At 67.9% G+C, this 52,308-nt stretch carries 61 protein-coding genes (2 of these 61 running past the window's edge); 31 read left to right on the top strand and 30 right to left on the bottom strand.

Annotation, left to right across the window (positions count from 1 at the left end; genetic code table 11):
• From AVMA1855_RS02215 to AVMA1855_RS02210, 3 genes are all read left to right on the top strand, one after another.
• A protein-coding gene (locus AVMA1855_RS02215) for a hypothetical protein (RefSeq protein WP_284424421.1) crosses the window boundary here: on the top strand, positions 1 to 167 show its 3' portion. 337 nt of this gene lie to the left of the window's left edge; 167 of the gene's 504 nt are visible here — the last part of the coding sequence; its start codon lies beyond the left edge, outside the window; its stop codon occupies positions 165 to 167.
• A 280-nt stretch (positions 168 to 447) separates the two neighbouring features.
• Complete coding sequence (locus AVMA1855_RS26585; protein WP_349817083.1) at positions 448 to 1,044, top strand: peptidoglycan recognition protein family protein; 597 nt, start codon at positions 448 to 450, stop codon at positions 1,042 to 1,044.
• Positions 1,034 to 1,414 carry a hypothetical protein gene (locus tag AVMA1855_RS02210; protein WP_284424420.1) on the top strand — a complete coding sequence of 127 codons (381 nt, stop codon included), beginning with the start codon at positions 1,034 to 1,036 and terminating at the stop codon, positions 1,412 to 1,414. Before AVMA1855_RS26585 ends, AVMA1855_RS02210 begins: the two co-directional genes overlap by 11 nt.
• 115 nt (positions 1,415 to 1,529) lie before the next feature.
• On the opposite strand, the gene AVMA1855_RS02205 is transcribed toward AVMA1855_RS02210, so the two are convergent.
• Positions 1,530 to 2,663, bottom strand: coding sequence for a Fic family protein (locus tag AVMA1855_RS02205; RefSeq protein WP_284424419.1), 1,134 nt, complete (start codon positions 2,661 to 2,663; stop codon positions 1,530 to 1,532).
• Positions 2,664 to 2,948: 285 nt separating this feature from the next.
• Entirely contained in the window at positions 2,949 to 3,524 is a 576-nt protein-coding gene (locus AVMA1855_RS02200) for a flavin reductase family protein (RefSeq protein ID WP_284424418.1), read from the bottom strand.
• A 336-nt stretch (positions 3,525 to 3,860) separates the two neighbouring features.
• Between AVMA1855_RS02200 and AVMA1855_RS02195 the strand changes: the two genes are divergently transcribed.
• Positions 3,861 to 4,244 carry a VOC family protein gene (locus AVMA1855_RS02195; RefSeq protein WP_284424417.1) on the top strand — a complete coding sequence of 128 codons (384 nt, stop codon included), beginning with the start codon at positions 3,861 to 3,863 and terminating at the stop codon, positions 4,242 to 4,244.
• Between the two features lie 41 nt (positions 4,245 to 4,285).
• On the opposite strand, the gene AVMA1855_RS02190 is transcribed toward AVMA1855_RS02195, so the two are convergent.
• A complete protein-coding gene (locus tag AVMA1855_RS02190; RefSeq protein ID WP_502870252.1) occupies positions 4,286 to 5,134 on the bottom strand; it encodes an alpha/beta fold hydrolase in 849 nt (282 codons plus the stop codon).
• Between the two features lie 313 nt (positions 5,135 to 5,447).
• On the opposite strand from AVMA1855_RS02190, the gene AVMA1855_RS02185 reads away from it, so the two are divergent.
• The 4 genes from AVMA1855_RS02185 to AVMA1855_RS02170 all read left to right on the top strand — a co-directional run bounded on the left by AVMA1855_RS02185 (position 5,448) and on the right by AVMA1855_RS02170 (position 7,609).
• Complete coding sequence (locus AVMA1855_RS02185) at positions 5,448 to 6,053, top strand: class I SAM-dependent methyltransferase (protein ID WP_284424416.1); 606 nt, start codon at positions 5,448 to 5,450, stop codon at positions 6,051 to 6,053.
• Between the two features lie 83 nt (positions 6,054 to 6,136).
• On the top strand, positions 6,137 to 6,448 hold the full coding sequence (locus AVMA1855_RS02180) for a nucleotidyltransferase family protein (protein ID WP_284424415.1): 312 nt from the start codon (positions 6,137 to 6,139) through the stop codon (positions 6,446 to 6,448).
• A complete protein-coding gene (locus AVMA1855_RS02175) occupies positions 6,435 to 6,782 on the top strand; it encodes a HepT-like ribonuclease domain-containing protein (RefSeq protein ID WP_272566656.1) in 348 nt (115 codons plus the stop codon). The genes AVMA1855_RS02180 and AVMA1855_RS02175 overlap by 14 nt, the downstream gene beginning before the upstream one ends.
• The gene (locus AVMA1855_RS02170; RefSeq protein WP_284424414.1) at positions 6,779 to 7,609 is read left to right on the top strand and encodes a tRNA-uridine aminocarboxypropyltransferase; all 831 of its coding nucleotides are present in this window, start codon (positions 6,779 to 6,781) and stop codon (positions 7,607 to 7,609) included. Before AVMA1855_RS02175 ends, AVMA1855_RS02170 begins: the two co-directional genes overlap by 4 nt.
• A 71-nt stretch (positions 7,610 to 7,680) precedes the next feature.
• On the opposite strand, the gene AVMA1855_RS02165 is transcribed toward AVMA1855_RS02170, so the two are convergent.
• Positions 7,681 to 8,190 carry a hypothetical protein gene (locus tag AVMA1855_RS02165; RefSeq protein ID WP_284424413.1) on the bottom strand — a complete coding sequence of 170 codons (510 nt, stop codon included), beginning with the start codon at positions 8,188 to 8,190 and terminating at the stop codon, positions 7,681 to 7,683.
• Positions 8,191 to 8,254: 64 nt separating this feature from the next.
• Positions 8,255 to 8,869 carry a DNA-3-methyladenine glycosylase gene (locus AVMA1855_RS02160; protein WP_284406436.1) on the bottom strand — a complete coding sequence of 205 codons (615 nt, stop codon included), beginning with the start codon at positions 8,867 to 8,869 and terminating at the stop codon, positions 8,255 to 8,257.
• A 172-nt stretch (positions 8,870 to 9,041) separates the two neighbouring features.
• Here AVMA1855_RS02160 and AVMA1855_RS02155 point away from each other — a divergent pair, with 172 nt between their 5' ends.
• Entirely contained in the window at positions 9,042 to 9,614 is a 573-nt protein-coding gene (locus tag AVMA1855_RS02155; protein WP_284424412.1) for a hypothetical protein, read from the top strand.
• 48 nt (positions 9,615 to 9,662) lie between these two features.
• Here the strand turns inward: AVMA1855_RS02155 and AVMA1855_RS02150 are convergent, their stop codons facing one another.
• A complete protein-coding gene (locus AVMA1855_RS02150) occupies positions 9,663 to 10,103 on the bottom strand; it encodes a hypothetical protein (RefSeq protein ID WP_284424411.1) in 441 nt (146 codons plus the stop codon).
• Positions 10,100 to 10,750, bottom strand: a complete 651-nt coding sequence (locus tag AVMA1855_RS02145; protein WP_284424410.1) for a peptidoglycan recognition protein family protein — start codon at positions 10,748 to 10,750, stop codon at positions 10,100 to 10,102. Before AVMA1855_RS02145 ends, AVMA1855_RS02150 begins: the two co-directional genes overlap by 4 nt.
• Before the next feature lie 183 nt (positions 10,751 to 10,933).
• On the opposite strand from AVMA1855_RS02145, the gene AVMA1855_RS02140 reads away from it, so the two are divergent.
• The 11 genes from AVMA1855_RS02140 to AVMA1855_RS02090 all read left to right on the top strand — a co-directional run bounded on the left by AVMA1855_RS02140 (position 10,934) and on the right by AVMA1855_RS02090 (position 19,794).
• Complete coding sequence (locus tag AVMA1855_RS02140) at positions 10,934 to 11,809, top strand: PA4780 family RIO1-like protein kinase (protein WP_284424409.1); 876 nt, start codon at positions 10,934 to 10,936, stop codon at positions 11,807 to 11,809.
• A gap of 192 nt (positions 11,810 to 12,001) precedes the next feature.
• Entirely contained in the window at positions 12,002 to 12,340 is a 339-nt protein-coding gene (locus tag AVMA1855_RS02135; protein ID WP_284424408.1) for a hypothetical protein, read from the top strand.
• A gap of 130 nt (positions 12,341 to 12,470) precedes the next feature.
• Entirely contained in the window at positions 12,471 to 13,082 is a 612-nt protein-coding gene (locus tag AVMA1855_RS02130; protein ID WP_284424407.1) for a DUF1439 domain-containing protein, read from the top strand.
• A gap of 369 nt (positions 13,083 to 13,451) precedes the next feature.
• Positions 13,452 to 14,594, top strand: coding sequence for a mechanosensitive ion channel family protein (locus AVMA1855_RS02125; RefSeq protein ID WP_284424406.1), 1,143 nt, complete (start codon positions 13,452 to 13,454; stop codon positions 14,592 to 14,594).
• Positions 14,595 to 14,716: 122 nt separating this feature from the next.
• Positions 14,717 to 14,968, top strand: a complete 252-nt coding sequence (locus tag AVMA1855_RS02120) for a hypothetical protein (protein WP_272566672.1) — start codon at positions 14,717 to 14,719, stop codon at positions 14,966 to 14,968.
• Between the two features lie 267 nt (positions 14,969 to 15,235).
• Positions 15,236 to 16,285, top strand: coding sequence for an SDR family oxidoreductase (locus AVMA1855_RS02115; protein WP_284424405.1), 1,050 nt, complete (start codon positions 15,236 to 15,238; stop codon positions 16,283 to 16,285).
• Positions 16,286 to 16,365: 80 nt separating this feature from the next.
• Positions 16,366 to 16,737, top strand: coding sequence for a hypothetical protein (locus AVMA1855_RS02110; RefSeq protein WP_284401702.1), 372 nt, complete (start codon positions 16,366 to 16,368; stop codon positions 16,735 to 16,737).
• A 135-nt stretch (positions 16,738 to 16,872) separates the two neighbouring features.
• The gene (locus tag AVMA1855_RS02105) at positions 16,873 to 17,301 is read left to right on the top strand and encodes a VOC family protein (protein WP_284424404.1); all 429 of its coding nucleotides are present in this window, start codon (positions 16,873 to 16,875) and stop codon (positions 17,299 to 17,301) included.
• A gap of 24 nt (positions 17,302 to 17,325) precedes the next feature.
• Positions 17,326 to 17,841 carry a GyrI-like domain-containing protein gene (locus AVMA1855_RS02100; RefSeq protein ID WP_284424403.1) on the top strand — a complete coding sequence of 172 codons (516 nt, stop codon included), beginning with the start codon at positions 17,326 to 17,328 and terminating at the stop codon, positions 17,839 to 17,841.
• Between the two features lie 330 nt (positions 17,842 to 18,171).
• On the top strand, positions 18,172 to 19,236 hold the full coding sequence (locus AVMA1855_RS02095) for a pirin family protein (RefSeq protein WP_284424402.1): 1,065 nt from the start codon (positions 18,172 to 18,174) through the stop codon (positions 19,234 to 19,236).
• Between the two features lie 93 nt (positions 19,237 to 19,329).
• Positions 19,330 to 19,794 carry a hypothetical protein gene (locus AVMA1855_RS02090; RefSeq protein WP_272566678.1) on the top strand — a complete coding sequence of 155 codons (465 nt, stop codon included), beginning with the start codon at positions 19,330 to 19,332 and terminating at the stop codon, positions 19,792 to 19,794.
• Here the strand turns inward: AVMA1855_RS02090 and AVMA1855_RS02085 are convergent.
• Positions 19,781 to 20,020 carry a hypothetical protein gene (locus AVMA1855_RS02085; protein WP_284424401.1) on the bottom strand — a complete coding sequence of 80 codons (240 nt, stop codon included), beginning with the start codon at positions 20,018 to 20,020 and terminating at the stop codon, positions 19,781 to 19,783. The two genes, AVMA1855_RS02090 and AVMA1855_RS02085, sit on opposite strands and share 14 nt — an antisense overlap.
• Before the next feature lie 92 nt (positions 20,021 to 20,112).
• Between AVMA1855_RS02085 and AVMA1855_RS02080 the strand changes: the two genes are divergently transcribed.
• The gene (locus AVMA1855_RS02080) at positions 20,113 to 20,583 is read left to right on the top strand and encodes an FKBP-type peptidyl-prolyl cis-trans isomerase (protein WP_284424400.1); all 471 of its coding nucleotides are present in this window, start codon (positions 20,113 to 20,115) and stop codon (positions 20,581 to 20,583) included.
• 117 nt (positions 20,584 to 20,700) lie between these two features.
• Here AVMA1855_RS02080 and AVMA1855_RS02075 read toward each other — a convergent pair whose 3' ends face one another.
• From AVMA1855_RS02075 to AVMA1855_RS02050, 6 genes are all read right to left on the bottom strand, one after another.
• Positions 20,701 to 21,654: a Csu type fimbrial protein gene (locus AVMA1855_RS02075; RefSeq protein WP_284424399.1), complete on the bottom strand. Its 954-nt coding sequence runs from the start codon at positions 21,652 to 21,654 to the stop codon at positions 20,701 to 20,703.
• A 47-nt stretch (positions 21,655 to 21,701) separates the two neighbouring features.
• Entirely contained in the window at positions 21,702 to 24,074 is a 2,373-nt protein-coding gene (locus AVMA1855_RS02070) for a fimbria/pilus outer membrane usher protein (protein WP_284424398.1), read from the bottom strand.
• Positions 24,061 to 24,906, bottom strand: a complete 846-nt coding sequence (locus tag AVMA1855_RS02065) for a fimbrial biogenesis chaperone (protein ID WP_284424397.1) — start codon at positions 24,904 to 24,906, stop codon at positions 24,061 to 24,063. The genes AVMA1855_RS02070 and AVMA1855_RS02065 overlap by 14 nt, the downstream gene beginning before the upstream one ends.
• Complete coding sequence (locus AVMA1855_RS02060) at positions 24,906 to 25,529, bottom strand: Csu type fimbrial protein (protein ID WP_284424396.1); 624 nt, start codon at positions 25,527 to 25,529, stop codon at positions 24,906 to 24,908. The genes AVMA1855_RS02065 and AVMA1855_RS02060 overlap by 1 nt, the downstream gene beginning before the upstream one ends.
• Before the next feature lie 45 nt (positions 25,530 to 25,574).
• Complete coding sequence (locus AVMA1855_RS02055) at positions 25,575 to 26,135, bottom strand: Csu type fimbrial protein (protein ID WP_284424395.1); 561 nt, start codon at positions 26,133 to 26,135, stop codon at positions 25,575 to 25,577.
• Positions 26,136 to 26,476: 341 nt separating this feature from the next.
• On the bottom strand, positions 26,477 to 27,349 hold the full coding sequence (locus AVMA1855_RS02050) for a gamma-glutamyl-gamma-aminobutyrate hydrolase family protein (protein ID WP_272566685.1): 873 nt from the start codon (positions 27,347 to 27,349) through the stop codon (positions 26,477 to 26,479).
• 290 nt (positions 27,350 to 27,639) lie between these two features.
• On the opposite strand from AVMA1855_RS02050, the gene AVMA1855_RS02045 reads away from it, so the two are divergent.
• Positions 27,640 to 27,987: an HPF/RaiA family ribosome-associated protein gene (locus AVMA1855_RS02045; protein WP_272566686.1), complete on the top strand. Its 348-nt coding sequence runs from the start codon at positions 27,640 to 27,642 to the stop codon at positions 27,985 to 27,987.
• 89 nt (positions 27,988 to 28,076) lie between these two features.
• Here the strand turns inward: AVMA1855_RS02045 and AVMA1855_RS02040 are convergent, their stop codons facing one another.
• The 3 genes from AVMA1855_RS02040 to AVMA1855_RS02030 all read right to left on the bottom strand — a co-directional run bounded on the left by AVMA1855_RS02040 (position 28,077) and on the right by AVMA1855_RS02030 (position 31,144).
• Positions 28,077 to 29,012, bottom strand: coding sequence for a TIGR03915 family putative DNA repair protein (locus AVMA1855_RS02040; protein ID WP_284424394.1), 936 nt, complete (start codon positions 29,010 to 29,012; stop codon positions 28,077 to 28,079).
• Positions 29,012 to 30,328: a putative DNA modification/repair radical SAM protein gene (locus AVMA1855_RS02035; protein ID WP_502870251.1), complete on the bottom strand. Its 1,317-nt coding sequence runs from the start codon at positions 30,326 to 30,328 to the stop codon at positions 29,012 to 29,014. The genes AVMA1855_RS02040 and AVMA1855_RS02035 overlap by 1 nt, the downstream gene beginning before the upstream one ends.
• A gap of 141 nt (positions 30,329 to 30,469) precedes the next feature.
• Positions 30,470 to 31,144, bottom strand: coding sequence for a TetR/AcrR family transcriptional regulator (locus AVMA1855_RS02030; protein ID WP_284424393.1), 675 nt, complete (start codon positions 31,142 to 31,144; stop codon positions 30,470 to 30,472).
• An 89-nt stretch (positions 31,145 to 31,233) separates the two neighbouring features.
• On the opposite strand from AVMA1855_RS02030, the gene AVMA1855_RS02025 reads away from it, so the two are divergent.
• Positions 31,234 to 31,647: a VOC family protein gene (locus tag AVMA1855_RS02025; RefSeq protein WP_284424392.1), complete on the top strand. Its 414-nt coding sequence runs from the start codon at positions 31,234 to 31,236 to the stop codon at positions 31,645 to 31,647.
• A gap of 22 nt (positions 31,648 to 31,669) precedes the next feature.
• Positions 31,670 to 32,077 carry a YciI family protein gene (locus tag AVMA1855_RS02020; protein ID WP_284424391.1) on the top strand — a complete coding sequence of 136 codons (408 nt, stop codon included), beginning with the start codon at positions 31,670 to 31,672 and terminating at the stop codon, positions 32,075 to 32,077.
• A 21-nt stretch (positions 32,078 to 32,098) separates the two neighbouring features.
• Here the strand turns inward: AVMA1855_RS02020 and AVMA1855_RS02015 are convergent, their stop codons facing one another.
• The 7 genes from AVMA1855_RS02015 to tkt all read right to left on the bottom strand — a co-directional run bounded on the left by AVMA1855_RS02015 (position 32,099) and on the right by tkt (position 39,013).
• Complete coding sequence (locus AVMA1855_RS02015; RefSeq protein WP_284424390.1) at positions 32,099 to 32,656, bottom strand: DUF924 family protein; 558 nt, start codon at positions 32,654 to 32,656, stop codon at positions 32,099 to 32,101.
• Positions 32,657 to 32,769: 113 nt separating this feature from the next.
• Entirely contained in the window at positions 32,770 to 33,672 is a 903-nt protein-coding gene (locus AVMA1855_RS02010; RefSeq protein ID WP_284401668.1) for an OmpA family protein, read from the bottom strand.
• A 96-nt stretch (positions 33,673 to 33,768) separates the two neighbouring features.
• On the bottom strand, positions 33,769 to 34,236 hold the full coding sequence (locus AVMA1855_RS02005) for a DUF4398 domain-containing protein (protein ID WP_284409590.1): 468 nt from the start codon (positions 34,234 to 34,236) through the stop codon (positions 33,769 to 33,771).
• 318 nt (positions 34,237 to 34,554) lie between these two features.
• A complete protein-coding gene (gap, locus tag AVMA1855_RS02000) occupies positions 34,555 to 35,556 on the bottom strand; it encodes a type I glyceraldehyde-3-phosphate dehydrogenase (protein ID WP_284424389.1) in 1,002 nt (333 codons plus the stop codon).
• A 347-nt stretch (positions 35,557 to 35,903) separates the two neighbouring features.
• Entirely contained in the window at positions 35,904 to 36,410 is a 507-nt protein-coding gene (locus AVMA1855_RS01995) for a type VI secretion system amidase effector protein Tae4 (protein ID WP_284424388.1), read from the bottom strand.
• A gap of 13 nt (positions 36,411 to 36,423) precedes the next feature.
• A complete protein-coding gene (locus AVMA1855_RS01990) occupies positions 36,424 to 36,885 on the bottom strand; it encodes a hypothetical protein (RefSeq protein ID WP_284424387.1) in 462 nt (153 codons plus the stop codon).
• 76 nt (positions 36,886 to 36,961) lie between these two features.
• Positions 36,962 to 39,013 carry a transketolase gene (gene tkt / locus AVMA1855_RS01985; protein WP_284424386.1) on the bottom strand — a complete coding sequence of 684 codons (2,052 nt, stop codon included), beginning with the start codon at positions 39,011 to 39,013 and terminating at the stop codon, positions 36,962 to 36,964.
• A 104-nt stretch (positions 39,014 to 39,117) separates the two neighbouring features.
• Here tkt and speD point away from each other — a divergent pair, with 104 nt between their 5' ends.
• Entirely contained in the window at positions 39,118 to 39,510 is a 393-nt protein-coding gene (gene speD / locus AVMA1855_RS01980; protein WP_284424385.1) for an adenosylmethionine decarboxylase, read from the top strand.
• Positions 39,507 to 40,292, top strand: coding sequence for a nucleotidyltransferase family protein (locus AVMA1855_RS01975; RefSeq protein WP_284424384.1), 786 nt, complete (start codon positions 39,507 to 39,509; stop codon positions 40,290 to 40,292). Before speD ends, AVMA1855_RS01975 begins: the two co-directional genes overlap by 4 nt.
• Positions 40,293 to 40,325: 33 nt before the next feature.
• Here the strand turns inward: AVMA1855_RS01975 and AVMA1855_RS01970 are convergent, their stop codons facing one another.
• The gene (locus AVMA1855_RS01970) at positions 40,326 to 40,964 is read right to left on the bottom strand and encodes a hypothetical protein (protein ID WP_284424383.1); all 639 of its coding nucleotides are present in this window, start codon (positions 40,962 to 40,964) and stop codon (positions 40,326 to 40,328) included.
• A gap of 255 nt (positions 40,965 to 41,219) precedes the next feature.
• Between AVMA1855_RS01970 and AVMA1855_RS01965 the strand changes: the two genes are divergently transcribed.
• The gene (locus tag AVMA1855_RS01965; protein ID WP_284424382.1) at positions 41,220 to 42,611 is read left to right on the top strand and encodes an aminopeptidase P N-terminal domain-containing protein; all 1,392 of its coding nucleotides are present in this window, start codon (positions 41,220 to 41,222) and stop codon (positions 42,609 to 42,611) included.
• A gap of 16 nt (positions 42,612 to 42,627) precedes the next feature.
• Here AVMA1855_RS01965 and AVMA1855_RS01960 read toward each other — a convergent pair whose 3' ends face one another.
• From AVMA1855_RS01960 to AVMA1855_RS01950, 3 genes are read right to left on the bottom strand one after another with little or no spacing between them, the layout of a single operon-like run.
• Entirely contained in the window at positions 42,628 to 43,443 is an 816-nt protein-coding gene (locus AVMA1855_RS01960; RefSeq protein WP_284424381.1) for a DUF4198 domain-containing protein, read from the bottom strand.
• A 20-nt stretch (positions 43,444 to 43,463) separates the two neighbouring features.
• Positions 43,464 to 43,988, bottom strand: a complete 525-nt coding sequence (locus AVMA1855_RS01955; protein ID WP_284424380.1) for an EF-hand domain-containing protein — start codon at positions 43,986 to 43,988, stop codon at positions 43,464 to 43,466.
• Positions 43,989 to 44,045: 57 nt separating this feature from the next.
• Positions 44,046 to 46,256, bottom strand: coding sequence for a TonB-dependent hemoglobin/transferrin/lactoferrin family receptor (locus AVMA1855_RS01950; protein ID WP_284424379.1), 2,211 nt, complete (start codon positions 46,254 to 46,256; stop codon positions 44,046 to 44,048).
• A gap of 610 nt (positions 46,257 to 46,866) precedes the next feature.
• Here AVMA1855_RS01950 and AVMA1855_RS01945 point away from each other — a divergent pair.
• The 4 genes from AVMA1855_RS01945 to pyk all read left to right on the top strand — a co-directional run bounded on the left by AVMA1855_RS01945 (position 46,867) and on the right by pyk (position 51,229).
• A complete protein-coding gene (locus AVMA1855_RS01945) occupies positions 46,867 to 47,343 on the top strand; it encodes a hypothetical protein (RefSeq protein ID WP_284424378.1) in 477 nt (158 codons plus the stop codon).
• Positions 47,340 to 47,831: a hypothetical protein gene (locus AVMA1855_RS01940; RefSeq protein WP_284424377.1), complete on the top strand. Its 492-nt coding sequence runs from the start codon at positions 47,340 to 47,342 to the stop codon at positions 47,829 to 47,831. Before AVMA1855_RS01945 ends, AVMA1855_RS01940 begins: the two co-directional genes overlap by 4 nt.
• A complete protein-coding gene (locus tag AVMA1855_RS01935) occupies positions 47,821 to 49,587 on the top strand; it encodes a hypothetical protein (protein WP_284424376.1) in 1,767 nt (588 codons plus the stop codon). The genes AVMA1855_RS01940 and AVMA1855_RS01935 overlap by 11 nt, the downstream gene beginning before the upstream one ends.
• A 205-nt stretch (positions 49,588 to 49,792) precedes the next feature.
• The gene (gene pyk, locus AVMA1855_RS01930; RefSeq protein WP_284401746.1) at positions 49,793 to 51,229 is read left to right on the top strand and encodes a pyruvate kinase; all 1,437 of its coding nucleotides are present in this window, start codon (positions 49,793 to 49,795) and stop codon (positions 51,227 to 51,229) included.
• Here pyk and AVMA1855_RS01925 read toward each other — a convergent pair.
• Complete coding sequence (locus AVMA1855_RS01925) at positions 51,162 to 51,749, bottom strand: phosphatase PAP2 family protein (RefSeq protein WP_284424375.1); 588 nt, start codon at positions 51,747 to 51,749, stop codon at positions 51,162 to 51,164. The genes pyk and AVMA1855_RS01925 overlap by 68 nt on opposite strands.
• Positions 51,736 to 52,308, bottom strand: partial view of a phosphatase PAP2 family protein gene (locus AVMA1855_RS01920; protein ID WP_502870247.1) — the 3' portion only. Its footprint extends 189 nt past the window's final position; 573 of the gene's 762 nt are visible here — the last part of the coding sequence; its start codon lies beyond the right edge, outside the window — the gene reads right to left on this strand; the stop codon is at positions 51,736 to 51,738. The genes AVMA1855_RS01925 and AVMA1855_RS01920 overlap by 14 nt, the downstream gene beginning before the upstream one ends.

The following is a 52,308-nucleotide window of genomic DNA, read 5'->3' as shown; positions in this document are numbered from 1 at the left end:
AAGGCACTGCGGAGTTGGTAAAGGGCCTAATTTCTAGAGATTTTTGGATATGGGCAAAATTTTTTGTATTTTTTGCATACCTGCTGTTTATATTTCAGTTAGTGTTTATAACCCTATGGGGAGTCGCATATCTTGGAGAAAGAATGCATATTTCAGATATGGAATAATCGAGGCAGAAAAATCTGCTTTAATATCCATTGATTGCCATATGTTTGAATATCGTCTGAAATTTAAAGTTGGTCGGGAAATTGCAGTCGAAATTGGGGGGCAAATGAGGTATTTGAGGTCGCCTTAAGATTCAATTGACTGAATTGACTTTAAGCTTGCTTATCTTAAAGGTCCAGATTTTCGATGTTGTTGGGTCTGCGAATGCTAAGATCCCTTGTGTTGTGTGGGGGGTAAATAATTTTGACGAAAAATCGGAATTTTTCTAAGAGGTAGTAAATAATGAAAATTGTGGAGGGTATGGTATATGGCTCTCGGATATTAAATTATCGCTATCCAAACTTGGAGCAGGGTGAGATGTTGCAAGTGAATGGAATTATTCTGCATCAGACCAATAGTAGAAGTGCATTCCCTACTTTACTTGCTTATTATTGGAGAGATGTAGGTGCGCATTTCTTGATTGCCCCCGGTGGCATGATCTATCAAACGGCAAGGATAGACCGCATATGTCATCATGTGGGAATGATTAGGTCAATGTGTTCTACGACCCATAGTTGCTCTCCGGACTACGATAAGGCTGTGAAAAGTATTATGGCTGGGTCTGGAAATCGAGACGAAAAGAGGATGGCTATCCACAAATTGGAGATGCAAAAGCCACCGCAACTCCGGTATCCAATTAATATGGATTCAATCGGGATAGAGGTATGTGGAGCCTCAGAAAATGGAGTGTACGAGGCGCCAACTGCTGCGCAAAACAATGCGACCACGTGGCTCGTGGATATGTTATTGACTCATTTGAGTTTAAAAAGAGTGCAGGTTTATAAGCATCCTAATGTGTCTTATAAGGAACCTACGGAGGCATCTCTAATTGAATTTTAATAAGAAAATGTTTAGGGTTGCGTTGGCTATCGGGACCGTGCTCGTGGTTTTTGCGGCGGTTTACGCAACTGTTTTCGAAGGATCATTCGACGCCGCAAGCATTGAAAAGGTGGTGGAAAACCAGAAGCAGGATGAAATTTCCTCGCAGTTTTGCAGTGAGTTCCAGATGTCAGTGGCTGAATTCAATAGCAAGTTAAATGATGCCAAGGGACTCTGGAGCTTCGAGGTTCATGATTACGACTGGTTCCCCTGCTATTACAAAGCCACAATCTCAGGTAAGGAATATCGCCTAAGATTGGGCGGCCTTGTCGAGATATGGTCGCCCAATGGTGAGTTGGAAAAATATCTTCATTGGAATGAGGGAAAATAACGCTGTGCGTAAGCTCGATGCGCAAGAACATACCGACTGTCCAGCGTTACCTGAGTCTTCTATACGGAGCCTAATCTTTAATCAATTACTTGATAGTTATTGCTCTCGAACCCGATTAATTGCTTGAAACCAGCACATAGGCCGTATTCCTACCGCCACCCTCTACCCGTGCCAGAACCCCTCTGGCCACCAGATCATTGATATCCCGCAACGCCGTATCCGACGAGCACTTGGCCATGGCAGCCCATTTGGCGTTCGTCAGCTTCCCCTCCATCCCATCCAGCACCCGGTTCAGCACCAGCGTCTGCCGCGCATTCATCGGCGTGCCCGCCCAGCGCTGCCAGAACTGGGCTTTGCCCAGCACGCCCGCCAGCAACGCATCGGCCCCTTGCACCGAGCGCAGAAGGCACCCCAGAAACCATTCCAGCCAGGGCGTGACGTCGAGCGGCCCGCGCTGGGTGGTTTCCAGTTGGTCGTAATACGCCTTGCGCTCCCGCTGGATCTGGGCGCTCAGGCTGTAAAAGCGCTGCGCGCTCCCCTCGGCCCGCGCCAAGGCCATGTCGCCCACGGCGCGGCTGATGCGGCCGTTGCCGTCGTCGAAGGGGTGCAGCGTCACCAGCCACAGATGCGCCAGCCCGGCGTGGATCAGGGCATCGCCCGTCGGGGTGGTGTTGAACCATTGCAGGAAGGTGGCCATTTCCACGGGCAACGTGGACGCGGGCGGTGCCTCGTAGTGCACCTTCTCTCGGCCCACGGGGCCGGAAACGACCTGCATGGGGCCAGCGCTGTCGTTTCGCCACGCGCCCACCTGAATGCGCACCCGGCCGCTGTAGCCGGTAGGAAACAGCGCGGCATGCCAGCCGAACAGGCGGTCGGGCGTCAACGGTTGGTCGAAGTGCTGGGTGGCGTCCAGCACCATGTCCACCACGCCATCCACATGGCGGTCCGATGGGGCCAAGGCGCCGATGTCCACGCCCAGCCGCCGGGCGATGGACGACCGCACGGCGTCCTGGTCGAGTGCTTCGCCTTCTATGGCGCTGGTGGTGATGACCTCTTGCGTCAGTGCCTGCAGGGTGGCTTGGTCCCGCTGGGCCAGGCCCACGGCGGCCATGCGGCCGGCCAGATGGCCTTGGGCGCGGTGCACTTCCGCCAAGGGTGCGGCCAAGCCGGCTGCGTCAAATCGCCACTGGGGCCATTCAGGGCGTTGCCAGAGATAGGTGCGGCGGCGGGGGGCTTTGTCTGACCACATGCGGTGATTATTGCCCTTATTCGCCGCAAAATGTGCGGCGAATAAGGGCTGCATTCACCGCAGTCTCCAGCCATGCATCGGCGCGAGGGTCCTGGGCCTGAGGGGCATGGCGGGAGGGCCCAGTTCCGGCATGTCGGCATCTTTCAGTGTTAGCTTTTTTAACCGAAGACTGAATGATGGCAATGGCTTATGAATGAAGTTGGAAGCTAATTCCCACCGTATTCACCTTGATCTGCGCAGGAATCCGCTCCTTCCGTGCCCCATGTGCGCCTTCCCACACCACGCTCACACCCGCACCGACGCCCCCGTCGCATAAAACTGCCCACCCGCCACGTAATGCAGCGTGCGCAGTCCTTCCTGCGCTTCGTCGAAGTGCCAGTGCCCTTCCCGGAACACCCGATCGTCCGCCCAGGCAGCGACCACCTCGGCGATGAACAGGTCGTACGCCTGCTGGTTGTGCGGCTCGGGCACCACGCGGCACACCAGCCAGGCGGCGCAGCCCTGCACCAGGGGCGTGGCGTCGTGGCCGGGCGCGTGGAACAACTCCACGCCGTAGTGCTGCAGCTTGTCGGCCCGCGCCTTGGCGCTGTCGGTGCCCACGCCCACGGTGAGGGCGGCCATGGCCTGGGTGGGCAGTTGCAGCGCGAACTGGCCGCTGGCTTCCACCAACTCGCGCGTGCGCGTGGCCTTGTCGATCACCACGGTGACCTTGGGCGGGCTGAAGTCCAGCGCGCAGGCCCAGGCGGCGGCCATCACGTTGTCGGTGCCGGCGTGGTGTGCGGAGACGAGCACGGTCGGGCCGTGGTTGAGCAGGCGGTAGGCCTTGTCGAGCGGGACGGGGGTGAAGTGGGTGGGCGGCATGGCGGGAGGAGCGGCAGGGTGGATGGGGATGGGGATGGGGATGGGGATGAGGTGAGGTGAGATGGGACTGGGTTGCTGGCAGCGGCTGGCGTCGGGTCAAAATGTGATGATCTGTTTTTGATAGCAATATGCCCTAGTGTTAATTGCGCTGGTGGCCATTTTGATGCTTGGTTTATCAGGGCGGACCCGGAGGGTTTCCCCCACCGGCCCGAACCCCTCCGGGATGTCGCCAAGGCGGCGCGCAGCGCCCGCAGGCGACCCGCGCGCGGGCAGGCGGCCGCTACCATCGTCCGATCCCTTTTTTGCCCGGCGACGGGCGCCACGGAGACAAAAGCCATGTTCAGTCATGTGATGTTGGGTGTGAGCGATCTGGAAGTGTCCAAGCGGTTCTACGACGCGGTGCTCGGCACGTTGGGCATCGCCCACGGGTCCGCCCACAAGAACCGCTATTTCTACCGCAGCCCCACGGGCACGTTCGCGATCTCCACGCCCATCAATGGCGAGCCGGCCTGCCACGGCAACGGCAGCACCGTCGGGTTCACCGTGCAGTCGCCGGAACAGGCTCAGGCATTTCACGACGCGGGCGTCGCCTACGGTGGCACGACCTGCGAAGACCCGCCGGGCTTTCGCGAGGGCCCGAGCGGCGCGCTGTACCTGGCGTATCTGCGCGATCCGGACGGCAACAAGCTCTGCGCACTGCATCGGCCGCCCAAGGCGTGAGGCGCTCGCTGTGGTCGGGACGGCTTTCGGCGCGGCAGGCGTCAGCCCGGCGTTGAGGGCAGTTGCTGCGGTGGATGGCCGGTGCCGTCCGCCGGGCCCGCGGGCAGGCCGGCCAGGAACCCCGCGATCCGCTGGGCCACCGCGTCGGGCTGTTCGCGGTGGGGCACGTGCGCCACGCCGGGCAGGATGTCCACACGCGCCGGCCCGGCGGCCCAGCGGGCGATGCACTCGGGCTGTTCCGTGGAGCCGTATTCGTCGCGGTCCCCATGCAGGGCCAGCACGGGGCAGGTGACGCGCGCCATGGCCTCGGCGAGCGACCAGTCGGCAAAACCCGGGTGCAGCCAGGTGTCCACCCACGCGTTCAACACCCAGCGCGCTTGGTCGGCGCCGTGGTAGCGGGCCAGGCGCTCCAGGGCGCCGGGTTGGTTGAACTGGTCCCGCGCGTCGCGGATGCCCTGCAGCGTGCGCTCTTCCACGCAGGCCTGCGCGGCGATGGTGATGAGCGCGTCGCAGTCGCTGCCCGCCGCGCCGCCGGGGCCGTCAGCCGGCGTGCCCCGCGTTGCCGCGCAATGGGCCGCCATGCCGCCGCCCACGCTGTGCCCCAGCGCCACGAAGCGTTGCATGCCGAAGTGCGCGCGCAGGGCCGGCAGGCTGGTGCGCGCCTCGTCTTCCACGAAGTCCCGCGGCAGCAGGCCCGTGCGCGCGTCGGAGCGGCCGAAGCCCAGGCGGTCGTACGTGATCACCCCGCGGCCCGTCGCGCGGCACAGCACGGCAGGAAACTCGCGCCACAGGTCCACGCAGCCCAGCGAGTCGTGGAAGAGGACGATGGGCGGCGGCGCGGATGCGTCGGGGCAGGGCGCGGGCCCGGCGGCCCAGCGCCGCGCGAACAGGCGGCCGTGCGCGGTGGCGATCCAGTGGTCGGACGGGGCGGGACCAAGTGGTGCGGATAGGGGCGTGGAGGAGGGGGGCTGCGCTCATGCCGGACCATTGTGTCGCGTCCATTCGAATCGGGTGGTGCAGTGCCGTGCCATGCCGTATCGCCGACGCTGGAAGGTGCCGGCCTTTCATGCGGTGCGCACGGCGGTAGGCGTGCCCGGGGCAGGCGCGCGTGCCATGGCGATACGGGATACTCGCTGCCACCGTTTTGGCTTCGCCCCCCCCAGCCCCTCCCTTCTTTTCCACTTCCCTGCAAGGACCGCCTCTTTGAAATCAGCCAGCGCAAGCACCTTCGACGAGGCGTACTACCAGCGCTTCTACTACGACAAGAAGACCAGCGTGGTGGACCCGCAGCACATGGAGCGCCTGGGCACTTTCGTGTGCAGCTACCTCAAGTACCTGCGGGTGCCGGTGCTGCGCGTGCTGGACGTGGGCTGCGGCATCGGGCTGTGGAAGGGCATCGTGGCGCAGCACTTTCCCGCGGCCAGCTACCAGGGCGTGGAGTTCAGCCCCTACCTGTGCGAGCGCTACGGGTGGCAGCAGGGCTCGGTGGTGGACTACCAGGCCAGCGAGCCGTTCGACCTGGTCATCTGCCAGGGCGTGCTGCCCTACCTGAGCCCGCCCGATCTGAAGGCCGCCCTGCGCAACCTGGGCCAGTTGAGCCGTGGCGCGCTGTATGTCGAGGCCGTGTCCCGCGAGGACTACGAGCGCGACATCATCGACGAAGACCTGACCGATGCGCGCATCTTCCGGCACTCCGCCACGCTGTACCGGCGCGGGCTGCGGGAGAGCGCGCTGGAGCTGGGCGGCGGCCTGTGGCTGAGCCGCCAGGCCGAGGTGCCGCTGTTCGAGCTGGAGCATGTGGGCGGTTGAGTGGGGCCCTCGTCATGGGCAGGGCCATGCGCGCCGTGCAGTGTCGGCCGATGGGCAGCAGGTGCGCCCCTAGAATCTCCCGCATGCATTCCGCCATCGCCCAACACCTGCCGCGCATCGCGGCCATCTGCCAACGCTTCGGCGTGCGCCGGCTGGAGGTATTCGGCTCCGCAGCCCGTGCGCACGATTTCGATCCGGGCACCAGCGATGTGGATTTTCTGGTGGAGTTCGCCGACAACGCTCCGGTCGGGCTGCACTCGTTTTTCGGCACCAAAGCCGCGCTGGAGCAATTGCTCGGCCGTCCGGTGGACTTGATCGAGCCGGGCGCGGTGCTCAATCCCTACGTGCTGGCCAGCATCAACCGCCATCGGGAGCCTGTGTATGTTGCCGCGTGATCCGCGCGCTTTTTTGTGGGATGTGCAGGCGGCGGCCAAGGCGATTCAGAATTTTCTTCAGGGCATGGACGCCGAGGCTTACGCCGCCAATGAAATGGCGCAGGCTGCCGTGGAGCGCAAGTTCGAGATCATCGGCGAGGCGCTCGGCCAATTGGCCAGGGCCGACGCCGCACTGGCTGCGCGCATACCGGATCTGGCGCAGATCGTGGCGTTTCGCAACCAACTGATCCATGGCTACGCCACCATCCGGGTGCACACGGTCTGGACCGTGGCCCAGGACTCGTTGCCAGCCCTCATCGCCACGGTTGCCACCTTGCTGGAAGAGCTGGCTTGACCGATCCTGTGGACCGCCTGGCCGGCCACTCCCTTGCTCCCCACGCCGTCTCCCGCTTGCGCACCGAGCGCCTGGCGCGCAGTTCCAAGCCGTTCCTCGCCCGGGGCGGCCCGCGCGGCGAGCGCTGCCCCGGCTGCCGGCTGGTGCCCAGCCACTGCCTGTGCGCCGTGCGGCCGCAGGTCGCCACCCAGGCCGGCATGTGCCTGCTCATGGCCGACATCGAGCCGCTCAAGCCCAGCAACACGGGCTGGCTGATCGCCGATGTCGTGCCGGACACCTTCGCCTTCGGCTGGGCGCGCACGGTGGTGGACCCGGCCCTGCTGGCACTGCTGCGCGACCCGCAGTGGCAGCCGTACGTGGTGTTTCCTGGCGAGTTTGCGGAGCCTTCGCGGGTGGTGACCCGGGTGGAGCCAACCGAGATTCCAGCGCAGGGCGTAACGCCGCCGCAGCCCAGGCGCCCGCTGTTCGTGCTGCTGGACGCCACCTGGACCGAGGCACGCAAGATGTTCAGGAAGAGCCCCTACCTGAACCACCTGCCGGTGCTCAGCCTGCAGCCCGAGCAGCTGTCGCGCTACCGGCTGCGCCGTTCCCAGCGCGACGACCATTTCTGCACCTCCGAGGTGGCGGCGATCTGCCTTGAACTGGCGGGCGAGTCGCACGCAGCGCAGACACTGGAGGCCTATCTCGACGTGTTCACCCACCACTACCTGCAGGCCAAGCACCAATTGCCGGTGGAGATGGACGGCGAGGCGCACCGCCGGTTGCAGGCCCTTCGGACGCCGGCGCCGGGCGCTGAGGCACCAGGAGCTGCACAGCTGGGTAGATAGGACGCGGCGGGCTGGGCCGCGCGCTCTGGCACTCTGACAGCCAGACGGCCCTCTGCTTCATCTCCTTCACTTCACCGCTTGCAAACCTCGCAGTAGTAGAAGTAAACGTCTTCCTCCCGGCCCTTGACCACCGGCGACAGATAGCCCACGCCGCTGTCGGCCGTGAACGAAAGGCGCACCTGCCGGCCGTCCTTGAATTGCACGTCCACGGGATCGCTGGTGCATTCCCCGAAGGATCCGTAATCGTTCATCACCGCCACCTGCGAGATGGGGATGGCCTGCCGCAGGAAGTTGCGCACATACCGCTCAGTGACGCGGGCCGGCGGCGGCTCGGCCGTGCATGGCTTGCCTTCCGCATCGAAGAATCGCGCACTGGACAACGTGATGCGGCGCACCGGGCCGATGGCGTAGGCGCGGGCTTCCATTCGGCGGCTGTCTTCATCCCGTTCGGTTGCTGCCGCGGCCTTCGATGCGGATGCCGAGCCCTGTGGCGGCGATGGGCCCATTGGCTCCGAATGGGCCAGGGCAGCCCACGCCAGCCATGGCAGGGTGATGGTTCGCAGGGCGCTTTTCACGGTCATCGGTCGTTCCTGTTGCGAATCGGGTTTTTGCCCTGGCGATGGCCTGTTGGGGCCATCCGGCGGATCAGCCCTGGTTTCTCACCCCCGCCGTGAACGGCCGGCTCAAGAACCGTGAACCCTTCTCCCCGAACCGCCAGGGCACGTCCACCGCCTTGGAGATACCGATGCGCGGCCCGGCGATCACGTCGGGCGCCGGGTGGCCCGGCGAAGGCTGCAGCAGCGCGAACGGCGGCAGGTGCAGGGACTCGCCGTCCAGGCGTGCGTCGATGCCCAGCGCCTGCGCCAGTCGCCCAGGGCCGGCGCACAGCAGCCGGGCGTCCTGCAGGCCGCGCCGTTCGCGCAGGGTGTCCAGTCCGTGGGTGGGCTCGATGGCCCGCAGCAGCACGCCGGCGCCATGGCCCGCTTCGCGGCACACGGTGTTGACGCACCAGTGCAGGCCGTAGGAGCGGTACACGTAGGCGCAGCCCGGCGGGCCGAACATGGCCGCGTTGCGGGCCGTGGGACCACCGAAGGTGTGCGAGGCCGGGTCGGTCTGGTCGTAGGCCTCGGTTTCCACGATGCGGCCGCCCACGCCGTCGACCAGCAGCGTCACGCCGATGAGCCGGCGTGCCACCTCGTGCGCTGGGGCGGTGAAGTCGATGTCGGCAAGGGTCAGGGCCGGGGGCAGGTCGTGGGGCATGGGCGTGATGCTAAGACCCGCAGCGGCCGGCGACGGCCGGGCCCTGTGGCATGGGGGCGGCACGCCACGGCGATACTGGCGGGCCGACCGCACCCGCCCGGCCGGCGTTCTGCCGGGTCCAGTGTCTCCCCTTGTTTCTTCAACCAACGAACCCGACCACGAAGGCATGCCCATGAATTTTCCGTCCCACCGATGGCTCCGCGCCGGCTTCGCGCTGGTCCTCGCCTGCCTGCTGGCCAGCTCACCCTGGGCGGCCGAGCTGAGCGCCAAGCGGCAGGCGCTGCTGATGTCCATGTTCAAGGAAGACGCGGTGCTCACCGAGCAGGTGCACCGCGACTTCTGGGCGGGCGTGGACGTCTCCGACGCCGCCGCCACCGAGGCCGCGCAGGACCGTCTGGCCGCGGCCATGCGCAATTCGATCGAGTACGAGCGCGCGACGGCACTGAGCTACCAAGCCAGCATGAAGCAGCGCAAGCCCGTGGTGAATCCGCGCTACGAGGCGGCCCTGAAGGACCGGCTGGCCATGCTGAAGGCGCGCAACCTGGCGCCCGACGACGTGCTGGCCAAGGACAAGGCGTTTCGCGCCTCGCTGGTGCCGATCTCGCGCGGCAAGCCGTTCGAGGCCGATGGCAAGCGCATCGTGATGACGCCTGCTCTTGTCGATGCGGCATTGCAGCGCGTGGAGGCTTCGCACCAGCGGCTGGAGCGTTTTCTCAATCCGGTGTGGGCCGGCGCCGGGGGCTGACACGGCCCGCCTCGCGGTGCAGCAGATGCACAGAGGCTGGAGGCCTGTTCACTTGACGGACGGAAAGGTGAAGTCTGCGCCCATGAGCCCTTCGCAAGCCTCGCAGTAGAGGTAGTACGTGGTCTGGTGGATCTGCAGCACACCCCAGCCCGTCGCGTTGTCCAGCGACAGCCGGCCTTTTTTCCGGTTCGGCAGTTGCAGTTGCGCTTCGGCCTGGCAGTCGCCCTGGTCCAGGCTCTGGAGGTAGTTGTACCGGGCGCTTAGGACGGCATGCTGCCAAAAATAGGCCACCCGGCGGGTGTCGATGGAAAGGTTTTCGCAGTTCGCATCTCCGCCTTGCACGCTTTTGGCCGAGCCGTTGGTGATTTGAATGTTGGCAATGCGGCCAATGGCTTGGGGCGCATAGGCAGAGGCGGGGACAGGCATGGTGGCCCACGACACAGTTGCTCCGCTCAAACCCAGTAACAGCGTCAAGGTGATTTTGGTCATCGCCATACCGCTGTCGAAGCTTCGGTGGTGTTTTTGTAGCTCACATCCGGATGTCGATGAATTTCTGTTTTAGGGATCGCGAGCGTCTGGGTCAATTCATCGACGAGGTATTGCAGTGCGATCTGCTGTGCACCGGTCAGCGTTTCGTAGATGGAGTGATCGTTAATGAACCGCTCTCTCTTTTCCTGCGGCAACCCGAGAGGAAGCGGTTTGTTTGCAGGCAGCACAGCGCGGCCCACAATTTCGATTCCAATGCTGTCTGTATTCGAAGGGAATCGTGCAGGTACTGCCTTTGATTTCTCTGTCTTGTGGATACCCTCGTAGTCCTGACTGCTGAGTAGCTTTACTTCAGAGGGTGCGCAATTTTTTTCCACGATGCACCGTGCTTTCAAACGACCGACGTGGTTGGTGGCAAACAGCAGCGAGGCAGTCTGGTAGATCACACCTGTTTTAGCGATCAGAAAGTGGGCTCCATTTGCTTTGGGTTGCCGATAACTATTGAACACAGCGCGTTCGTTATCGGTGTTGGTCTGATGAACAATGATGCCGTTCACCTTGTCCATTCGGCCACGCTCGATGCCGATGGCCCTGTGGGCAATGATCTTTGCATCGCCAATGACAATTCCCTCGTTATTCACATTCAGCATTTATCCTCCCGTATCGGGGAGGGAATGTACTGCGCAAGTGAAATGGTTTTCGTGAAAAATCGTTAACGCGGCTGTATTGCGCTAGATGTGGAGGTATGTGGTGCTGATGCCATCACTGCACGCATGCTGTGAGCTGCTCAGGCTTGCTCGCAGCTATTCATCCCATGCGCGCAAAATGCCCCGATGAAAGCTCCCCCCAGACTCCAGTCCCTCATCGAGGAAGGCCTCATCGACACCGTGGTGCGCCAGCTCATGAGCGGCAAGGAAGCCATGGTGTACGTGGTGCGCTGCGGCGACGAAACGCGCTGCGCCAAGATCTACAAGGAGGCCACGCACCGCAGCTTCCGGCAGGCGGTGGACTACACCGAGAACCGCCGGGTCAAGAACTCCCGCTCGGCCCGTGCGATGGCCAAGGGCAGCAAGTTCGGCCGGCAAGCGCAGGAGGCCGCGTGGCAGAGCGCCGAGGTCGATGCGCTCTACCGCCTGGCGGCAGCCGGCGTGCGGGTGCCGCAGCCGTTCAACTTCCACGAGGGCGTGCTGCTCATGGAGCTGGTGACCGACGAGCACGGCGATGCGGCGCCGCGACTGAACGACGTGGCGTTCACGCCCGAGCAGGCCCGGGCGCACCATGCCACGCTGATCGCCGAGGTGGTGCGCATGCTGTGCGCGGGCGTGGTGCACGGGGACTTGTCCGAGTTCAACATCCTGCTCGCCCACCTGCCTGGCGCCGGTGCGGACGAAGGTGCCGAGGGCCCGGTCATCATCGACCTGCCCCAGGCCGTGGATGCGGCGGGCAACAACCATGCGCCGCGCATGCTGTTGCGCGACGTGGCCAACCTGCGCGATTTCTTCGGCCAGTTCGCGCCCGAGTTGCGGGCCACCGAATACGGCCCCGAGATCTGGACCCTGTACCAGAGCGGCCAGCTCACGAACGAGACCCCGCTCACCGGCCGCTACGAGCGCCGCCATGCGGATGTGGACCTGCAGGCGGTGATGCGCGAGATCGACGATGCGCGGGCCGAGGATGCGGCGCGCCGGCTTCGCATGGCGGGCGGGTAGCGGCAAGGGCGCGCGCGGGGCGGGGCTCACAAACCTTCACAAAACAGGCGCACGCGCACGGGGGTTGCCCTGCAAAATCGTCGACCGGGCGAAATGGCCGGACTTCCCAGGCGTGCGCCGCCGTGGGGGCCGCCGCCGAGCCCGCGCACGGCCCTGCCGTGCCTTGGCGATGACACCACCGGAGCCGCACCCATGAACCCAGCCACCTGCGCGATCTGCGGCCAGCCCCTGGACGATGCGGCCGAGGGCGCCTACGGCGACTGGGTCGCCTTTGCCGACCACGACAACCACACGCTGCCCGAGCCTGGAAGCCGGGCGCCCGGTCTGGCCTATTTTTGTGCGGAGCACCTGGCCCTGGCCCGCGAGCGCGCCGCATGGCGTTGCCACGATGCGGTGCAGGCCCTTCGCCTGCATGCCGGCGCGCAGGCTGCAAGCGCGGCGCAGGTCCATTCCGCCCCGGCGCCGCTGGCCGGGGCTGCGGAGGCCGCCACCGCCCCGCAGTCGCCCTGGTGGCAACGCTGGTGGGGCTGACGTGCGGGCCGGGGCCATGGGGCCGGCCGGCGCCCGCTTGCGCCGCCGCCCGGGAACTGATCGGCCCGCCCGGGGTCAGTCACTGCCGTTGCCGGTCTTTTCTTTTCCGCACATGAGGGTGTCCGCCACGATGGTTGCTTTCCGTTCGATTCCGCACCCCGCGCACTCCAAGCACTCCGCAGCACCCCGTGGCGTTTTCCGGGCCGTCTGCGCCGCGATCGCCCTGGCGGCCTGCGCCGTGGCGCACCAGGCCCGGGCGCAGAGCTACACGATCTCCGCCGAGCAGATGCAGGGCGCCGTGGCCGAGAAGTTTCCGCGCCGCTATGCGCTGGGCGGCCTGATGAACCTGGATGTGCAGGCGCCCCGGCTGCGGCTGCTGCCGCAGCAGAACCGGCTGAACGCCGACATGGACGTGACCGCCTCGGGCCCGTTGCTGCAGCGCCGCTACGCCGGCGCGTTCGATGTGGACTTCGCGCTGCGCTACGAGCCGTCGGACCGCACGATCCGCGCGCACCAGTTGCATGTGAACGCGCTGCGCCTGGAGGGGCTACAGCCCCAGGCCGCGGAAATGCTCGACATCTATGGCCCGCAGCTGGCCCAGCAGACGCTGAGCGAGGTGGTGCTGCACCAGTTGCGGCCGCAGGACCTGGCCGTGCCGGATGGCCTGGGCATGCAGCCGAGCAGCATCACGGTGACGGACAAGGGGCTGGTCGTGCGCTTCGAGCCCAAGGCCGCACCTTAGAAAGGAACGTGTTCACCGATTTTTCGGGGATGGCTCTTCTATCCGCGAGGCCAGTGCCTTTCCGGGCGGTTTGCCGCGTTACCGTGTTTGCACGCAAGCCCCTGCCATTGGCGGCGCACCGCGCCTTGCATCCCATGTTGGAGATGTTCTGAGCGTCGGGCCCGGCGCGCCGCAGGGCAGGTGCGGCATGGTCCTACCCCGGTCTGGCCCGGCGTTTTTTACGATGGGCTTTTTCCGGCGCGGCCACGCAGCGCCGTTGCGCACGGCACCGCCGCGCTCGCCAGGGGGCACCGGCCCCTTCCGCCCCATTCCTTTCATGCCACCGGCGGCGCCTCGCGCGCAGCCCGGTCCTTCTTTTCAAGGAGCTCCATGAACACGCCATCCTTCACCTCGTGGTTCCAGACCGAAACGCTCTGGGGCCTGTCCCTGGTCAGCCTGGCGCTGGCGCTGGCCGCCGCGCTGGGCGCGTACCTGGCCATGTCGCTGCTGCTGGGCGTGGCCGTGCGGCGTGCGCGGCGCCTGGCCGAAGCGCAGGGCGGCAGCCACCGCACGGCAGGCGTGGTGTACGAGCTGCTGGCCGGCACCAGCCGGCTGCTGGTGTTCGTGGCGGCCGTGCTGGTGGGCGTGGGCATGCTCGATCTGCCGGGCCGCTGGGCCACGCGCGTGGGGCAGCTGTGGTTCCTGGCGCTGGCGCTGCAGGTGGGGCTGTGGGGCACGCGCGCGGTGGCCCTGGGGATTGCGCGCTACCGCATGCACCACGGCCTGGCCGCCGCGGGCGATGCGGCGCCGTTCAGCGCGTCGGCCACGCTGCTGTCCTGGGGGCTGCGCACGCTGCTGTGGGCCACGGTGCTGCTGGCCATGCTGTCCAACCTGGGGGTGAACATCACGGCGTTCGTGGCCAGCCTGGGGGTGGGCGGCATCGCGTTGGCGCTGGCGGTGCAGAGCATCCTGGGCGATCTGTTCGCCTCGCTGGCGATCGCGGTGGACAAGCCGTTCGATGCGGGCGATTTCATCGTGGTGGGCGGCGTCGCGGGCACGGTGCAGCGCATCGGCCTCAAGACCACGCGCATCCGCAGCCTGGGCGGCGAGCAGGTGGTGATGAGCAACACCGACCTGCTCAAGCAAACCATCAACAACTACCGCTACCTGCAGGAGCGGCGCATCGTGTTCCAGTTCCGCGTGCCCTACGGCACCACGGCCGAGCAGGCCGAGGCGGTGCCGCAGGCCGTGCGCCGCATCATCGACACCGAAGGCCAGGCGCGCTTCGACCGCGCGCACCTGCAGGGTTTCGTCGAGAACGGGCTGCAGTACGAGGTGGTCTACATCGTGCTGGACCCGGCCTACAACGTGTACATGGACCTGCAGCAGCGCATCAACCTGTCGCTGATGCGCGAACTCGCCACGCTGGGCGTGGATTTCGCCGTGCCGGCGCGCACGGTGCAACTGGCCGCGCCGGCGGGCGGGCCGCCGCCCGGGGGCTTTCTGCGCGTGCAGCAGCCGGCGACGGCCTGAGCCCGGCGCGGTTGGTGCGAGCCGGCGCGGCAGGGCGCCGTGGCCCTCGCGCGCCCCGTTGGTTAAAGTAGCGGCCCTCGCCCCCACAGGCGCCCTCGATCCCCAACGCGGCAGAAAACCCCATGACCCAGGACCCGGCTCGACAGAGCGAATTGAAGAAGATGGAGCTGTGCGATGGCTGCGCCGGCATCCAGCGCAACTGGCGCCGCGCCCCCGGCCATGCCGAGCTGGTGCAGCGCGGCAACCGCAAGGAAGAGCGCGATCACGGCCTCGTCACCATCACCCGCTACCAGTGCGACCGCTGCGGCACGGCGTGGGAGTACGAGAACGACAAGACCGACCAGCGCGCCGGCTGGTCCGTGGTGGGGCGCTGAAAGCCGGCCAAGGCGTGGCCGCCGGTTGCTATTAAATAAATAGCATGATGCCCTAGTGCATATTGCGCTGGCGGCCTACCGGAGTTTCCATGCCTTGCCCCGTGGGGTGGCCCGTGCGGCCGCCTTTCCGGCACCGTCCTACGCCCGGGCCCGCGTTCGGGGGATACAACGGCCATTGGAAGGCGGCGCCTTCGCGTCTGGGTGGGTCACTGCATTCAGGCGCCCGCGCCGTTCGCAGCAACGACGACCCCAAGGAATCCCGGCCCCATGCTCTTTGCCCGCTCCCCGACCCCCGATCCCGAAACGTCTGCCGACCAGGCCCCGGCCGCGCCCCTGCCCGAGCGCACGGTCGTCGTCATCACGGGCGCGTCCAGCGGCATCGGGCACGCCACGGCGCTGGCCTTCGCCCGGCGCGGCGCGTGCATCGTGCTGGCCTCGCGCGATGCGGGCACCCTGTCGGCGGTGGCGCTGGCCTGCCGGGCCGAGGGCGGCACCGCCATTGGCGTGCCCACCGACGTGACCGATCCCCAGGCCGTACAGGCCCTGCGGGCCAAGGCGCTGCGCCATTTCGGCCACATCGACGTGTGGGTGAACAGCGTGGGCGTGGGCGCCGTGGGGCGTTTCGAAGACGTGCCCGTGGCCGCGCACCGCCGCGTGCTGGAGTCCAACCTGCTGGGCCACCTGCACGGCGCGCACGTCGTGCTGCCGCACTTTCGCGAACGCGGCCGCGGCACGCTGGTCAACCTCATCTCGATGGGCGGCTGGGTGCCCGCGCCCTATGCGGCGGCCTACACCGCAAGCAAGTTCGGCCTGCGCGGGCTGTCGGAAAGCCTGCGCGCCGAGGTGTCCGACCTGCCCCACGTGCACGTGTGCGACGTGGCCCCCACCTTCGTCGATTCGCCGGGCCTCTCGCACGGCGCCAACTACACGGGCCGCAGCATCCGGCCGCCGCTGCCCATGGTAGACCCGCGCCGCGTGGCCGATGCCATCGTGGGCCTGTCCACCCGCCCGCGCGACGTGACCTGGCTCGGCGCGCCCGCGCTGCCCGGCCGCCTGGCCCACGCGCTGGCGCCGGCCAGCGTGGGCCGCGCGATGCGCTGGCTCGCCGATGCGGCGCTGCGGCGGGCGCGCGAAGTGCCCGCGTCCGAAGGCAACCTGTTCAAGCCGTCGCGCGGCACCGCCATCGACGGCGGCCACCGCGATCACCGCGACAGCCGGCTGGCCGCCGTGGCCGCGCTCGGCGTGGCGGGCCTGGTCTGCGGCTGGTGGCTTGCCACGCGCGAGACCGGCAGCGACGGCACCGGCCGGCAGCCTTGACTTGACGCGCCACGCACCGCAGGGGCCTGTGCGCAAGTCCCGGGTGGCCCCCGTTTCGTTGGAACTGAAAGGATGAGTCCATGACCGCTTCCTCGCTCTCCCAGGCCGCGCGCGCCGCGCAGACCTTCACGCTCTATGCGGCCGGCGGCCGCGTGTACGCCAGCAACGTGCGCGACAAGCTCATCGACCTGGGCGGGCTGACCGAGGCCCAGGGCCGCTACGGCTATGCGCTGGACGGCGGCGACCAGGTGGCGCGCGACGGGTTTCCCAGCCCCGAGGACGCGCTGGCGGACATCGCCAGCACCGTCACCTTCCTGTACCTGGACGGGCAGTTCACCGCGCTCGAAGACCTGTCCGATGGCCGCAGCCCGGACCTGAGCGACGTGCCTCAGATCCAGATCAGCCTGGATGCGCTCGGCCATGGCGAGCCGGCCATCGCCGCCGATATCTGACCGTTGGCCCTGCGCCGCGGGTCCGGGAATCCCCGGTGGACGCTGCCCGGCAGGCCGGCTATGGTTTGTGAACGGTGTTCACAATCGTGATGGGCGCCGCACCCGGCCCCGGCGCGGGCCGCCAGGAGACGACGCATGAAAGTGGAACCCTACCTGTTTTTCGACGGCCGGTGCGAAGAAGCGCTGGCGTTCTACCGCACGGCCCTGGGCGCGGAGGTCACCGCGCTGATGCGCTTTTCGGACAGTCCCGCCCCGACCGATGCGTCCGGTTGCGCGGGCGCGGCCCCGCCGCCGGGCGACAAGGTCATGCACGCCGCGTTCCGCATCGGCGAGACCACGCTCATGGCCTCCGACGGCATGAACGGAGGGCAGCCCGTCTTTCAGGGCGTGTCGCTGTCGCTCAACCCGGCCGACGAGGCCGAGGCCCGGCGTCTGTTCGCCGCGCTGTCCGAGGGCGGCCAGGTGCAGATGCCGCTGTCGCCCACCTTCTTCTCGCCCGCGTTCGGCATGGTGGCCGACCGGTTCGGGGTGCCGTGGATGGTGGTGTGCACGCCCGCTGCCTGACCGGCCCGCCCTGATGCCGAACGCGTGCCATCGCCCCTCCGATTGACCACCACGGCCCCCGCGCCCGCTCAGCCCATGATCGACACGCCCCACATCGCCGACCTGCGCGCCCGCCCCACGGCGTTCATCCACGTCACCTGCACCCGCGAGGAGATCCAGCACGTCATTGGCCAGGGCGTGCGCGACCTCATGGACGCCGTCGCCGCCCAGGGCGCCTCGCCCGCCGGCCCCTGGTTCACCCACCACCGGCGCCGGCCCACGGACACCTTCGACTTCGAGATCAGCGTGCCCCTGGCCGCGCCCATCGGCCCGCACGGCCGCATGCAGCCCGGCGAGTGGCCCGCCATGCGCGTGGCCCGCACCGTGCACCGCGGGCGCTATGAAGACCTGGCCGGCGCCTGGGGCGAGTTCCTGCAATGGATCGAGGGCGAGGGCCTCACGCCCACGGGCGAGCTGTGGGAGTGCTACCTGACCGGGCCCGAGACCGGCTCGGATCCCACCGCCTGGCGCACGGAGCTGAACCAGCCGCTGCAGGATTGAGCGGCCTGCCAGCTGCGTTGGGGCGGCTTGCTATTGAATCGATAGCAATGCAGGCATGCAAATCGCCGGCATGGACTGGTTTTTCCTTGAAATGCAGGCTTGGAATGGCATGGCAGTGCGGACCCGTCCCGTCCCTGCGGCATGATCCGCGCGCAGGCCACTGTTCCATCCCCGCACCAGTCCGTCCTGCCGCGCCCGCGTTGCAGCGCCGCCGGCCGCCCCCATGTGCAGTGACAGACCATGCCGCCGCATGGCCCGCGCCACGCCGGCCGCACCCCACCGTGCACGCCGGCCGCCGGGGCCGCGCGCGGCGCCACCCAGGAGCTTTCCATGCCAGCCGTTGCCGACACCCCCATCCTGAACACCCAGCCCCTGGGCCCGCTGTGGCCCACGGTGGACCCGTTCCTGTTCTGCGCCCACCACGACGACGCCTATCCGCCCGGCAATGCCGAACTGGGGCCCGATGCGCCGCTGGACGGTCGGCAGATCGGGCAGGACTTTTCGCGCCGGGACGGCTGGAGCATGTACCACGGCGACGTGGTGCCCGGGTTCCCGCCGCACCCCCACCGCGGGTTCGAGACGGTGACCATCGTGCGCAAGGGCCTCATCGACCATGCCGATTCGCTGGGCGCCGCCGCCCGCTTCGGCCAGGGCGACGTGCAGTGGCTCACCGCCGGCGACGGCGTGGTGCATTCCGAGATGTTCCCGCTGTTGGACCGCACCGGGCCCAACCCGCTGGAGCTGTTCCAGATCTGGCTCAACCTGCCGGCGCGCTCCAAGCGGGTCGATCCGCACTTCACCATGTTCTGGTCCGGTGACATTCCGCGCGTGGTGGACCCCGGCACGGACGGCGCCGGCGCCACCCACGTGGCCGTGGTGGCTGGCCGGCTGGGCGAGGCCGCGCCCCTGGCGCCCCCGCCGGGATCGTGGGCCGCACAGGCCGAGGCCGACGTGGCCATCTGGACGCTGCGCCTGGAGCCCGGCGCGCGCTTCACGCTGCCCGCCGCCACCGGCCAGGGCACTCGGCGCATGCTGTACTTCTTCGCCGGCGGCGGCGTCACGCTGGCGGGCCAGTCGGTGGACCACGCCGCGCTGGAGCTGCGCGCGGGTGAGGCGGTGGCACTGCACAACGGCGGCACGGCCGACGCCGAATTCCTGCTGCTGCAGGGCCGGCCCCTGGCCGAGCCGGTGGTGCAGTACGGTCCCTTCGTGATGAACACGCAGCAGGAAATCGCCGAGGCCCTGGCCGACTACCGCCGCACCGGCTTCGGCGGCTGGCCCTGGGGCGATGCGGCGCCGGTGCACGGGCCGACCCTGGGCCGGTTCGCGCAGCGGCCGGGCGCGGCGCCGGACGTGCCCGCGCCGGTGGATGTGGGATTGCCATCGGCCGGGTGATCGGACTGTCATTTTTTGTGTGCAAATGGTTATTGCCGTGGGATGGAGAGGCCCGATTTAGCATCTGTGCTCCCTCACTACCGGAGTCGATGGATGGGGCAGTGCTACGCCGCAGGCGATTTCAAAAAATACTTCAACGAGAACATGCAGGATTTGGGCTTGCCCGTGCCGTCCACGCTGTTTGATACCTACAACACGGCCCTCAGCACGGCCTCGACGATGGTGGGGACCCTGGCCACGTTGGGCAAAGGCGCCACGATGGCTGAACTGGTCGGCGCCACTGTGGGTCTGGAAAAGCTGGCGGTGGCTGCCTCCATCGGGGCCTCCGCGTACACCGGAGCGGCCATCGGCAGCATCGCGGTGGCTGCGGGGCGCTCACTCGGCTGTGGATCACGCATGTCCGATCTTTTCGTGATGGCTCGCCAGAACAAACTGGAGTTCGATGGGCTGGCAGCCTTCTATGCCAACAACCCCCAGGTCATCCAGAAAAATCATCCGGGCCGGGCACGCTTTGGAATGCAAGCCAAAATCGCTCCGTCCAATTTCAGCTATGCGTGATGAATAGCCTTCTATTCCTGCTGCTTTGCATCGTGTTGGCGGTGCTCGCTTGGGGCGCTTTCCAGTTTCTGGGGCAGTACGCATTTTTGCTCATGGTCGTCGTCGTCGTGGCGTTGCTTGTCAGCAAGGTGGGAAAACCGAAGTTCAGGCAGAAAAAGTAGCCGTTCGTGGAATCGGGGAACTGCTGCGAGGCCGTTTTCCGGGTGATCTGGCTGCGGGCATCCATGGCGCGCGCGTTGCTCGACAATGCAGGCCTGCACCGCCGGGCGCACGCCGCCCGGCTTCGACGATCCACCGACCTGTCCGGACCCTCCCTCCATGAACATCTCCAAAGACACCGCCGTCACCTTGAGCTACAAGGTCACCACGCCGCAGGGCAAGCCGCTCGATTCCGGCCACATGGCATACCTGCACGGTGGCTACGAAGGCATTTTTCCGAAGGTGGAGGCCGTGCTGGACGGCCAGGCCACGGGCTTTGCCACCACGCTGGACCTGACCGCGGCCGAGGCCTTCGGCGACCGCGACGAGAGCCTGGTGCGCACCATCCCCAAGAGCGAGTTCCCGCCCGGCGTGAAGGTGGGCGGCCAGCTGCGCGGCGCGGGCAACGACGGGCGCGAGCACGTGTTCAACGTGGTCAAGATCAAGGGCCCCGAGGTGCACCTGGACGGCAACCACCCGCTGGCCGGCCAGGCACTGCGCTTTTCCTGCAAGGTGACCGAGGTGCGGCCGGCTTCGCCGGAAGAAGTCGTGCACCGCCACGTGCACGGCGGGCACGGCCACCACCACTGATCGGGGCATTGGCGGGCATTTGCTATTAAAAATATAGCGATATGCCCTAGTGTTGATTGCGCTGGCGGCCTGTTCGGCTGGATTTTCGGGACGGACGGGCTGGATGGGCGGGGCGGCTCAGAACTGCACGTCCACCACCACGTTGTCCAGGTAGGTGCCCTCCACCGGCGCGGCCTGGTCGGGGTACACGCGGGCGCGGTACGGAAACACGTGCGACCCCGTGCCGTTGGCCATGCCGCCCGCCGGACCGGACGTGGCCTGGCTGCTGGACACGCGGGAGCCGACGGTCGTGCCCCATGGCGTGGTGCCCGCGCCGAAGAAAATGTCGTAGGCCAGCCGGTTGCTGCCGTTGGCCATCTGGCGCCGCCCGCCGCTCGGGTTGCTGCCCGGCCCCAGGCCCACGGTGTAGACCATGCCGGTGGTGCACACCATCGCCACCTGCGACGCGGCCTCGCCAAAGCCCGTGGGCAGCGCGGCGCTGCCGAAGTTGATGGCCCCGGGCGTGATGAGGCAGTCGTTGTTCACCTGCAGTTCCACCGTCACGGTGCGCGTGGCCGTGCCGGCGTACACCGTGCCCAGGCAGGTGGCGAGCAGGCCCGCGCCGTCGCACAGGTTGTAGGTCCAGGCCAGCCGCAGGGTGTCGCGGTAGGTGCCGGCCGGAACGTTGGCGTTCAGCGTGGCGATCTGCACCGGCACGGTGGCCTTGCGGTTGGGCAGCAGGGTCAGGATGTTGGCCCCGGTGGCGTTGATCACCAGCAGGCCCGACGAATAGATGAGCCCGCTGCCGTTGCCCGCCTGGTAGCCGATGGCCTTGGTGCTGTCGCTGATGTTGCGCAGCAAAAAGCCGTTGTCGCTGGTGAGCGTGGCCCGCAGCACGCTGTCGGTGGACAGCAGCGACAGCAGCCCGGAGCCGCAGGTGATGGAGAAGCTGCCCGGCGTGGTCAGGCTGCCGTCGCGCACGGCGAACGAGGACGCCGTGCCCAGCGAGGCGCCGGTTTCCGCATAGCTGCAGACGGCGGCGAAGGCCGGTGCGCCCGCCCCCAGCGCCGCCAGGGCGAGCAGGGGGCGCACGGCCCGCGCCACCCCGGCGAGGCAAGAGGGCCGACGGCCGGACGGGGTCACGATTGCATCTCCGGGCCGGCGTCGGCCGGCGCGTCGCCCGTGCGGCAGACCACGCGCAAGTCGCGCGTGCTGGCGTAGGCCTGTTCGCTGAATGCGCCGCGGCACACCTCTCCGTCCGGCAGGCGGGCCACCAACGTGTTGCGGGCCTGCAGCGCGGTGAGGTACACCACGCCGTCCCAGCCCACCACCGTGGGCACGTTGCCCTGCTCGTGGACCACGGCGGTGCCGGCCGGCAGCGGCGCGCCCCGGCCGTCCACCAGCGTGATGGTGGCGGTGCGCACGCGCATCACCGGCAACCGCACCAGGGTGCCGGTGCCGCGCGCCACCGCCACGCGCTTTTCCAGGCTGGGGGTGTGCACGTCCGCCGGCAGCGCCAGCGGGTCGATCTCGTAGCGGCCTTCGTAGTAGGCCGGCACCTCCGGCACGAGCAGGTAGCCGCGGGCGTTGGTGCGGCCGACCCGCTGGTGGTTGAAGAGCACCGGCACGTCCGCCATGCCGTCCGTGGACACCAGCGCGAAGCCGTCGCTGATGCGGTTGGAGGCGAAGGCGTAGCCGTCCATCAGCCCGATCGATCCGGCCGCGCCCGCGAAGCGCGTGCCGTGGCCGGCCATGCCGTAGGCGCCGCCCTGCACCGTCATGCTGTCGCCGCGGTAGAGCGCCGAGGCCTGGCTGTAGCGGTTCGCCTGGCCGCCCACGGTGTGGCCCAGGTTCCAGCCGAAGCCGCCGTCCGACGGCACGGTGCGCTGCACGCTGGCCTGGGCCTGCGTGGTGCCGTCGCCGTAGCGGGCCACGGCGGTCTGCGCGCTCGACTGCGGCCCGAGCACGTAGGTGAGCTGCAGGCGCATCTGCGTCTGGCCCGTCTCCAGGGTGCGGCCGGCGGTGAACGACAGGTAGCTGCGGTCCCCGAGCGGCGTGCTGTAGCCGGCGTAGGCCAGCCGGCTGCGCTGGCCCTCTCGGCTTTGCAGGTCCACCCAGCCCACGCTGAACGAGCCGCGCGCTACGTTCAGGCTGGCATCGAGCTGCCGCGTGCGGCGCGGCAGTTGAAAGCCGTCGTCGGCGTAGGTGCTGGCATCGCCGTAGCCGGGCGTGCGCTGCAGCTGCTGCATGGAGATGCCGCCGCCCGTGCTCTGGAACTGGTAGCCCAGGCCGACTTGCCAGCCGCCGCGATCGCGCTGCGCCTGCCCCCGCGTGACGGAGGCATTGGCGACCCCCAGCAGGCCCAGCCGCAGCAGCCCGCCCGCGCCGGCCACGCCGAGCCCGCGGCCCGCCTGCGCCTGGGTTTCCAGGGTGAACGCCTCGGTGATGCCCTGGCGGTACACGCCCGAGGCCAGCGGCCGGCCGTAGGACAGGCTGCGAAAGCCGTAGGCGCGTCGCAGCGCCCCCAGCGACAGCGAGTAGTCGGTCCAGCCCGGGCGCAGCAGCTGCGTGTTGACGTAGAACGGCACCGAGGTCAGCACCTGCCGCCCCTGCGCGTCGGTGGTCACCACCGAGGCCGTGCCCGAGCCGTTCACCGTGGGCAGCTCGCCCAGCGTGAACGGGCCCGGCGCGACGGCCCGGTTGGCCGCGCGAAAGCCGTTGATGAACACGTCCACCGCCGAGGGCACGGCCGCCTGGCCCGAGAAGGCGGGCAGCGGATAGGTCACCAGGTCGGGCCGGATGCTGAAGTTGCGCGACCACTGCACGCCGCCCATCCGCACCGGCGTGCTCCACTGCAGCGAGCCGGTGATGACGTCGCCGTACACGGTCTGCGTGGCCTCCTGCGTCTCGGGCCGGGTCCACTGCGTGTCGTAGCGCACGTAGCCGGTCGACATGCCGGTGGCGCCGCGGCGCAGGATGCCGGTGCTGGACACCACGCCGGGCTCGCCGAAGTACCGGGCCTCGGACCAGACCGACGAGGTGGTGCGGCCCTGCGTGGTCATGGCGTAGGCGTCGTAGTTGAACAGCAGGCCGCTGCCTCCGCCCAGCGGCAACTGCGTGCGGCTGTGGTCGGCCAGGTCCTGCATCGGCAGCCACTCGGGCGGCACCTGCAGCAGCAGGCGCTGGCCCAGGCTGTCGTACTGGGCCGAGACGCCGGGCAGGGTGTCCACGGCCACGGGGGCGCCGTCCGGCTCGGGGGTCTGCAGGGACAGCTCGCGCAGCGTTTCCGCATCGATCTCGTAATGGGGGCCGCTGTGCTGCACCTTGACGACCTCGCCGGTGGTCCTTCCGTTGACGACGATCTCCAGGAACAGGGTGACCGGGGCGCCGGCATGCGCGTCCGGCACCGGATAGTCGCTGGCGCTGAGCAGGCGCGGCAGGCATGCCGCCAGTACCCCCCACCGGGCGATGCGGGTGCGCAGCGGAGAGGGGCGCGGTTCATTGCGATGCACGGGGCAGCTGGGCTTCGCGCCCGTTGACCGTCACCATCAGGTCGTGGTCGGGTGAGGGCGGCGGCGCCAGGTCCAGCGGCATCTGGCCATGGGGCAGCACGTAGTTCAGCACGTCCTTGGGCGGCGCCGCAGGGCTGCCGCCGCGTGCCCAGGCGACGGAGGTGATGCGCGCGTGCGACGCGCCGTGGTTGTGCACCACGACCTGGCTGGCACGGCCTGCGCCCGTGAGGGCCCACGACAGCTCGGGCGTGACGACTGCGGTGCCGTCGACCAGCGACCGCGCATCGGCCAGGCGCTGCGGCAGCGTGTCCGGCCCGTAGACGAAGAGCGGGATCGCATAGCGGATCTGCAGGCGCACGGCCACTGCCGCGTCGCTGGGCAGCGCCTGCGGCGTGCGCGATGCGCCGGCCGAGGGAGGTGTTGGTGCGGGCGGGTCCGGGGGCGGCGGGGGCGTGGCGGCGGGCAGTTCGTCCACCAGCACGCGGTAGGCCTGCTCGGTGCGCGCCGGCACCGGCTGCGTGGACAGCAGGCGCACCATCTGGCGCTGGCCCGGCGGAATCTGGCTGATGGGCGGGCTGGCCACCACCTCGCGCTGCGCCTCGAAGCGGTCCTGCCCGTCGGTCTGGCGCCACTGGAACACCCGCACCTGCATCGACACGGGCTCGGCGCCGCGGTTTTCCAGCCACAGCGCCACCGCGCGCTGCGGTCCGGCGATGACCGGGTCCACGGGCCAGATCATGATCGGCGTGGCCGCGTGCGCCGGCGCGCTCCCCGGGCCGATGCCGCAGAAGCAGGTCAGGGCCAGGGCCAGAGCGAGGAAGCGGTGCCGCATCACCACGACAGGGTCACCTGCACGGTGTCGGTGTAGGTGCCGGCGCTGAGCCCGGAGCCCGGGAACGTCGCGGTGGCCTGGATGGGCAGCGCCGTGGGCGTGGCGCCCAGCGCCATGTCCGCCGCCACATTGGGCAGCAGGACCGGCGCGCCGGCCGCCACCAGCGTGAGCGCGTAGGGAATGAACTGCGAGCCGTTGGAGAGCCGGCGCTGCGCGCCGCTGGCGTGCAGGCCGCTGCCAACCGTCACCCGCAGCGTGGTGCCCGGCGTGCACAGCACCTGGGCCTGCGTGCCCGCACCGCCCGTGGCCATGACGCTGTGGGTGCCGGTGCGCACGGGCGAATGCACGCCGAAGTCGAGCAAGCCGAACGACAGCCCGGTGGTCTGCGCGCTGCCCGAGATCTGGCAGCCGCGCGCTACGGTCGCGCTCACCGGAATCGTGGCCGTGGTGGCGATGGGCGTGGCGGCCTCGGCGGGCACGGCGACCCACGCCGGCAACGCCGCGAGCACCGCCACCGAGGCGGCTTTGCGCACGCCCGCCGGGGTGGCGTGCGGTCTGCGGAACCGGCGGGCAGGGGTTTCCAGGGCGTGCATGGGCCCATGCCGTCCGATGGCTTGCATCATGGATTTCCTCCGGGCGGGCCGGGCGCGTGGCCGGCCGCCGAGCTGTCAGAACGTCAGCGTGACCCCGAGCGTGTCGGTGTAGGCCCCGAAGGGCAGCGACTGGCTGCCGGTCTTGTTGACCTGCCCGTAGATGGGCAAATTGAACGCCGCGCCCGCCGTGGGAATGGCGACATTCGCCACCGGCGTGTTGAGCGGGTAGGGCGTGGTGTGGCTCGCGTCCTGGTAGACCTCGTAGGGAATGTAGGCCGACGCGGAGTTCATCGCCCGCGTGCCCACGCCCACCCCGGCGCCCTGGCCGGCATGCAGCCCGCCGCCCACCGTCACGCTGATGACGGTGATCTCGGGCGAGCACAGGATCTGCGTGGTGCCCGCCCCGCCGGCGCCGCCCGTGGGGGCCGCGCTCACGGTGCCGGAGAACGTCGCGGGCTGGGTGCCGAAGTCCAGCGTACCGAAGCTCACGCCGGACTGCCCGCCCGAACTGCCCGAGATGACGCAGCCCGTGCTGATGCGCATGGTCGCCTGCAGGTTGCCGGTGAGGGTGTCCGCCGCCGCGGTGCCGGGCCCGGCGACGAGGGCCAGGCAGGACAAGGCCACCGCGGCAGGCATCGCGCGCAACGGCAGTCTGGGGGACGGGTCGGTGTGGGTTCCGCGCGGCGTTGCGCCTGCGGCTGACGGTCTCGTTTGCATCGCTTTCCCCTATTCGTTGCAGGAAGAAAATTTCGATGGGACAGTGGTCTACGTCGTCTTGCAGCTCTCCAAGCTGCACTGTCTCCGGACACAGTTATTGCACATTTACACGGTAGGCCTTCGCATTGTTAACAAATGGAAACAATTTGCCGGAAAGCCCCGCATTGATTATTGCAACGCGAAACAGAGGCCCCTGCACTGCGCTGTCTGGCGGGGTTGCTATCGTTTTTGATAGCTACGGTTGAGGTAGCGCGCGCCTCTCAGCGGCGCAGCAAAAGGGCCTGCCGGAGCAGTCGGGCGGCACGATCCCGGATCTGGAAGGGGCTGTGGCCCGGCAACGGACGCACTTTGGAGCGCGAACAGGCCGCCAGAAAGTCCTCCAGGATGGGCGCGTCGTCCATGGTCTGCGACGAGCCGGGCTTGAAGAATTCCGGGTGCCACTGGGTGGCGGCGATGTAGCCGCGCCCGCGCTGCGGGCGCCGCCGGATCGCCTCCGGCACGCCGTCGGGATGGCTCCAGGCCTCGATCTCGAAGCCCGGCGCGAGGTTCTTGATGCCCTGGTGGTGGATGCTGTTGACCACCACGCGCTGCTGGCTCGGATACATCTGCGACAGCCGGGTACCGGGCACTAATTCCACCTCGTGGAAATGTTGGTCGTAAGTCACCGCGTTGCGGTGCTGCTGGGCGCCGGGGTGCTGGGTTTCGATGTCCTGGTAGAGCGTGCCGCCGAAGGCCACGTTGATCAGCTGCAGCCCCCGGCACACGCCGAAGATGGGCTTGCCGGCCTGCTCGAAGGCTTCGACCACCGCCAGGTCATACAGGTCGCGGATGCGGTCGCCCAGCCAGGCGTCCTTGAGCGGGACCTCGCCATAGGTGCCGGGCCACACGTCGGACCCGCCGTGCATCACCACGCCATCGAGCCAGTCCGCGTAGTGCGCCAAGGTGACGTCGCCGCGCGCGGTCTCGCCGGTGGGGCAGGGCACCATCACCACCATCGCGCCGGCGGACATGATCCAGTGGGCGATCGACTGCTCCACGTACTGCAGCGTCTTGTTGGTGAACAGCGAGCGTGCGGGATCCGCGTGGGAGAAGCAGGCGGACAGGCCGATCTTGAGGCGCTTGGAAGTGGACATGCTCAGCGGTCCGCGAAGGAGAATCGGCGGCGAATGGATGCGCCGCAGGTCAGGGCAAAAGGCATTCGACCGTTGTAACACCCGCCCCCGGCACCGGCTGTAGGAACCGGCCGCTCCCGCCGTGGGCGCCCGCCCGACAGTCCCGCGGCGCCGCGCGTTGCGGTGGCCCGGCGCTGCAATGTGCGACGATGCCCCTGGGTGGTGGCCGGAACGCGGCATCCACGCGCCGGTCCCGCCCTTTCGTCTTGCCCGGCCCCTGCCGGGCGCCATTGGAAAAAAGGAGCAACGCTATGCAAGTACAGGTGCACACCGACGACTACATCCAGGGCGGCGAATCGCTGGCCCAGTGGATCCATGACGAGACCAACAGCCGGCTTGCACGCTTTCGCGACCACCTGACCCGCGTGGAGGTCTTCCTGTCCGATGTGGATGCCGGCAAGTCCGGCGCGGCCGACAAGCGCTGCGTGGTGGAAGCCCGCGCGGCGGGCCGCCCGCCCGTCGCCGCCAGCGCGGACGCCGACAAGCTGGCCGATGCCTTCACCAGCGCGGTCGAAAAGGCGGCCCGCGCCCTCGACACCGACCTGGGCCGCCTCAAGGACCGCCACGGCCGCGAGACCATCCGCACCGCGACCGAGTGAGTCCGGCAGGGCCCTGCAGCGCCGGGCCTGTGCGGGCCCTGGCCCTCCGGGCACCGAACCGCCACGGCCCCGCTTGCGCGGGGCTTTTTTTATTCTGCAGGCCTGGCGGCGGCGCGGCCGGGGCCTGCCGCGATGCGCCGGCGCGGCACGGTGCCGGGCGCCTCCACCATGCGCGTGCTGCGGGCCTGCGCCGTCTGCGCGAGTTCGCCGATCAGCGTGGCCTCGGGCAGGTTCTTCCAGTAGCGCGTGGGCATCTCCTTGCGCATCATGTCCAGCTTCAGGCGCGCGGGGTTGAAGATGTTGCGGTAGTAGGTGAGCCACAGCGCCTCGCCCGCATCCGGTGGCGGCGCGTCGCTGCGCTGCGCCGCCGGGCCCCGGTGCAGCCGCTGGCCGTCCCAGTGCACGCTGGCGTCCGGCGTGAGGATGGCCCAGCGCATCTGGGTGAAGCGGCGTGCGAAGAACGGCGCATTGGCCTCGGTGATCCAGTGGTCCGGCTCGAACCAGGCGATGTGCAGCGTGCCGCCGTCGGGCTCGGGCACGGGCCGGAACCGCACGAAGGCGCGCATCTTGTGCATGTCGCGCTTCACGGCCCGGTCCAGGTGCTGCAGCCGCAGGCGGTCGGGGTCCAGCGGGTCGTGGCGCAGGCCCGGCTCGTGCGCGAGCCGCCACAGCAGCCGGTACATCAGCGCGAAGCGGCCGGGGTCGCGGTGCAGCACCGCGCGCTCGCACCGCTGCAGGAACTCGCGTGGCACCCGCGGTGGGGAGGCGGGCGGCGGTGCATCGGGCGAAAAGGATGCGACCGGCGCGCGCGCGGCATCGTGCGCTGCCGCCGGGCCGGCCTCCCCGGACCCCTCGGCGAACAGGTCGCCCGCCGCGTCCGCGGCCGTGAACCATTGCACCTGCTGCGGCGGGCGGCCGCCTTGCAGCAGCGTGCGCGCCGCCGCGCGAAAGCCCGCCCAATCGGTGGCGTGGCCCAGAGTCACGGTGGTGACCGCACCGGTGGTTGTGGTGGTGGCGTCGCCCATCAGCCGAACAGCGAGGCCTGCACGGGCGGCGCGGGGGCGGCGGGTGCGCCCGCCTGCGGGACCGGCCGTGCCGGCGTGGCGAAGAACGCCTGCAGGTGTACCGAATCGAGCAGGCGCCCCGGCCGGTGGTCCACCGTCTCGACGAACGGCAGCACCTTCTTGAGCGGCACGCGCAGGCGCGACAGGTCGGCATGCCGCACGCGCCGCACCCGGCGCGAGGCCAGCAGCCGGTCCACCGAGCCCACGCCCAGACCGGGCACGCGCAGCAGCATCTCGCGCGGGGCGGTGTTGAGGTTGACCGGGAAGCGCTCCGGGTGCGCGATGGCCCAGGCGAGCTTGGGGTCCATGTCCAGCGACAGCATGCCGCCCTGGCGCGCGGGCACGATCTCCTCGTGCGCGAAGCCGTAAAAGCGCATCAGCCAGTCGGCCTGGTACAGCCGGTGCTCGCGCACCATGGGCGGGGCGGCCAGCGGCAGCGCGCGCGAGGCGTCCGGAATGGGGCTGAAGGCCGAGTAGTACACGCGCCGCAGGCGAAAGCCACCGTACAGCTGCGCGCTCGTGGCCAGGATGGTGCGGTCGTCCGCCGCGTCCGCGCCCACGATCATCTGCGTGCTCTGGCCCCCCGGGGCGAAATGCGGCGCGGCGGCCCGCCGCGTGCGCCCGGGCAGCGAGACGACCTGCGCGGCGCCCTGCTGCTCGCGCCGGGCCTGCCGGGCATCGGCGATGTGCCCGGCCATGCGCGCCATCGAGCGGCGGATGGCGGCGCCGTCCTTCTCGGGCGCCAGCGCCGCCAGGCCCTGCGGCGTGGGCAGTTCCACGTTGATGCTCAGGCGGTCGGCGTAGCGGCCGGCGCGCTGCATCAACTCGGGTGAGGCATCGGGGATGGTCTTGAGGTGGATGTAGCCGCGAAAGTCGTGCTCCTCGCGCAGCACGCGGGCCACCTCCACCACCAGCTCCATGGTGTAGTCGGGGCTCTGGATGATGCCGCTGGACAGGAACAGCCCCTCGATGCAGTTTCGCCGGTAGAAGTCAAGCGTGAGGTCCACCACCTCCTGCACCGTGAACCGCGCGCGCTGCACGTTGCTGCTCACGCGGTTCACGCAGTACAGGCAGTCGTACAGGCAGAAGTTGGTGAGCAGGATCTTGAGCAGCGAGATGCAGCGCCCGTCCGGCGCGTAGCTGTGGCAGATGCCCGAGCCCTCGGTGGAGCCGATGCCGCGCCCGCCCACGGAGTTGCGTGGCGCCGCGCCGCTGGAGGCGCACGAGGCGTCGTACTTGGCGGCGTCGGCGAGGATGGCGAGTTTGGCGTCGAGAATAACTGTATGAATTTACAGTGATGTGCGGCGGGCCGCAATGGAAATCTGCTGTGCTACTAAAAATATAGCACTATGCCCTAGCAACATATGCGCTGGAGGCCGGTCGGACCATGAACCCTGCAGGCTGGAAAGGCCTGCCGATCACAGGCCTTTTTCCACCATGTCCAGGAGCCGCTGGGCCACGCGGTCCATCTGCGGCCCCACCGCGCGGCCCAGGGGGCCGTCGATCACCAGCAGGGCCAGGCCGTGCACCGCCGACCAGGCCAGGAACTCCGCCCCGGGCCGCCGCTCGGCAGGCAGCACGCCGGCCGCCACCATGCGGTCCAGCGCGGCGCCCAGCAGTTGGAAGGGGTCGAGCCCGGTCGCGCCGCCCTTGTCGGCATGGTGCGGCGTTTCGGGGCCGATGTCGCCCGAAGCGGCGAAGGCGGCATGGAACAGACCCGTCTCTTCGCGTGCGAAGCGCAGGTAGCCGGTGCCCACCGCGCGCAGGCTGCGCCGGGCCTGATCCGGCAGCGCCAGGCCGGCGGGGATGGCGGCCAGCTCGGCTTCCATGGCCCGCGCCACGCGGGCCAGCGCGACGGCGCGCACGGCCTCCAGCAGGTCCTGGCGATTGGCGAAGTGGCGGTAGGCCGCGTTGGGCGCCACGCCCGCCCGGCGCGTGGCCTCGCGCAGCACCACGGCCTGCGGGCCGCCCTCGCGCGCCAGCGCCACGCCCGCGTCCAGCAGGGCGCGGCGCAAGTCCCCGTGGCGGTAGGTCTGGCGCGGCGGCGTGGCTTTGGGGGGCGGGTTCGGGGCCTGCGAGGCGGGTTCGGTCATGCGGGTTTGTCGATGTGGACGCTGTCCATTGTGTCTGCTAAGGTTTGTGAACGGCGTACACAAGCCCCGCCCTTTTTTTGGAGATGTCCATGGCCACCCAGATGTTCGTGAACCTGCCCATCCAGGACCTGCCCCGGTCCGTCGCGTTCTTCACCGCGCTGGGTTTTCGCTTCGACCCGCGCTTCACCAGCGACCAGGCCACCTGCATGATCGTGGGCGAGCACAGCTTCGTCATGCTGCTCACCCAGCCGTTCTTCCAGACCTTCACCGACAAGCCCGTGAGCGACGCGCACCGCGCCACCGAGGTGCTGATCTGCCTGTCGCGCGACAGCCGGGCGGCCGTGGACGAGATCGTGCGCCAGGCGATCGCCGCCGGCGGCAAGGCGCCGCGCGCGGCGCAGGACCACGGCTTCATGTACCAGCACGGCTTCGAGGATCCGGACGGGCACCTGTGGGAGGTCATGTTCATGGAGCCCGGCGCCATTCCCCCCACCGAGTCCTGACCCCTGCCCCGGAGGCCCTGCCATGCGATTCATGCTCTTGATGACTCCCCACGGCTACGAATCCGCTGCGCCCGGCACCGTGCCTGAGGCCGATGCCGTCGCGGCCATGATGGCCTACAACGAAAGCCTGCAGGCCGCCGGCGTGCTGCGGTCGCTGGAAGGCCTGCACCCACCGTCGGCGGGCGTGCGCATCACCTTCGAAGGCGGTACCCCCAAGGTGCAGCCCGGGCCGTTTCCCGGCGTGGCCGAGGTGCTGGGCGGGTTCTGGATCATCGAGGTGGCCTCCCGGGAGGAGGCGATCGCGTGGGCCTCGCGCTGCCCGGCGTCGGGCAACGAAACCATCGAGGTGCGGCAGATCCAGGAGATGTCGGACTTCCCGCCCGATGTGCAGGAGGCCGCCAAGGGCTTCGCCGCAATGCAGGGGCGCTGAGGGGCGCTCGGCAGCAGCCCCTCAGAACGCGCTGCCGGGCTCCTGCAGGAAGGCCGTCTCCTGCGGAGTCGAGGGGCGGCCCAGCACGGCGTTGCGGTGCGGAAAGCGGCCGAAGCGCACCACGATGTCCCGGTGACGCACCGCGAAGTCCAGGTTGTTGGTATTGCCGAGCTGCGTGAACAGCGCGACCGATCGCGCCTGCACCGCAGCGGACTCGCTGTGCATGTAAGGCATGTAGAGAAACGCGCGCCACGCGGGCGGCAAGGCGCCGTCGGCCTGGGCCGCCACCGCCTCCTGCGCGAGCACCAGGGCCATGCCGTCGTGCGCGAACGCCTGGGCGCTGTCGCGGTGCAGGTTGCGGGAGAACTGGTCCAGCACGATCACCTCCGCCAGCCGGCCCTGCGGCGTGGCGCGCCAGTCCCACAGCTCGGCTTGCGCCGCCTCGTGGTGCAGGCGGGCGAAGCGGTCGCGGATGGCAGCGTCGAACGCTGCGTCCTTGGCGAACCATTGCTGGGGCGTGGTGTCCTCGAACCAGAAGGTCAGCACATGGCGTGCGGCATCGGGCAAGTCAGGATGCATGGCGGATCGGATCCAGAAAGGGTGGGAGACGAAAGAAAGCCGCCGTGCCCGGCAGATGCAGGGAAACGGCGGCGGTCGGTGCGGGCGGTGGCCCGCCCACGGGTCGTTGGACTTTAACGGCCCTTGAGGTTGCCCTGGGCGTCGGCGATCACGATCTCGACGCGGCGGTTCATGGCGCGGCCTTCGGGCGAGCCGTTCTCGGCCACGGGGTAGGACTTGCCGTAGCCGCGTGCCGTGATGCGGCTGGTGTCCACGCCGCGCTGCACCAGCGCGTCACGCACGGCCTGGGCGCGGCGCTCCGACAGTTCCTGGTTGTAGCTGTCCGAGCCCACGCTGTCGGTGTAGCCCTCGATCAGCAGCTTGCGCTCGGGGAACTGCTTGAGGAAGTTGGCCAGCTTGTCCAGGCGCGGACCGGCCTGGGCCGACAGGTCGGCCTTGTTGAAGGCGAACAGCACATCGCCCAGCGTGACCAGCAGGCCGCGCTCGGTCTGCTGGCCTTCGATCTCGCGCAGTTGCGCTTCGAGCTGGCGCACGCGGTCCTGCGCGGCCCGGGCTTGCGCCTGCTGCTGCGCGGCGAGTTGCTCGGCCGTCATGGCACGGGCCTGGGCGACCTGCGCATTGCGGGCCGAGGCTTCGGCCTCGCGGGTGCGCGCTTCCAGACGCAGGCGGTCGGTCTCGCTGCCGGCCTGCTTGATCTCGGCGTCCAGCCGGCGGGCCTGGGCCGTGTTGGTGGCGATGGCGGCGCGCTGCGTGGCAAGGTAGGCCAGGTGGTTGGCTTCGGACTCGTCCTTCTCGTCGCGCAGCACATGGTCGGCGCGGGCCAGCGTGTCGGTGGCGGCCTTCAGTTCGAGCTGGGCATATTGGTTCACGGCCGGATCAGTGGCGGCACGGTTCACGGCGGAGCGGGCCTGCTCCACGGCCGGCAGGGGGCCGGGCGACGCGCAGGCGGCCAGCAGGCCGGCGGCGAGCAGGGCAGCGGCCAGGGTGGAGGTGCGGCGGAGGTTGGATGACTGCATGGTGGTGTCCTTCAAATCGGGGGATGGGCGGCCGCGCCGCGGTGGCGCGTGGGTGTGGGCGGCCGGTCAGGAAGGCGGGCCCGAAGGCCCGGCGCCTCAGCGGGCCGGAGGCACGGCACCGGGCATGGGTGCAGGCATGGGGGCGGCCATGGGCGCAGGAGGGGGTGGGGGTGGCATGGCGCCAGGGACGGGTGGCGCGCGGCGGGTGATTTCGTCCTGCAGCGACTGGATGCTGGTCTTGACTTGCTGCAGCGTGGCGGCGTTGTCCGTGGCTTCGGCTTTCGTCTCGGCCACGCGGGCGTCGGCTTCCGCTTCGGCGGCCAGGCGGCGGGCGCGCGTGTAGTCCTTGCTGTCCAGGGCCTGCTGGGCCTGGGTCCACTTGTCACGGGCGCTCTGCAGTTCCACGGGGGCGTTGGCGGCCACCTTGGGCGCGGTGGTCGCGCGGTCCACGGCAGTGCGGCTCACGGCCATCTGCTCGGTGGGCTTGGGGGTGGAGGAGCAGGCGGCAAGTGCGCCCAGCGCCAGCACGGCAGTGGCAGTTCGGATCAAGGTGAAGGTCGGCATGGTGTTTTTCTCCGGACAGGGATGGAATGGCGCTTCGGGGCGGGTCCCGGTGACGGGTGCCCCTGGCGACAGGGTTCCGATTGTTCGGGTTGGGCCTGCCCTCCGGCGTAGGCCCATCGCAGCAGGCCGCGTGGGCAATGTCCGACGAAACGTGAGCAATGCATCCGAAAGCAACGGTTGCGAGCGCGTTCCTGCCGATGCGATCCAGGTCCGTGCCGATGGGTGGTGGCAAAGCGGCGGGTGTCGGCTCGAAACCGCTTGCCCAAAGAAAAACGCGCCCGAAGGCGCGTTCCGATGGTCCGGCAAGCGGGCGCTGTCTCAGCGGGAAGACACCACGCGCACCATGTCCAGGCACTTGTTGGAGTAGCCCCATTCGTTGTCGTACCAGGACACGATCTTCACGAAGGTGTCGTCGAGGGCGATGCCGGCATCGGCATCGAACACGCTGGTGCAGCTTTCGCCGCGGAAGTCGGTCGCCACCACCTTGTCTTCGGTGTAGCCCAGGATGCCCTTGAGCGCGCCTTCCGACTGCGACTTCATTTCAGCGCAGATCTCGGCGTACGTGGCGGGCTTTTCCAGCTCGACGGTCAGGTCCACCACCGACACGTCGGAGGTGGGCACGCGGAACGACATGCCGGTGAGCTTCTTGTTGAGCGCCGGGATCACCACGCCCACGGCCTTGGCGGCGCCGGTGGAGCTGGGGATGATGTTTTCCAGGATGCCGCGGCCACCGCGCCAGTCCTTGTTGGACGGGCCGTCCACGGTCTTTTGCGTCGCGGTGGCGGCGTGCACGGTGGTCATCAGGCCGCGCTTGATGCCCCACTTGTCGTTCAGCACCTTGGCCACGGGGGCCAGGCAGTTGGTGGTGCACGAGGCGTTGGAGATGATGGGCTGGCCGGCGTAGGAATGGCAGTTCACGCCATGCACGAACATCGGCGTGTCGTCCTTGGACGGTGCCGACAGGATGACCTTCTTCGCGCCCGCGTCGATGTGCTTTTGCGCCGTTTCCTTGGTCAGGAACAGGCCCGTGGCTTCGATCACCACATCGGCGCCGACCTCGTTCCACTTGAGCTGCGCCGGGTCGCGTTCCTGCGTGAGGCGGATCTTCTTGCCGTTGACGACCAGGGTGTTCCCCTCCACCGCGATGGTGCCCTTGAAGCGGCCATGCACCGAATCGTACTGGAGCATGTACGCCAGGTAGTCGGGCTCCAGCAGGTCGTTGATGCCGACGACTTCGATGTCGGAGAAGTTCTGCACGGCGGCGCGGAACACCATGCGGCCGATGCGGCCGAAGCCATTGATGCCAATCTTGATTGTCATGGAATTACCCTTTATGAATGATGTTTATGAAATTTTTTGCTTTGGTCTCTTTGCGAGCTTAAAAGCGAATGGTTGTATTTTGCGCTCATCAAGAAATAGGTGGATTTTCGGTAAATGAATAGAAAACGACGGTTTTTAAAGTCGATTTTTATAAATTCGGTGTCCTGCCCACCCTCCTAGAATGGAGAGCAGGCAACATATTCCCAACGACAAAATGATGAGATCGCCTATGTCGTTATCATTTTTAATGTAGCGGGGGCCATACCAAGCGGCAAACGCATGAAACATGCCCCAATATGCCAAAAAGCCCGCAGCTATAGTCCCTGAAAGAATAAATAAAAAATGCCTCATGGGATATTCCAGAACATTGCCTCTTCTGCCTTCAAATAGTCAGACCAATAGCCATCTAGCGAAATGCCGAATTGGACACGAACCCAGGAACTAAGAGCCGTCATCCTAGAGCCATTCCATAGGTCGATATGATCTCCCTGCCGGCCAGGTCCCCAATAGTTTTTGAAAAAGAGGATGCCCGTTTTGCCATTGAGAATCTTGAAAACATCCTGCCCTGTCTGCTTGTCGGCAATCTGCTTGCCTGTGAACCTGATGGCTCTGCTAGGTAACTTGGATGCAGCCGTATCGAGCCATGAAACTAACTCTTCTGCTCGCAATGGGTATTTGACGGCATCTTTTTGCCAAGACCTTGTGCCTCTGAATGTACTGAGATCGTATCCAGAACGCATCAGCGCAGCGGCTACATTCACAGCACACTGATTTTCATACGTCGCCACGTTAAGCAGTGGCTTTTCTCTCGTTACGCCAGGATGGTTGTTCCATATCGTCTGGAAATTCGCCATTTTCTCTCCCGATTTAATTATTTCCGATGAAGCTAATAACTATGTCACTGCATTTCGAATTGTCCGCAATAAAAATTTGAATTGAAGAGAAATTCTGGCTGTCGCAAAATAAAATCAATAGACTCCCTGATTTGGATTCGGGTATCGAGGTTTCAATCTTGCATGAATGGCTTGCAAATGCTTGGCGATAAATTTTGAAAATATCAGTGGTTGGCGCCGAACTGCAGTAATTCAAAGAGCTGAATGGCACTCCCATTCCGTCGCGTCCCTTCCATCGATATTTTGGAGGTCTGCATTCTCCAATGATCTCCACATCGCGGAGATGTCCGGGAGCCGCCAATTGGTATGCCATTGAATGGCGGCCGGCCTCTGAAACATCAAAAGTAGACCAGGCAAAAATCAAGAACAGCAGAAAGGCAGCAATCAAGCCAAGGACGCCGAAAAGGAATATCTTGGCTCGCTTGCTGTACGTCATTCATTCAATCAATTAAACATGAGCGAAAAATGCGCTGTTCTTGAAAAACGATGGGTCAATCCGTACCGGTCGATGACTATCGTTTGAGCACCGCCTGCACCGTATCGGCCACGTTCTCTTCCGTGAAGCCGAAGTGCTTGAACAGCACCGGCGCCGGGGCCGATTCGCCGAAGGTGTCGATGCCGACCACGGCGGCGCAGCCGTATTTCCACCAGCCGTCCGTCACGCCCATCTCCACCGCGATGCGGGGGATGCCGGCGGGCAGCACGGATTGCTTGTACTTGGTGTCTTCGCGGTCGAAGGTCGTCGTGCTGGGCATGGACACCACGCGCACGGCGATCTTGCGCGTGGCCAGCAGTTGCTGCGCCTTGAGCGCCAGTTGCACTTCCGAACCCGTGGCGATGATGACGGCCTGGGCCTTCTTCTTGATGCCCACGTCGGCCGGCTCGGACAGCACGTACGCACCGCGGCTGATGTCGCCCAGGTCGCGCTTGGGGGCATAGGCGATGTTCTGGCGCGACAGCAGCAGGGCCGTGGGCTGGGTGCGGTTGGACAGGGCCACGCTCCATGCGACGGCGGTTTCGGTCGTATCGCCCGGGCGCCACACGTCCAGGTTCGGGATGAGGCGCAGGCTGGCGGCGTGCTCGATCGACTGGTGGGTCGGGCCGTCTTCGCCCAGGCCGATGGAGTCGTGGGTGAACACGTGCACCACGCGCAGCTTCATCAGCGCGGCCATGCGGATGGCGTTGCGGCTGTAGTCGCTGAACGTGAGGAAGGTGCCGCCGTAGGGGATGAAGCCGCCGTGCAGGGCGATGCCGTTCATGATCGCGGCCATGCCGAATTCGCGCACGCCGTAGTTGATGTGGCGCCCGCCGACGCGCACCGTCTCGGCGCCCACGTTCACTTCCACCTGCTGCACGTCGCCGTGTTCGTCGAAGCGCAGGGCCGGCGTGCTCTTGGTGTTGGTGAGGTTGGAGCCGGTCAGGTCGGCGCTGCCGCCCAGCAGCTCGGGCAGTTGCGCGGTGAAGGCTTCCAGGGTCAGCTGGCTGGCCTTGCGGCTGGCCACGGTCTCGCCCTTGGTGTGCATGCCGACCACGGTGTCCACGGCGGTCTGCGCGAAGTGCTTGGGCAGGTCGCCGGCCATGCGGCGGGTGAACTCGGCGGCCAGTTCGGGGAAGGCGGCGGCATAGGCGTCGAAGCGCTGCCGCCATTCGGCTTCAGCCTGGGCGCCGGTGTCCTTGGCGCTCCAGTCGGCATAGACCTCGGCCGGGATCTCGAAGGGCACGTGGCTCCAGCCGATGGCGTTGCGCGTAAGCGTGATCTCGTCGGCGCCCAGGGGCTCGCCGTGGGCCTTGGAGGTGTTCGCTCGGTTGGGCGAGCCCTTGCCGATGGCGGTCTTGCAGACGATGAGCGTGGGCTTGTCGGTGGAGGTCTTGGCGCTTTGCACCGCGGCCGCCACGGCCTCGACGTCGTGGCCGTCCACGGGGCCGATCACGTTCCAGCCGCAGGCGCGCAGGCGGGCGGGGGTGTCGTCCACGAACCAGGGGGCGACCTGGCCGTCGATGCTGATGCCGTTGTCGTCATACAGCGCGATCAGCTTGTTGAGTTTCCAGGCGCCGGCCAGCGACAGCGCTTCCTGGCTGATGCCTTCCATCAGGCAGCCGTCGCCCAGGAAGACATAGGTGTGATGGTCCACCACGGCATGGCCGTCGCGGTTGAATTCCTTGGCGAGCAGCTTCTCGGCCAGCGCGAAGCCCACGGCGTTGGTGATGCCCTGGCCCAGGGGGCCGGTGGTCGTCTCGACACCGGGCGTGATGCCGTATTCGGGGTGGCCGGCCGTCTTGCTGTGCAACTGGCGGAAGTGCTTCAGCTCCTGGATGGGCAGGTCGTAGCCCGTGAGGTGCAGCAGCGCGTACAGCAGCATGGAGCCGTGGCCGTTGGACAGCACGAAGCGGTCGCGGTCCAGCCAGTGCGGGTTGGCGGGGTTGTGCCGCAGATGGCGGCCCCACAGCGCGACGGCCATGTCGGCCATGCCCATCGGGGCGCCGGGGTGGCCGGAATTGGCCTGTTGAACTGCATCCATTGCGAGTGCGCGGATCGCATTCGCCATTTGTTGAGAATTGGCCATCAGGGGCGGCTCCGGAAGGGGGCGGTGGGGGGAAAACCCGGCATTTTACCGGGGCGGCTCCCGGGGCTCCGTCCCCGGGCCCCGATGCACTACAGTGCAGCCCCATGCAAGGCCTGCACCTCACCGCCGATCTCCAGCAATGCCGCTGCGCGCCGCACTGGCTGACCGATGCTGCCGCGCTGGGCCGCGCCTGCGCCGGCGCCGTGCAGGCGGCCGGGCTGCAGGCCGTGGGCCAGCTGTTCCACACCTTCCCGGCCACCGCGCAGGGGCCGGGCGGCGTGACGGCCACGCTGCTGCTGGCCGAGTCGCACCTGTGCGTGCACACCTGGCCCGAACTGGGCGCGGTCACGCTGGATGTGTACGTGTGCAATTTCGGCGGCGACCATTCGGCCAAGGCCGAGTCGCTGATGGCCGCGCTGCTGGCCTTGTTCGAACCGGCCCGGGCGCAGCGGCATGCGCTGCAGCGCGGCGCGCTGGCCCAGGGCGTTGCAGCATGACAGCGGCCGTGCAGACCCCATTGCCGGTCCAGGGAGGCGCGCAGATTCCCGCCATGGTGCTGGCCGCAGGCCGCGGCGAGCGCATGCGCCCGTTGACCGATGCGTGCCCGAAGCCGCTGCTGGCGGCTCAGGGCGTGCCGCTGTTGGAGTGGCACCTGCGTGCGTTGGTCCACGCGGGCGTGCCACGCGCCGTCATCAACACGGCGTGGCTGGGCGAGCAGATCAGCGCGCGGTTTGGGGGTCGTTTCGGCCTCCAGGGCAATGAATCCGCCGGCAACCTGCTATCGATTTCATACTCGCACGAAGGCCGCGACTTCGGTGGTGCACTGGAGACCGCCGGCGGCATCGCACGGGCGCTACCGCAGTTGGGGCCCGTCTTCTGGCTGGCGGCAGGCGACGTGTTCGCGCCCGATTTCGTGTTCGCGGCCGATGCCGCGCAGCGCTTTGCCGCCAGCACCGCGCTGGCCCACCTGTGGCTGGTGCCCAACCCGGAGCACCACCCGCGCGGGGACTTCGGTCGGTCGGACACGGGACTGGCGCTGAACCTGCCGGCCGACAGCACCGCGCCGCGCTACACCTACAGCACCCTCGCGCTGCTGCGGGCGGAGTTGTTCGGCGCGCCCTGGTGCGATGTGCCTGCCGGCAATCCGACGGGAACCAGCGCCGCGCTGGCACCGCTGCTGCGCCGGGCCATGGACGCAGGCCGCGTCACCGCATCGCTCTACACCGGCCGCTGGACCGACGTGGGCACGCCGCAGCGGCTGGCGCAGCTCAACCGCTGAGGCCTTGGGGCGGCCTTTTTCGGCGCTTTGCGATCACTGGGCCGGTGCGGTGCCGCTGTTTGCCGGCTGCACGGCAATGGGCGGCGCCGCCTCGCAGTTGCGGAACAGCCATTGGCTGGGCAGAAAACGCGCGGCGGGACCGTCCGGTGGCGGCTTGCCCACCTCTGCCGGCACGTCGTAGGGAATGTGCGGCACCTGGAACACGGCCATCTGGCCTTTCTTGCAGGCCAGCGCGGGCACCAGCTTGTTGGACATCCAGCCCTGGCTGGCCGCGTCGTAGCGGTAGAGCGGTCCGATGCGCTGGTCCTGCGCCAGCTCCACGCGCAGCGGGTTGATCTGCAGCGCGCTGGCCCAAACCCCGGCCACCAGCACCGGCTGCGAAAACCGCACCGCTTCCAGCCCATGCAGCGCCACGGGGCGCGAAGGCTCGCCCTTGTCGAACGGGTCCTGGCGGTTGACCAAGCTGCCGGCCGGGATCAGCAACTCGCCGTATTGGAAATCCTGCGCCAGCGCGAAGCGCTCGCGGCTGGCACGGTGCACGGCGCCGTCCTTCCATTCCTGCCGCTCGCTGTGCGACAGGTACAGGCGCAGCCCCAGCCATGCGTTGCACAGCAGCGCCACGCCGCACAGCACCAGCAGGGCCCGGCGCGACAGCACCAGCTTTTGCGGCACGTCGACTCACAGGGCATAGGCGCCGTAGCCCAGCAGGGCCACCGTCAGCCCCAGGCCCAGCAGCGGCAGGAAGGTCGTCAAAATGAACTGCAGCGGGGCAAAACCGGACATGCGCGATCCAGAGAGAGGGGGAGCCCGCCATTCTCGAATGCTTTGCGGGCACTGCCAGGCCGGCGCGCGCCTGCAGTGATTCGAAATGTAATTTGCCCGATGGAATTGCAAATGCCCCCCGGCCGATGCCCTGAGAATGCCTGCATGAGCCCACAGAACTCCCTCTACGCCCAGCGCCGCGCCCGCCTTGCTTCGATGCTCGGCGAAGGCGGCATCGCCATCGTGCCCACCGCCCCGGAGCGCCCGCGCAACCGCGACAGCGACTTCCTGTACCGGCACGACAGCTACTTCTACTACCTCACCGGCTTCACCGAGCCGGGCGCCTGCCTGGTGATCACGGCGCAGGGTCAGAGCACGCTGTTTTGCCAGCCCAAGGACCTGGAGCGCGAGATCTGGGACGGCTACCGCCTGGGCCCCGAGGCCGCCGTGGGCACGCTGGGCGTGGACGCCGCGCACTCGGCCGCCGTGCTGGAGTCGCAACTGCCCCGCCTGCTCGAAAACCGCACCCGGGTCTGGTACCCGTTCGCCATCCACACGGGCCTGGCCGCGCGCGTGGAGGGCTGGCTGAACCAGGTGCGCGCACGGGTGCGCTACGGCGCGCTGTGCCCGGCGCAGCAGGACGACCTGTGCACGTTGCTCGACGAAATGCGGCTGGTGAAGGACGCGCACGAGCAGGACACCATGCGCCGCGCCTCGGCCATCAGCGCCCAGGCCCACATCCGCGCCATGCAGCGCAGCGCGTGCATGCTGCGCGCGGGCGAGGACGTGCGGGAGTACCACCTGGACGCCGAACTGCTGCATGCCTTCCGCGAAGCCGGCTCCCAGTGCCCGGCCTACAACTCCATCGTCGCCGCCGGCGCCAATGCCTGCGTGCTGCACTACCGCGCCGACGCCGCCCCGGTGCGCGACGGCGAACTGGTGCTGATCGATGCGGGCTGCGAACTCGACGGCTACGCCAGCGACATCACGCGCACCTTTCCTGCCAACGGCCGCTTCACCGGGCCGCAGCGCGCGCTGTACGACTTGGTGCTGGCAAGCCAGGACGCGGCCATCGCGGCGACGAAGGCCGGCGCCCGCTTCAACGACCCGCACGACGCCACGGTGGCCGTGCTGGCGCAGGGCATGCTGGACCTGGGCCTGCTCGACAGGAACACGGTGGGCACGGCGCAGGACGTGATCGACAGCCGCGCCTACTTCCAGTTCTACATGCACCGCACCGGCCACTGGCTGGGCATGGACGTGCACGACTGCGGCAGCTACGTGGAGCCGTCCGAGGTCGGGCAGGTCAGCGAGCGCAAGGACCCGCTCTCGGGCGAGACCATCGCCAACCGCCCCAGCCGCATCCTGCGGCCCGGCATGGTGCTGACGATCGAGCCGGGCCTGTACGTGCGCCCGGCCCCGGGCGTGCCCGAGGCCTTCCATCATCTGGGCATCCGCATCGAGGACGACGCCATTGTCACCGACGGCGGCTGCGAGCTGATCACGCGCGGCGTGCCGGTGAAGGCGGACGAGATCGAGGCGTTGATGCGGGGCTGACGCCCCTCACCGCGCGCTACGGGGCCAGCACCCGGAAGGTCAGCGTGTAGTTGTGGCCGTACATCGGGGCCGCCGCGCCTTGCGGCGCGGGCGCACGGTGGCGCACCAGGGCCAGGTACACGCCGGGCTGTGGCGGCACGTAGTGGATGCGGCCTTGCGCATCGGTCTTCAGGCTCTCGGCGCTGTGCTGGCTGGCGAGGTCCATCGCCGAGCGGTAGAGGTCCACTTTCTGCCCGGCCAGCGGCTGGCCGTCGAACTGCACGGCGAAGTCGAAGGCTTCGTTGGCGAACAGATCGCTCGGGTGCGTGGCGGGCACGATCTCCAGCCCCTTGCCCGAGCCCGCCAGCGCGGCCCGCGTGGGGGGCCCCGCGGTCACATAGGCCTCGGAGATGGATAGCGACTGGTAGTGGCTCAGCAGCCTGGCGCCGGGCGGCATCGGCGTGGCGGGGTCGCGTGCCACCTCGACCTTGCCGCCGTGCTCCCAGCTGCGAAAGATCGCGCCCAGGCGCGGGCCGGTGCTGAGCCGGTACGTGCCCTGGGCGCCGGGCAGCTTCTGCTCGGCCACGGTGCGCGTCTTGAACTGGCGCACATCGCCGAACGGCAGCGTGCCGCCATCGGGCGTGGTGATGGCAAAGCGCGTGTCGCCGAACGCCACGTCAGGCAGGAAGAACTTCTCGGTGAAGCCGGCGTCCACGCTGACGGTGGAGCCGGGCTCGATGTCGAAGCTTGCGGGCAGCAGGTAGGGCGTGTGGGCGCGGGCCAGGCCGCAAAGGCCCAGGGCCAGCGCCAGGCCGGCGCGCCGCAGCCGCGGCAAGAAAGGGGCGGTGTGCATGGCAGGCATGGATGGCGGCCTCAAGGCTTCTTGGCGTCGGCGGCATTGACCACGCCGTCGCCGTTGGTGTCCGCGCCTTTGAAGGTCCGGTCGGCGATGGCGAGTTCTTCGTCCTCGGTCAGGCGGCCATCCTTGTTCTTGTCCAGGATGCCAAAGCGCACATGGGCCTGCTGGATCGACGCGGCGTGGGCCGCGTCGGGCGGGCGCTTCTGGGCGGCGTACTGCTGCTGCAGGCGCCCCTCGAACTCGGCCACGTATTCGGCTTCGCTGAGCCAGCCGTCCCGGTTGGTGTCGGCAGCCGCGAAGCGCTGCTTGCGCACCGTGTCGTATTCGGCGCGGGTGACCTGGCCGTCCTGATTGGCGTCGTAGCCACCGATGAAGGCGGCATTGCCGTGGCCGCCCGCCGGCCGCGCCGGGCCGTCGCCGGCAGGGGCCGATGGGGCCGCGCAGGCCGCGAGCAGTGCCGCCACGCTGGCGGCGGTGGCGATGCCGGTCCGGCGGATGGCGCGAGGACGGTGGGAAAAGAGGGACAGTGGGTGTGGCATGGGAAGACTCCTGTGGAATGGGGAAAAAGAAGGCCGGCTGAGGCCGGCGCGGGCGGATCAGAACGCGACGGACATCGACACCGCCACCGTGCGGCCGGCATGGGTGAGCAGTTCGATGTCGCGCTGGTCGCGCGCCACCGAAGGCTGCAGGCTGCGGGCGCTGGCGTAGTCCCAGTAGCGCTTGTCGGTCAGGTTGTAGATGCCGGCCTGCAGGCGCACGCTCTTGTTCACCTGCCAGTAGCCGCTCAGGTCGAACACGGAATAGCCGGGCACGCGGAACAGCTGGGTGGTGGCGTCGGTGAGCGCCGCGCCCGCGTTGGTGTAGCTGTCGCGGTTGGTGGCCTCTGCCCGCTTGGCGGCCACGAAGGTGCCGGTGAAGTTCACGCCCCATTGCTTCATGGGTGCGTCGTAGCCCACGCCGACGATGGCCTTGCGTGGCAGCACGGAGTCGAGCGCCACATCCTTGTCGCCGGCGTAGTGCGACCGCGACGTGCCCTTGCTCAGGCCCACCGCCCAGGTGGTGTACAGGCCGCGGGCCGCCGGGCTCCACTGGCCGTGTTCCAGGCGTGCGCTCAATTCGAGGCCGTAGATGGTGGCTTCGTCGCGGTTCTCGGCCTGGTAGATGGTGCCGATGTGCGCAGGCACGTTCGTGAACAGGCTGGGCGCGCTGGCGCGCGTGTAGCGGGTGTAGGCGATGAAATCGCGGTAGCGCGTGTAGAAGACCGAGCTGTTGAGCGTCACGCCGTCGGCCGGCGATCCCTTGACGCCCACCTCGAACGCGTTGCTCGACTCTTCCTTCAGGTCGCGGTTGCCGATCAGCGCGTACTGGTTGCCCGTGGCGTAGTTGCTGGCCATGTTCCACGAGCCGAAGATCTCGCCCGGCGACGGCGCGCGGCCGCTGCGCTTGTACTGCGCATAGGTGATAAAGCGCGGCGCGAGGTCATAGGTCAGGCCCAGGCTGGGGCTCCAGAGGGTGGTGGAGGGCGCATTGCCGTACAGGCGCCTCACGTCCTGCTCGGTGAGCACGCCGGAGACGAAGTTGCCGAGGTTGCGGGTCTGGATGTCGATGCGGTCCACGCGCAGGGCGGGAATCACGGCAAGCCGCTTGCCGCCCGCATCGAAGGCGATGTCGTCCTGGAGAAAGGCGCCCAGGCGCCGGGTGGTGGTGTCGGGCTGGGGCTTCATGTAGCCCGCCACGTTCCAGGGGCGGTCCACGTCCTGGGTGGAGGCGTTGGCGCCGAAGCTCAGCTGGTGCCGGCCGATGCGTTTGTCCGCCGTGGTGGATGCCCCCCAGGTGCGGGTCTGGTTCTCGGAAAGATTGCGCACCAGGGCGCCGGTGGCCAGCGTGGTGGTGTCGGTCACGTCCGTGGTGCCCGTGTCCTGGAAGTACAGGCGGGTGTCCGCGTGGTCCACCCAGGCATTGCGCGGCGTCCACTGGTGGGTCAGCTGCAGCGTGTTGCGCTCCGTGTCGCTGGCCTGGCGGGACTGCTCGGTGATGGCCGTGTTGGTGGTGTTCCACCCGTGGAAGAAGGTGTCATTCTTGCGGCGGTACAGGTCGGCCGAGAGTTCCAGCCGATTGCTGCCGTCCACGCGCAGGCCGCCCTTGAGCAGCAGGGCGTCCGAGTGCCAGTCGTCGGGGTAGCTGTTCACCACGTCGCTGTGGTTGCGCGCCGCGTGGCCGTCCCGGCGCGAATAGGCGATCAGGCCATCGAGGTCGCCGCTGCGGGCGGCGCCGGTGAAGCTCTCGTTCCATGCTCGGTCGGCCGAGTCGTAGCCGATCTTGGCGCCCAGGTACGAGGTCCGGTCGCCCCGCAGGTAGTCGCTCGCCGATTTGGTCTTGAAGCTCACGGCGCCCCCGATGCCGCCGGCGGAGCGCCTGGCGGAGGTGGTGCCGGACAGGATGTTGACCGAGGAAAACATCTCGGGGTCGATGAAGTCGCGCCCGATGCCGAAGGTGTTCGCGCCCACGCGGCTCACGTAGGGGCGGGTGGTGGCGTCGGGCATTTCCACGCCGTCCACGTCCATGCCCACTCGGTTGCCTTCGATCCCGCGGATGTTGTAGCCCGTCGTGCCGGAGCGGTCGAAGCTGCTGCGATTGCGGGTGGTGCCCGCAGCGGTGCCCGGGGCCGAGACCAGCGGCTGGTTGCGCACCACGTCCTTCATGCTGCCAGCCTGCTCCAGTGCCTCGCCGCTGACGACGGTGGAGGTGCCTGGACTGCGTTCGGCCTCGTCCACCACGTCCACCTGCGGCAGCAGTGCCGTCCTCACGGCGCCTGGGGTGCCGGTGCCGGAGCCCTGTCCCCACGCCGGCGCGGCAGGGGCGGCGAGGACTGCCAGGAGCGCAGCACCCGCCAGCGGGCGAAGGGCATGCGGAATGGGGGCGAAGCGCAGGGCGCCGTGCGCAAGAGAAACAGGCCGGAGGTGCAGGCAGTGAACCATGGAGTGCGTCGAAAAGGGTTGTCTGCTGGATACCCTCTCGCGCGGTCTGAACACTGCCGATCGCGGCACCGTCGTCCCTGCAGGTTGTCTGGCTCACGGCGCACATTGTCACACAAATGAGAATATTTCTCATTTGCGTTAGTGCATTGAATGGAAGGATTCCACGCTGCGCGATGCACCTTGCGGCCTGATGGAATCGACCGCTCGGCGGGGGGCCATGATCCGGCGCGCCTGCCAAGGTTCAATGTCGCGCGTTCCTGTCAACTTTGTTTTTCGCAACCCGGCCAATCGCTTCGCTTGTCGAGGCATGTGGCGCCTTCGCACATTCAACGATGGAACGGCCGGCACATTTTCAGAGACGACTGCCGGCTGGTGTAAAGGGCACCAAATCCGCATGTCGCGCGGAAATATATAAGCGATAACGGTTGAAAGAACGACGATGAAAAACGCAAAACCGAAGCCACCCGTGCGTGGCCCCGCACTGTCATCCCGGCGCAAGGCCTGTGCCAGGGACGCAGCCCTGCAACTGGGGGCCGACGAGGCCACTGCCCGGATTTTTGGAGAAACGGGCGAAGCGAAAGTGGGGCCGTTCACGCTGCGCGTGGCACCCCTGAGCCATCGGGACAATGGCCCATGGGCCGCCATTGCCACGATGGCCCGGCCCGAGCATGTTCCGGCGCAAACCTGGACCGACGCGCTGCTGGTCGCCAACGGGCAGTCGATGCTCAGCTCCGACTGGGGCTATGGCATGGAAGACAACGGCGATGCCGTGCTGGTGCGCCGCCTGGAGACGCAGCAGGAAAACGAGCAGCTTCTTGCCGCGCAGCTTGGCGGTTTGCTGGCCATGTGCCAAGCCACCCGGGAGGGGGTGCTGGCACTGGGCGCAGCCTCGCCGCGCAAAGGAGGTGTGCAATGAGCGCCGTTCTCGCACCCCGCCCGCAGCCACCCGCCCCTGTGCAGGAGTTCGAAGCGTCATCCCGCGTTCTGGCGCTGGTCAGGGACACGGCCTTGTTCCTGGGCGCATCGCAGGAGCAGGCAAAGGATGCCTCGCGCACCGGAACCATCGCCCTGGAAAGCCGCACCATTGCCTTGGTGCCCGACGTGGACGAGGAGGCGCTGATCATGACAGCGCCCTTGCTCGCAGACTGCCTGGACGATCCGGCCCGGCGCGTGGCCGCGCTGCAGGCATCCACGCAGCTGATGCTCAGCCTTGGAGCCGTTTTTGCCCGCGGTTTCGCGGGGCCGCAACTGCTGTGCCGGTGTCCACTGGGCAACGCCTCGGCGGAGGTCGTCGCTCGGCACATTCTGCAACTGGCTGCGCTGGCCAATGCCGTGCAGGCGGGCGTTCCCTGCGCGGCACCCGAAGCCTCCGGCGGCCACAAGGAGCGTACCCATGCTCAATAAAACGAACGCGTCCGGTTCGACCACACCGATCCGCCCCACACTTTCCCCTGAACCTCAGATGCCCCAGGCCCGCTCCTCGGGCGCCAGCATTTCCGGACGCCTTCAGCACGAGTCGCTGACCGGCCGGCGAGGCCTGTCCCATGCGCATCCGCAGACGATGCCGCCGCGCCAGGCGCTTAAAGAAGGGGATTCGTTCTCCCTGCTGTCCAGTCCTACGCGTTCCGAATCCTTCCATACCCCCCTATCCGGAGGCAGCCGTCGCTGGATTAGCAGCGAACCCGTTACTCCGAACGCCGGTGGTTTCGGTGAGGGAACGGCGATGACCGAGGTTTCAAACGCCAATGCGTCGTTCTCGGCCATGGGCCAGTTGCCGGCGCTGGAAGAGCTCGTTGATATCCCGCTGGACCGGTTCCTGCGCGCCAGTCGCCGGGTCGATATGCCAGAGCTGCAGGAACACGAGGAGCCGGCGGTGCCTGAGCCGCAGAGCTGGAACGCGATGCTGCGGCAATTGGGCATCGGCGCGATGGAAACCGGAGGGGCGGCCTTGCACCGGCTCGGGGAGGCGGCCACTGCGGCCCGCACCGCGGTCTCGGAGTCCACCACCGTGCAGGCCGTGGGTTCGATGCTGCCCAGCCAGCGCATCATGGGCGCGGTACTGGGCCATGGCATCCACCAGGCGGCTTCGGTCTTCGTGCCCACCTTTCTGCGCGAGATGATGGGGGAGTCCATGAAGGTCGCGTTTCGCGCCACACCGCCCAACATGGTCCTGGGCATGCAGGTGGGCGTGGGGCTGCTCAACATCGGCATGGCCGTGATGCGGGAACGGCGCGAGGCACGCGATCCGGACACGGCCGCGCGGGGTTTTCATGCGATGACCGCGGAGCAATGGGCCGAATGTTCGGACCATCAGCGCGCGTCAATGCGCCAGACGCAGCAGCTCATGTCGCGCATCGTGACGCTGGAGCAGATCGGTGCGTCCATGGCCTCAATCGGGCTGTCGCTGCATGGCACGCTCACCGGCAACGTGGGCATGGCCACCGATGTGCTTGCAGGGGACATCAAGACCGTTGCGTATTCCTTCGCACGCGACTTCATTCAGGCGTCCTTCAGCATGGTCGGCACGCAGGAGGAAACGTCCGGCGGCGTGAGCGGCAGCCACCTCAACTCGGCCAGCCTGTTCTATGGACTGGCCAACGTCGTGGGCAACAACGCGTGGTCCCAGCTTCCGATTCTGGGAGGGGATACTGCTGCCGCCCGCGCCGTGCTGCTGGATGGGGCCAGCAGCAGTGGCGCCCGAAGCGATGCGTGGGGCGACATTGCAGGGGTGTCCGCCATCAAGGCCGCCATCAACTGGGCGGTGGAGACCGCGGACTGGATATCCGTCACCCAGCAGGAGGCGCTGCAGTCCGGTACGGTGCAGCAATGGAATCCTCGCGTCACGGGAACGGACTATGGCCGTTTGCTGGACCAGACGCCTGCGCGCATCACCGCCATCTCGGCGGGGAATGCCGTCTTCAACATCCTCGGGAATGTGAACCGCGGGGGGACGCTAAGTCAGCAGGACTTGTTGAGCAATTCCCTCGCCGGCATGTTGGCGGGGTTGGGGTACGCGGCCATCGGAGGAAGCTGGCAGGCAGAGGGCGCGGTGCGTGCGGTCCGCCGGGAGGCCGAAGCCGAGGCCCTTGCCGCTGGCGGCGCGCCCCAGCAGGGACTGCGCCGGCGCCGCCCCCACCCAGAAGGCGACGCACAAGCCTGAGGCTTCGATGCCCGGGTGGGTGGTCCGCTCGGGCATCGTGGGCGGACCCCCAGGTCCGTGCCGCAGCGGGGTGCCCGCTGCAGTCCCTGCCAGCGCAGACCTGCTTTGGCCATGGCGCGCAGTCGGGGTCTGCCTGAAGGTGATGTAACCTCTTTTCATGCAAAATTGAAACCCGATTACATCCATGCAGAGAGACCGAACCGCCATGCAGATCCGCCGCGCCACCAAGATCGTTGCCACCCTCGGGCCCGCTTCCAGCGACCCGCAACTGCTGGAGCAGATGATCCGTGCCGGGGTCAATGTGGTGCGGCTGAACTTCAGCCACGGCAAGGCGCAGGACCACATCGATCGCGCCATCGCCGTGCGCGAGGCCGCACAGCGCGCGGGCCGCGAGGTGGCCATCATGGCCGACCTGCAGGGCCCCAAGATCCGCGTGGGCAAGTTCGCCGAAGGCCGCGTGCAGCTGCAGCAGGGCCAGTCCTTCATCCTCGACGCGTCGCGCACCATTCCGGGCGACGACAACGGCGTGGGCCTCGATTACAAGGAACTGCCGCGCGATGTGAAGGCCGGCGACGTGCTGCTGCTCAACGACGGCCTGATCGTGCTGGTGGTGAACGCCGTGCGCGGTGAGGAAGTGCACACCACCGTCAAGATCGGTGGCGAGCTGTCCAACAACAAGGGCATCAACAAGCAGGGAGGCGGCCTCACCGCACCGGCCCTCACCGCCAAGGACATGGAAGACATCCGCACCGCGATGAGCTTCCAGGCCGACTACGTGGCCGTGAGTTTCCCCAAGAACGCCACCGACATGGAAATGGCGCGCCAGCTGTGCAATGTGGCTGCAGCCGAGTACCGGCACAAGCCGGGCCTGATCGCCAAGATCGAGCGGGCCGAGGCCGTGCCGCGCCTGGAGGAGATCCTGCGCGTGTCCGACGGCATCATGGTGGCGCGGGGCGACCTGGCCGTGGAGGTGGGCAACGCGGCCGTTCCGGCGCTGCAAAAGAAGATGATCCGCATGGCGCGCGACATGGACAAGGTCGTCATCACCGCCACGCAGATGATGGAAAGCATGATCACCAATCCCGTGCCCACGCGCGCCGAGGTGAGCGACGTGGCCAACGCCGTGCTGGACGGCACCGACGCCGTGATGCTGAGCGCCGAGACCGCTGCGGGCAAATACCCGCTGGAGACGGTCGAGGAGATGGCCAAGATCTGCGCCGCCGCCGAGGCGGCGGAAGACCCCGAGCGCGATTCCGACTTCACCGGCCAGACCCTGGGCCGCATCGACCAGTCCATCGCCATGGGCGCGCTCTTCACGGCCCACCACCTGGGGGCCAAGGCCATTGTGGCCATGACGGAGAGCGGCTCCACCGCGCTGTGGATGAGCCGCCACCGCATCCACATTCCCATCTACGCGCTCACCCCCAAGGTGGCCACGCAGCGCAAGATGGCCATGTACCGCAACGTGCGCCCGCTGCTCATGGACACCAGCGCCGACCGCGACACCGCGCTGGAACAGGCCGAAGGCCACCTCAAGAGCCGCAACATCGTGCAGCAGGGCGACCTGTACGCGATCACGTGCGGCGAGCCGATGGGCGCGCCGGGCGGAACCAATATGCTGAAGATCTGCCGCGCCAGCTGAGCGCGTGCCGCAGCAGGGCCCTGGCGAACAGGGCGCTCGCGCAGCCGGTCAGTGCGCCCGCCAGCACGTCCGCGGGAAAGTGCACGCCCAGGCAGACACGGCTCCACGCCACGGCCGCCGCCAGTCCGAAGGCCAGCCATTGCCAGGGCGCGTGGCGCCGGTGCAGCCCCAGGGCCAACCCCTGGGCCAGCGCGAACGCGCCGGTGGCATGCATGCTGGGAAAGCCCGCGCGGACGCCGTGCTCGATCCACTGCACGCCGAGGCCCAGCTGCCCCGGGCGGGGCATGGGAAACCATGCGCGGATGCCGTGCGCGGCGCACCAGGCGACTACTACGGCCACCAGGCTCAGCATGAGGGCCTGGCGCAGCCGGGGGCTGCCAAAGGCCAGGCCCGCGGCCACCAGCAGCCCTGCAAGGATGGGGAACCCCTGCGACAGCCAGCGCGCGGCGGTCACGATGCCGGCCGGGGTCGCTGCCGTGGCGTTCACGGCCGTGAACAGCGCCAGTTCAATGGACAGCATGGGCGTCGGCTTCGGCGGTCAGGTGGCTGTCCAGTTCCGGGAAATGCCGGCGCATCCACTGTCCCCCGAGGTCGCACAGCCAGCCCGTCATCCAGCAGAACCAGCCGGTCCACAGCGTGTGGCTGGTGAAGTGGGCGCCGCGTGCCTGCTGCGCCAGTCCGAGGATGACACCGGCGGCCAGGGCGCCGGCCAGCCACCAGCGCGCGGCGCGTGGCGCCTTGTGGCGCAGGGCGAAATAGCCACCGAGGAACGCGAAGCCGGCCGAGGCATGCCCTGCGGGAAAGCAGTGGCCGCCGCCGCCGTCCATCACGCCCAGGGCCCAATGCGAGGCGTAGCGCGCCACGCCACCGAACTCCGACAGATCCCAGGGGCAACTGGTGGTGCTGCCCTGCTTGAGCAGCGCAATCACCCCCAGCGACAGCAGGGCGCTGATCGCCATCTGCACCCGCTCGCCATGGTCCAGCCGGCGCAGCACGCCCACCGGCCACCACACGCCGACAGCGAGCACCAGCACCAGCACCCAGCCCAGCCGCCGCGCGCCTTCGTGCAGGACGTGCAC

It is taken from the genome of Acidovorax sp. SUPP1855 (assembly GCF_030158955.1).
Lineage (GTDB): Bacteria > Pseudomonadota > Gammaproteobacteria > Burkholderiales > Burkholderiaceae_C > Paracidovorax.
This window is presented reverse-complemented; position numbering and strand designations above follow the sequence as displayed.

What these genes read in the sequence shown, in the direction of transcription:
- AVMA1855_RS01965 (WP_284424382.1), top strand. Translation starts at nt 41,220, where the DNA reads ATGAGCCCACAGAACTCCCTCTACGCCCAGCGCCGCGCCCGCCTTGCT.
- AVMA1855_RS02180 (WP_284424415.1), top strand. Translation starts at nt 6,137, where the DNA reads ATGCATTCCGCCATCGCCCAACACCTGCCGCGCATCGCGGCCATCTGC.
- AVMA1855_RS02200 (WP_284424418.1), bottom strand. Translation starts at nt 3,524, where the DNA reads ATGCCGCCCACCCACTTCACCCCCGTCCCGCTCGACAAGGCCTACCGC.
- AVMA1855_RS02065 (WP_284424397.1), bottom strand. Translation starts at nt 24,906, where the DNA reads ATGCGGCACCGCTTCCTCGCTCTGGCCCTGGCCCTGACCTGCTTCTGC.
- AVMA1855_RS02080 (WP_284424400.1), top strand. Translation starts at nt 20,113, where the DNA reads ATGAACATCTCCAAAGACACCGCCGTCACCTTGAGCTACAAGGTCACC.
- AVMA1855_RS02020 (WP_284424391.1), top strand. Translation starts at nt 31,670, where the DNA reads ATGCGATTCATGCTCTTGATGACTCCCCACGGCTACGAATCCGCTGCG.
- AVMA1855_RS02085 (WP_284424401.1), bottom strand. Translation starts at nt 20,020, where the DNA reads ATGGATGCCCGCAGCCAGATCACCCGGAAAACGGCCTCGCAGCAGTTC.
- AVMA1855_RS02175 (WP_272566656.1), top strand. Translation starts at nt 6,435, where the DNA reads ATGTTGCCGCGTGATCCGCGCGCTTTTTTGTGGGATGTGCAGGCGGCG.
- speD (WP_284424385.1), top strand. Translation starts at nt 39,118, where the DNA reads ATGCAAGGCCTGCACCTCACCGCCGATCTCCAGCAATGCCGCTGCGCG.
- pyk (WP_284401746.1), top strand. Translation starts at nt 49,793, where the DNA reads ATGCAGATCCGCCGCGCCACCAAGATCGTTGCCACCCTCGGGCCCGCT.
- AVMA1855_RS01940 (WP_284424377.1), top strand. Translation starts at nt 47,340, where the DNA reads ATGAGCGCCGTTCTCGCACCCCGCCCGCAGCCACCCGCCCCTGTGCAG.
- AVMA1855_RS01945 (WP_284424378.1), top strand. Translation starts at nt 46,867, where the DNA reads ATGAAAAACGCAAAACCGAAGCCACCCGTGCGTGGCCCCGCACTGTCA.
- AVMA1855_RS02055 (WP_284424395.1), bottom strand. Translation starts at nt 26,135, where the DNA reads ATGCCTGCCGCGGTGGCCTTGTCCTGCCTGGCCCTCGTCGCCGGGCCC.
- AVMA1855_RS02120 (WP_272566672.1), top strand. Translation starts at nt 14,717, where the DNA reads ATGACCCAGGACCCGGCTCGACAGAGCGAATTGAAGAAGATGGAGCTG.
- AVMA1855_RS02050 (WP_272566685.1), bottom strand. Translation starts at nt 27,349, where the DNA reads ATGTCCACTTCCAAGCGCCTCAAGATCGGCCTGTCCGCCTGCTTCTCC.
- AVMA1855_RS02015 (WP_284424390.1), bottom strand. Translation starts at nt 32,656, where the DNA reads ATGCATCCTGACTTGCCCGATGCCGCACGCCATGTGCTGACCTTCTGG.
- AVMA1855_RS02160 (WP_284406436.1), bottom strand. Translation starts at nt 8,869, where the DNA reads ATGCCCCACGACCTGCCCCCGGCCCTGACCCTTGCCGACATCGACTTC.
- AVMA1855_RS02030 (WP_284424393.1), bottom strand. Translation starts at nt 31,144, where the DNA reads ATGACCGAACCCGCCTCGCAGGCCCCGAACCCGCCCCCCAAAGCCACG.
- AVMA1855_RS02150 (WP_284424411.1), bottom strand. Translation starts at nt 10,103, where the DNA reads ATGACCAAAATCACCTTGACGCTGTTACTGGGTTTGAGCGGAGCAACT.
- AVMA1855_RS02040 (WP_284424394.1), bottom strand. Translation starts at nt 29,012, where the DNA reads ATGGGCGACGCCACCACCACAACCACCGGTGCGGTCACCACCGTGACT.
- AVMA1855_RS02155 (WP_284424412.1), top strand. Translation starts at nt 9,042, where the DNA reads ATGAATTTTCCGTCCCACCGATGGCTCCGCGCCGGCTTCGCGCTGGTC.
- AVMA1855_RS02145 (WP_284424410.1), bottom strand. Translation starts at nt 10,750, where the DNA reads ATGCTGAATGTGAATAACGAGGGAATTGTCATTGGCGATGCAAAGATC.
- AVMA1855_RS02095 (WP_284424402.1), top strand. Translation starts at nt 18,172, where the DNA reads ATGCCAGCCGTTGCCGACACCCCCATCCTGAACACCCAGCCCCTGGGC.
- AVMA1855_RS02115 (WP_284424405.1), top strand. Translation starts at nt 15,236, where the DNA reads ATGCTCTTTGCCCGCTCCCCGACCCCCGATCCCGAAACGTCTGCCGAC.
- tkt (WP_284424386.1), bottom strand. Translation starts at nt 39,013, where the DNA reads ATGGCCAATTCTCAACAAATGGCGAATGCGATCCGCGCACTCGCAATG.
- AVMA1855_RS02060 (WP_284424396.1), bottom strand. Translation starts at nt 25,529, where the DNA reads ATGATGCAAGCCATCGGACGGCATGGGCCCATGCACGCCCTGGAAACC.
- AVMA1855_RS02195 (WP_284424417.1), top strand. Translation starts at nt 3,861, where the DNA reads ATGTTCAGTCATGTGATGTTGGGTGTGAGCGATCTGGAAGTGTCCAAG.
- AVMA1855_RS02110 (WP_284401702.1), top strand. Translation starts at nt 16,366, where the DNA reads ATGACCGCTTCCTCGCTCTCCCAGGCCGCGCGCGCCGCGCAGACCTTC.
- AVMA1855_RS02165 (WP_284424413.1), bottom strand. Translation starts at nt 8,190, where the DNA reads ATGACCGTGAAAAGCGCCCTGCGAACCATCACCCTGCCATGGCTGGCG.
- AVMA1855_RS26585 (WP_349817083.1), top strand. Translation starts at nt 448, where the DNA reads ATGAAAATTGTGGAGGGTATGGTATATGGCTCTCGGATATTAAATTAT.
- AVMA1855_RS02105 (WP_284424404.1), top strand. Translation starts at nt 16,873, where the DNA reads ATGAAAGTGGAACCCTACCTGTTTTTCGACGGCCGGTGCGAAGAAGCG.
- AVMA1855_RS01975 (WP_284424384.1), top strand. Translation starts at nt 39,507, where the DNA reads ATGACAGCGGCCGTGCAGACCCCATTGCCGGTCCAGGGAGGCGCGCAG.
- AVMA1855_RS02045 (WP_272566686.1), top strand. Translation starts at nt 27,640, where the DNA reads ATGCAAGTACAGGTGCACACCGACGACTACATCCAGGGCGGCGAATCG.
- AVMA1855_RS02205 (WP_284424419.1), bottom strand. Translation starts at nt 2,663, where the DNA reads ATGTGGTCAGACAAAGCCCCCCGCCGCCGCACCTATCTCTGGCAACGC.
- AVMA1855_RS01925 (WP_284424375.1), bottom strand. Translation starts at nt 51,749, where the DNA reads ATGCTGTCCATTGAACTGGCGCTGTTCACGGCCGTGAACGCCACGGCA.
- gap (WP_284424389.1), bottom strand. Translation starts at nt 35,556, where the DNA reads ATGACAATCAAGATTGGCATCAATGGCTTCGGCCGCATCGGCCGCATG.
- AVMA1855_RS02135 (WP_284424408.1), top strand. Translation starts at nt 12,002, where the DNA reads ATGAACCCAGCCACCTGCGCGATCTGCGGCCAGCCCCTGGACGATGCG.
- AVMA1855_RS01955 (WP_284424380.1), bottom strand. Translation starts at nt 43,988, where the DNA reads ATGCCACACCCACTGTCCCTCTTTTCCCACCGTCCTCGCGCCATCCGC.
- AVMA1855_RS02025 (WP_284424392.1), top strand. Translation starts at nt 31,234, where the DNA reads ATGGCCACCCAGATGTTCGTGAACCTGCCCATCCAGGACCTGCCCCGG.
- AVMA1855_RS02125 (WP_284424406.1), top strand. Translation starts at nt 13,452, where the DNA reads ATGAACACGCCATCCTTCACCTCGTGGTTCCAGACCGAAACGCTCTGG.
- AVMA1855_RS01935 (WP_284424376.1), top strand. Translation starts at nt 47,821, where the DNA reads ATGCTCAATAAAACGAACGCGTCCGGTTCGACCACACCGATCCGCCCC.
- AVMA1855_RS02010 (WP_284401668.1), bottom strand. Translation starts at nt 33,672, where the DNA reads ATGCAGTCATCCAACCTCCGCCGCACCTCCACCCTGGCCGCTGCCCTG.
- AVMA1855_RS02005 (WP_284409590.1), bottom strand. Translation starts at nt 34,236, where the DNA reads ATGCCGACCTTCACCTTGATCCGAACTGCCACTGCCGTGCTGGCGCTG.
- AVMA1855_RS01990 (WP_284424387.1), bottom strand. Translation starts at nt 36,885, where the DNA reads ATGACGTACAGCAAGCGAGCCAAGATATTCCTTTTCGGCGTCCTTGGC.
- AVMA1855_RS02140 (WP_284424409.1), top strand. Translation starts at nt 10,934, where the DNA reads ATGAAAGCTCCCCCCAGACTCCAGTCCCTCATCGAGGAAGGCCTCATC.
- AVMA1855_RS02090 (WP_272566678.1), top strand. Translation starts at nt 19,330, where the DNA reads ATGGGGCAGTGCTACGCCGCAGGCGATTTCAAAAAATACTTCAACGAG.
- AVMA1855_RS02130 (WP_284424407.1), top strand. Translation starts at nt 12,471, where the DNA reads ATGGTTGCTTTCCGTTCGATTCCGCACCCCGCGCACTCCAAGCACTCC.
- AVMA1855_RS01995 (WP_284424388.1), bottom strand. Translation starts at nt 36,410, where the DNA reads ATGGCGAATTTCCAGACGATATGGAACAACCATCCTGGCGTAACGAGA.
- AVMA1855_RS01960 (WP_284424381.1), bottom strand. Translation starts at nt 43,443, where the DNA reads ATGCACACCGCCCCTTTCTTGCCGCGGCTGCGGCGCGCCGGCCTGGCG.